The 46,899-nt window shown below is 72.0% G+C and carries 50 protein-coding genes and 2 pseudogenes; 25 read left to right on the top strand and 27 right to left on the bottom strand.

Annotated elements, in window-relative coordinates:
• Positions 1 to 803 (bottom strand): PfkB family carbohydrate kinase (locus B0E53_RS05650; protein ID WP_246835256.1); only part of this gene is annotated, 803 nt, incomplete at its 3' end.
• 121 nt (positions 804 to 924) lie between these two features.
• On the opposite strand from B0E53_RS05650, the gene B0E53_RS05645 reads away from it, so the two are divergent.
• A complete protein-coding gene (locus B0E53_RS05645) occupies positions 925 to 1,473 on the top strand; it encodes a type 1 glutamine amidotransferase domain-containing protein (RefSeq protein WP_107075004.1) in 549 nt (182 codons plus the stop codon).
• Between the two features lie 51 nt (positions 1,474 to 1,524).
• Positions 1,525 to 3,198 carry an MDR family MFS transporter gene (locus tag B0E53_RS05640; protein ID WP_107075003.1) on the top strand — a complete coding sequence of 558 codons (1,674 nt, stop codon included), beginning with the start codon at positions 1,525 to 1,527 and terminating at the stop codon, positions 3,196 to 3,198.
• A gap of 4 nt (positions 3,199 to 3,202) precedes the next feature.
• On the opposite strand, the gene B0E53_RS05635 is transcribed toward B0E53_RS05640, so the two are convergent.
• Entirely contained in the window at positions 3,203 to 4,096 is an 894-nt protein-coding gene (locus tag B0E53_RS05635; RefSeq protein WP_107075008.1) for a LysR family transcriptional regulator, read from the bottom strand.
• Between the two features lie 83 nt (positions 4,097 to 4,179).
• Between B0E53_RS05635 and B0E53_RS05630 the strand changes: the two genes are divergently transcribed.
• A complete protein-coding gene (locus B0E53_RS05630) occupies positions 4,180 to 5,079 on the top strand; it encodes an EamA family transporter (RefSeq protein ID WP_107075002.1) in 900 nt (299 codons plus the stop codon).
• On the opposite strand, the gene B0E53_RS05625 is transcribed toward B0E53_RS05630, so the two are convergent.
• Positions 5,072 to 5,563 carry an NUDIX domain-containing protein gene (locus tag B0E53_RS05625; protein ID WP_107075001.1) on the bottom strand — a complete coding sequence of 164 codons (492 nt, stop codon included), beginning with the start codon at positions 5,561 to 5,563 and terminating at the stop codon, positions 5,072 to 5,074. The genes B0E53_RS05630 and B0E53_RS05625 overlap by 8 nt on opposite strands.
• A gap of 84 nt (positions 5,564 to 5,647) precedes the next feature.
• On the opposite strand from B0E53_RS05625, the gene B0E53_RS05620 reads away from it, so the two are divergent.
• Entirely contained in the window at positions 5,648 to 7,297 is a 1,650-nt protein-coding gene (locus tag B0E53_RS05620) for a fatty acid--CoA ligase (protein ID WP_107075000.1), read from the top strand.
• 183 nt (positions 7,298 to 7,480) lie between these two features.
• Here B0E53_RS05620 and B0E53_RS05615 read toward each other — a convergent pair whose 3' ends face one another.
• From B0E53_RS05615 to B0E53_RS05595, 5 genes are all read right to left on the bottom strand, one after another.
• On the bottom strand, positions 7,481 to 8,494 hold the full coding sequence (locus tag B0E53_RS05615) for an NADPH:quinone reductase (RefSeq protein ID WP_107074999.1): 1,014 nt from the start codon (positions 8,492 to 8,494) through the stop codon (positions 7,481 to 7,483).
• Between the two features lie 166 nt (positions 8,495 to 8,660).
• Entirely contained in the window at positions 8,661 to 9,410 is a 750-nt protein-coding gene (locus B0E53_RS05610; protein WP_210405937.1) for a MerR family transcriptional regulator, read from the bottom strand.
• 66 nt (positions 9,411 to 9,476) lie between these two features.
• Positions 9,477 to 10,136 (bottom strand): HAD family phosphatase, encoded by a 660-nt coding sequence (locus B0E53_RS05605; RefSeq protein ID WP_107074998.1) that lies wholly within the window; start codon positions 10,134 to 10,136, stop codon positions 9,477 to 9,479.
• A gap of 44 nt (positions 10,137 to 10,180) precedes the next feature.
• Complete coding sequence (locus B0E53_RS05600) at positions 10,181 to 11,038, bottom strand: hypothetical protein (RefSeq protein ID WP_168215233.1); 858 nt, start codon at positions 11,036 to 11,038, stop codon at positions 10,181 to 10,183.
• Between the two features lie 135 nt (positions 11,039 to 11,173).
• Positions 11,174 to 11,833 carry an FKBP-type peptidyl-prolyl cis-trans isomerase gene (locus B0E53_RS05595; RefSeq protein WP_107074996.1) on the bottom strand — a complete coding sequence of 220 codons (660 nt, stop codon included), beginning with the start codon at positions 11,831 to 11,833 and terminating at the stop codon, positions 11,174 to 11,176.
• Positions 11,834 to 12,012: 179 nt separating this feature from the next.
• Between B0E53_RS05595 and B0E53_RS05590 the strand changes: the two genes are divergently transcribed.
• Complete coding sequence (locus B0E53_RS05590; RefSeq protein WP_107074995.1) at positions 12,013 to 12,405, top strand: PPOX class F420-dependent oxidoreductase; 393 nt, start codon at positions 12,013 to 12,015, stop codon at positions 12,403 to 12,405.
• Between the two features lie 39 nt (positions 12,406 to 12,444).
• Here B0E53_RS05590 and B0E53_RS05585 read toward each other — a convergent pair whose 3' ends face one another.
• On the bottom strand, positions 12,445 to 13,488 hold the full coding sequence (locus tag B0E53_RS05585; protein ID WP_107074994.1) for a Ku protein: 1,044 nt from the start codon (positions 13,486 to 13,488) through the stop codon (positions 12,445 to 12,447).
• Between the two features lie 85 nt (positions 13,489 to 13,573).
• Here B0E53_RS05585 and ligD (B0E53_RS05580) point away from each other — a divergent pair, with 85 nt between their 5' ends.
• Both ligD (B0E53_RS05580) and ligD (B0E53_RS05575) read left to right on the top strand, forming a co-directional pair.
• A complete protein-coding gene (gene ligD / locus B0E53_RS05580) occupies positions 13,574 to 14,512 on the top strand; it encodes a non-homologous end-joining DNA ligase (protein ID WP_107074993.1) in 939 nt (312 codons plus the stop codon).
• Positions 14,502 to 15,416 (top strand): non-homologous end-joining DNA ligase, encoded by a 915-nt coding sequence (ligD, locus tag B0E53_RS05575; protein ID WP_107074992.1) that lies wholly within the window; start codon positions 14,502 to 14,504, stop codon positions 15,414 to 15,416. The genes ligD (B0E53_RS05580) and ligD (B0E53_RS05575) overlap by 11 nt, the downstream gene beginning before the upstream one ends.
• Before the next feature lie 26 nt (positions 15,417 to 15,442).
• Here ligD (B0E53_RS05575) and B0E53_RS05570 read toward each other — a convergent pair whose 3' ends face one another.
• On the bottom strand, positions 15,443 to 15,937 hold the full coding sequence (locus tag B0E53_RS05570; RefSeq protein WP_107074991.1) for a cupin domain-containing protein: 495 nt from the start codon (positions 15,935 to 15,937) through the stop codon (positions 15,443 to 15,445).
• A 28-nt stretch (positions 15,938 to 15,965) separates the two neighbouring features.
• Positions 15,966 to 16,334 carry a DUF4267 domain-containing protein gene (locus tag B0E53_RS05565; protein WP_107074990.1) on the bottom strand — a complete coding sequence of 123 codons (369 nt, stop codon included), beginning with the start codon at positions 16,332 to 16,334 and terminating at the stop codon, positions 15,966 to 15,968.
• Positions 16,335 to 16,422: 88 nt separating this feature from the next.
• On the opposite strand from B0E53_RS05565, the gene B0E53_RS05560 reads away from it, so the two are divergent.
• The 3 genes from B0E53_RS05560 (at position 16,423) to B0E53_RS05550 (ending at position 18,838) form a co-directional block, all read left to right on the top strand.
• Positions 16,423 to 17,001, top strand: coding sequence for a TetR/AcrR family transcriptional regulator (locus tag B0E53_RS05560; RefSeq protein WP_107074989.1), 579 nt, complete (start codon positions 16,423 to 16,425; stop codon positions 16,999 to 17,001).
• A 27-nt stretch (positions 17,002 to 17,028) separates the two neighbouring features.
• Positions 17,029 to 17,766, top strand: coding sequence for a TIGR03089 family protein (locus B0E53_RS05555; RefSeq protein ID WP_107074988.1), 738 nt, complete (start codon positions 17,029 to 17,031; stop codon positions 17,764 to 17,766).
• 154 nt (positions 17,767 to 17,920) lie between these two features.
• Positions 17,921 to 18,838 carry an alpha/beta hydrolase gene (locus tag B0E53_RS05550; protein WP_107074987.1) on the top strand — a complete coding sequence of 306 codons (918 nt, stop codon included), beginning with the start codon at positions 17,921 to 17,923 and terminating at the stop codon, positions 18,836 to 18,838.
• A gap of 10 nt (positions 18,839 to 18,848) precedes the next feature.
• On the opposite strand, the gene B0E53_RS05545 is transcribed toward B0E53_RS05550, so the two are convergent.
• Positions 18,849 to 19,289: a DUF1801 domain-containing protein gene (locus B0E53_RS05545; protein WP_107074986.1), complete on the bottom strand. Its 441-nt coding sequence runs from the start codon at positions 19,287 to 19,289 to the stop codon at positions 18,849 to 18,851.
• 145 nt (positions 19,290 to 19,434) lie between these two features.
• Here B0E53_RS05545 and B0E53_RS05540 point away from each other — a divergent pair, with 145 nt between their 5' ends.
• Positions 19,435 to 20,304 carry a GNAT family N-acetyltransferase gene (locus tag B0E53_RS05540; RefSeq protein ID WP_246835255.1) on the top strand — a complete coding sequence of 290 codons (870 nt, stop codon included), beginning with the start codon at positions 19,435 to 19,437 and terminating at the stop codon, positions 20,302 to 20,304.
• Positions 20,305 to 20,382: 78 nt separating this feature from the next.
• On the opposite strand, the gene B0E53_RS40040 is transcribed toward B0E53_RS05540, so the two are convergent.
• The 3 genes from B0E53_RS40040 to B0E53_RS05530 form a co-directional block, all read right to left on the bottom strand.
• Complete coding sequence (locus B0E53_RS40040; RefSeq protein WP_281492837.1) at positions 20,383 to 20,505, bottom strand: hypothetical protein; 123 nt, start codon at positions 20,503 to 20,505, stop codon at positions 20,383 to 20,385.
• A gap of 136 nt (positions 20,506 to 20,641) precedes the next feature.
• On the bottom strand, positions 20,642 to 20,908 hold the full coding sequence (locus B0E53_RS05535) for a hypothetical protein (RefSeq protein WP_107074985.1): 267 nt from the start codon (positions 20,906 to 20,908) through the stop codon (positions 20,642 to 20,644).
• Entirely contained in the window at positions 20,905 to 21,171 is a 267-nt protein-coding gene (locus B0E53_RS05530; RefSeq protein WP_348639645.1) for a DivIVA domain-containing protein, read from the bottom strand. The genes B0E53_RS05535 and B0E53_RS05530 overlap by 4 nt, the downstream gene beginning before the upstream one ends.
• Positions 21,172 to 21,541: 370 nt before the next feature.
• Here B0E53_RS05530 and B0E53_RS05525 point away from each other — a divergent pair, with 370 nt between their 5' ends.
• Positions 21,542 to 21,775: a winged helix-turn-helix domain-containing protein gene (locus B0E53_RS05525; RefSeq protein WP_107074983.1), complete on the top strand. Its 234-nt coding sequence runs from the start codon at positions 21,542 to 21,544 to the stop codon at positions 21,773 to 21,775.
• Between the two features lie 1,272 nt (positions 21,776 to 23,047).
• Here the strand turns inward: B0E53_RS05525 and B0E53_RS05520 are convergent.
• The 3 genes from B0E53_RS05520 to B0E53_RS38535 form a co-directional block, all read right to left on the bottom strand.
• Positions 23,048 to 24,796 carry a DUF2326 domain-containing protein gene (locus B0E53_RS05520; RefSeq protein WP_210405936.1) on the bottom strand — a complete coding sequence of 583 codons (1,749 nt, stop codon included), beginning with the start codon at positions 24,794 to 24,796 and terminating at the stop codon, positions 23,048 to 23,050.
• 47 nt (positions 24,797 to 24,843) lie between these two features.
• Positions 24,844 to 25,080 carry an ABC-three component system middle component 8 gene (locus B0E53_RS40345; protein WP_107074981.1) on the bottom strand — a complete coding sequence of 79 codons (237 nt, stop codon included), beginning with the start codon at positions 25,078 to 25,080 and terminating at the stop codon, positions 24,844 to 24,846.
• Between the two features lie 336 nt (positions 25,081 to 25,416).
• Positions 25,417 to 26,019, bottom strand: a complete 603-nt coding sequence (locus B0E53_RS38535; protein WP_210405935.1) for a hypothetical protein — start codon at positions 26,017 to 26,019, stop codon at positions 25,417 to 25,419.
• A 327-nt stretch (positions 26,020 to 26,346) separates the two neighbouring features.
• Between B0E53_RS38535 and B0E53_RS05505 the strand changes: the two genes are divergently transcribed.
• Positions 26,347 to 27,042 carry a hypothetical protein gene (locus B0E53_RS05505; protein ID WP_107074980.1) on the top strand — a complete coding sequence of 232 codons (696 nt, stop codon included), beginning with the start codon at positions 26,347 to 26,349 and terminating at the stop codon, positions 27,040 to 27,042.
• 168 nt (positions 27,043 to 27,210) lie between these two features.
• Here B0E53_RS05505 and B0E53_RS05500 read toward each other — a convergent pair whose 3' ends face one another.
• Positions 27,211 to 28,890: a DNA repair helicase XPB gene (locus tag B0E53_RS05500; protein WP_107074979.1), complete on the bottom strand. Its 1,680-nt coding sequence runs from the start codon at positions 28,888 to 28,890 to the stop codon at positions 27,211 to 27,213.
• Positions 28,891 to 29,064: 174 nt separating this feature from the next.
• On the opposite strand from B0E53_RS05500, the gene B0E53_RS05495 reads away from it, so the two are divergent.
• The gene (locus B0E53_RS05495) at positions 29,065 to 29,931 is read left to right on the top strand and encodes a L,D-transpeptidase family protein (RefSeq protein WP_107074978.1); all 867 of its coding nucleotides are present in this window, start codon (positions 29,065 to 29,067) and stop codon (positions 29,929 to 29,931) included.
• A gap of 114 nt (positions 29,932 to 30,045) precedes the next feature.
• A complete protein-coding gene (locus tag B0E53_RS05490) occupies positions 30,046 to 30,282 on the top strand; it encodes a hypothetical protein (RefSeq protein WP_107075005.1) in 237 nt (78 codons plus the stop codon).
• Positions 30,283 to 30,339: 57 nt separating this feature from the next.
• Here B0E53_RS05490 and B0E53_RS05485 read toward each other — a convergent pair.
• Positions 30,340 to 32,689, bottom strand: a pseudogene (locus tag B0E53_RS05485) (helicase-associated domain-containing protein).
• Positions 32,690 to 32,750: 61 nt separating this feature from the next.
• Here B0E53_RS05485 and B0E53_RS05480 point away from each other — a divergent pair.
• Together B0E53_RS05480 and B0E53_RS05475 are read left to right on the top strand one after the other, a co-directional pair.
• Positions 32,751 to 33,374, top strand: coding sequence for an HAD hydrolase-like protein (locus B0E53_RS05480; protein ID WP_107074977.1), 624 nt, complete (start codon positions 32,751 to 32,753; stop codon positions 33,372 to 33,374).
• Positions 33,375 to 33,402: 28 nt separating this feature from the next.
• A complete protein-coding gene (locus B0E53_RS05475; protein ID WP_026267952.1) occupies positions 33,403 to 33,789 on the top strand; it encodes a cold shock domain-containing protein in 387 nt (128 codons plus the stop codon).
• Here the strand turns inward: B0E53_RS05475 and B0E53_RS05470 are convergent.
• Both B0E53_RS05470 and B0E53_RS37355 read right to left on the bottom strand, forming a co-directional pair.
• Positions 33,750 to 34,580, bottom strand: coding sequence for a 1,4-dihydroxy-6-naphthoate synthase (locus B0E53_RS05470; protein WP_107074976.1), 831 nt, complete (start codon positions 34,578 to 34,580; stop codon positions 33,750 to 33,752). The genes B0E53_RS05475 and B0E53_RS05470 overlap by 40 nt on opposite strands.
• Positions 34,581 to 34,647: 67 nt before the next feature.
• The gene (locus B0E53_RS37355) at positions 34,648 to 35,205 is read right to left on the bottom strand and encodes a hypothetical protein (protein ID WP_168215232.1); all 558 of its coding nucleotides are present in this window, start codon (positions 35,203 to 35,205) and stop codon (positions 34,648 to 34,650) included.
• A gap of 178 nt (positions 35,206 to 35,383) precedes the next feature.
• Between B0E53_RS37355 and B0E53_RS05460 the strand changes: the two genes are divergently transcribed.
• Both B0E53_RS05460 and B0E53_RS05455 read left to right on the top strand, forming a co-directional pair.
• Positions 35,384 to 36,610, top strand: coding sequence for a sensor histidine kinase (locus B0E53_RS05460; protein ID WP_168215231.1), 1,227 nt, complete (start codon positions 35,384 to 35,386; stop codon positions 36,608 to 36,610).
• Positions 36,607 to 37,275 carry a response regulator transcription factor gene (locus tag B0E53_RS05455; RefSeq protein ID WP_107074973.1) on the top strand — a complete coding sequence of 223 codons (669 nt, stop codon included), beginning with the start codon at positions 36,607 to 36,609 and terminating at the stop codon, positions 37,273 to 37,275. The genes B0E53_RS05460 and B0E53_RS05455 overlap by 4 nt, the downstream gene beginning before the upstream one ends.
• A 2-nt stretch (positions 37,276 to 37,277) precedes the next feature.
• Here the strand turns inward: B0E53_RS05455 and B0E53_RS05450 are convergent, their stop codons facing one another.
• The gene (locus B0E53_RS05450) at positions 37,278 to 37,928 is read right to left on the bottom strand and encodes a futalosine hydrolase (RefSeq protein WP_107074972.1); all 651 of its coding nucleotides are present in this window, start codon (positions 37,926 to 37,928) and stop codon (positions 37,278 to 37,280) included.
• A complete protein-coding gene (locus B0E53_RS05445; protein ID WP_107074971.1) occupies positions 37,907 to 39,523 on the bottom strand; it encodes an MFS transporter in 1,617 nt (538 codons plus the stop codon). Before B0E53_RS05445 ends, B0E53_RS05450 begins: the two co-directional genes overlap by 22 nt.
• 87 nt (positions 39,524 to 39,610) lie before the next feature.
• Here B0E53_RS05445 and B0E53_RS05440 point away from each other — a divergent pair, with 87 nt between their 5' ends.
• Entirely contained in the window at positions 39,611 to 40,450 is an 840-nt protein-coding gene (locus tag B0E53_RS05440; RefSeq protein ID WP_107074970.1) for a DUF3027 domain-containing protein, read from the top strand.
• Between the two features lie 19 nt (positions 40,451 to 40,469).
• Here the strand turns inward: B0E53_RS05440 and B0E53_RS05435 are convergent, their stop codons facing one another.
• Positions 40,470 to 40,730: a DUF2530 domain-containing protein gene (locus B0E53_RS05435; protein WP_107074969.1), complete on the bottom strand. Its 261-nt coding sequence runs from the start codon at positions 40,728 to 40,730 to the stop codon at positions 40,470 to 40,472.
• A gap of 89 nt (positions 40,731 to 40,819) precedes the next feature.
• Between B0E53_RS05435 and B0E53_RS05430 the strand changes: the two genes are divergently transcribed.
• The 5 genes from B0E53_RS05430 to thpR all read left to right on the top strand — a co-directional run bounded on the left by B0E53_RS05430 (position 40,820) and on the right by thpR (position 45,441).
• Positions 40,820 to 42,301, top strand: coding sequence for an NCS2 family permease (locus B0E53_RS05430; protein ID WP_107074968.1), 1,482 nt, complete (start codon positions 40,820 to 40,822; stop codon positions 42,299 to 42,301).
• A gap of 116 nt (positions 42,302 to 42,417) precedes the next feature.
• Positions 42,418 to 42,867 (top strand): MarR family transcriptional regulator, encoded by a 450-nt coding sequence (locus B0E53_RS05425; protein ID WP_210405934.1) that lies wholly within the window; start codon positions 42,418 to 42,420, stop codon positions 42,865 to 42,867.
• A gap of 76 nt (positions 42,868 to 42,943) precedes the next feature.
• On the top strand, positions 42,944 to 44,230 hold the full coding sequence (locus B0E53_RS05420) for an MFS transporter (protein WP_107074966.1): 1,287 nt from the start codon (positions 42,944 to 42,946) through the stop codon (positions 44,228 to 44,230).
• Between the two features lie 119 nt (positions 44,231 to 44,349).
• On the top strand, positions 44,350 to 44,859 hold the full coding sequence (locus tag B0E53_RS05415) for a hypothetical protein (protein WP_107074965.1): 510 nt from the start codon (positions 44,350 to 44,352) through the stop codon (positions 44,857 to 44,859).
• Between the two features lie 3 nt (positions 44,860 to 44,862).
• Positions 44,863 to 45,441 (top strand): RNA 2',3'-cyclic phosphodiesterase, encoded by a 579-nt coding sequence (gene thpR, locus B0E53_RS05410; RefSeq protein ID WP_107074964.1) that lies wholly within the window; start codon positions 44,863 to 44,865, stop codon positions 45,439 to 45,441.
• 108 nt (positions 45,442 to 45,549) lie between these two features.
• Here the strand turns inward: thpR and B0E53_RS05405 are convergent, their stop codons facing one another.
• Together B0E53_RS05405 and B0E53_RS05400 are read right to left on the bottom strand one after the other, a co-directional pair.
• Entirely contained in the window at positions 45,550 to 46,536 is a 987-nt protein-coding gene (locus tag B0E53_RS05405; RefSeq protein ID WP_107074963.1) for an aldo/keto reductase, read from the bottom strand.
• Positions 46,537 to 46,646: 110 nt separating this feature from the next.
• Positions 46,647 to 46,899: pseudogene (locus B0E53_RS05400) on the bottom strand (DUF3071 domain-containing protein); the annotation flags it as partial.

Raw genomic sequence — 46,899 nt, 5'->3', positions numbered from 1 at the left:
GCCGCGCCGACGACCAGTTCGGAGGGGCCGTCGGCCGGGTCGGCCAGGTGGTCCAGGTGCAGGTCGGCCGCGGTGGCGCCGCGGGCCGCGCTCCGCTGCCCGCCGTTGAAGCCGGCGGCCGCCCGGGCCAGCAGCCGGGTCGCCTCGGCGAAGCTCGGGGTCACCACGGTCGGGTTGAGGCCGCGCCAGTCGGCCAGGTCGTGCGCGTCGAGCGCCACGGTGGCGTACCGGTCCCGGTTGGCGACCAGCCAGGCGCGCACCGCCGAGGGCAGCGCGCCCAGGCCGTAGTCGCAGACGACCAGGGTGGGCGGCTGCCCGGCGGCCACCGCGCGCAGCTCCTCGGTGGCGCAGTGCAGCGCGGTCAGCAGGCGGGCCACCCCGTCGTCGTCGAGCGCGTCCTCCGGGTCGCCGGAGTCCTCGCGGAGCAGGATCTGGTTGCCGGCGAGCATCCGCCGCTTCACCGGCGTGGGGCGTCCGGGGTGGCCGACCGTGCGGTCCCAGACGCCTGCCCGGTCGAGGCAGTCGTGCAGCTCGTCGCCGGCCACGTCGGCGCCGACCGGGGCGACCAGGGCGGCCCGGCCGCCGAGGGCGGCCACGTTGACGGCGGTGTTCGCCGCCCCGCCGGCGGCGGAGATCCGGCGGCGCAGGGTCAGGACCGGCGCGGGCGCCTCGCGGCACAGCCGCTCCGACTCGGCGAACCGCCACTCGTCGAGCATGGCGTCGCCGACGACCAGCACGGGACGCTCCTGCCAGCCGGCCACGACGGTGGCGAGCCGGCGCTCTTCCGCTGCTGCTCCTGCCATGCCCCTTCGGGTCCCCCGAGCGGGACCGGCCAAACCTGCGGCCCGGGCCGCCCGGGCCGTCCGGTTTCGGCGGGTCCGCCCCGGGAACGGGTGCAGACAGACCCCGGAGAGGAGAACCACCATGGCAGCGACACTGCAGGGCAAGCGGATCGCGTTCCTGGCCGCCGACGGCGTCGAGGAGGTCGAGTACACCAAGCCCCGCGAGGCGGTGGAGAACGCCGGCGCCCGGGTCGAGCTGGTCTCGATCGAGTCCGGTTCGATCCAGGCCTTCAACCACCTCGACCACGGCAAGCAGTACCAGGTCGACGTGACGACCAAGGAGGCGGACGCGGGGGCGTACGACGCGCTGGTGCTGCCCGGCGGCGTGGCGAACCCGGACTTCCTGCGGACCGACCCCGACGCGGTCCGGTTCGTGAAGTCGTTCTTCGAGGCCGGCAAGCCGGTCGGGGTGATCTGCCACGGCCCGTGGACGCTGATCGAGGCGGACGTGGTGCGCGGCCGGACGATCACCTCCTGGCCGAGCCTGCGCACCGACCTCACCAACGCCGGCGCGAACTGGGTCGACCGGGAGGTCGTCACCGACAACGGCCTGGTCAGCAGCCGCAAGCCGGACGACCTGCCGGCGTTCTGCGACAAGATCGTCGAGGAGTTCGCCGAGGGGAAGCACTGACTTCTTCTCCCACCGGGGGCATGATCCGCCCCCGGTGGGAAAGGAAGCGGGATGACAGCCCAGGCCGCTCGTCCCGTGCTGCACGCCCGCCAGATCCGCCTGCTGATGTTCGGCCTGATGACCGGCATGCTGCTGGCGGCGCTCGACCAGACCATCGTCGGCACCGCGCTGCCCACCATCGTCGGCGAGCTGGGCGGGATCAACCACTACTCGTGGGTGGTCACCGCGTACCTGCTCGCCTCCACGGCCTCGACACCCCTGTACGGAAAGATGGCCGACCTGTACGGGCGCCGCCCGGTCTTCCTCTTCTCGATCGGCACGTTCCTGCTCGGCTCGCTGCTGGCCGGCCTGTCGCAGAACATGACCCAGCTGATCGTCACCCGGGGCGTGCAGGGCCTCGGCGCGGGCGGCCTGCTGACGCTGGCGTTCACCATCATCTCGGACGTGGTGCCACCCCGGGAACGCGGCCGCTACCAGGGCCTGTTCGGCGCGGTCTTCGGCATCTCCTCGGTGGCCGGCCCGCTGGTCGGCGGCTACTTCGCGGAGACCAACTGGCGATGGATCTTCTACATCAACGTGCCGCTGGCCATCCTCGCCATCGTGGTCTGCTACCACGTCATGCGGCTGGTCCCCTTCCAGCGCCGGGAGCACACCGTCGACTGGGTCGGCGCCGGGTTGCTGGTCGCCGGGGTGAGCTGCCTGCTGCTCGCGCTGAGCTGGGGCGGCAACCAGTACGCCTGGGGCTCCGGGGTGATCATCGGGCTGTTCGTGGCCGGGGCGGTGCTGGGCACGCTCTTCGTGCTCCAGGAGGCCCGGGTACGCGAGCCGATCCTGCCGCTGCGGCTGTTCCGCAGCGCCACCTTCGCGCTGGCCAACTCGGCGGGCTTCGTGCTCGGTCTGGTGATGTTCGGGTCGATCATCTTCATCCCGCTCTACCTGCAGATCGTCAAGGGCGCCTCGCCGACCCGCAGCGGCCTGCTCATGCTGCCCATGATGGCCGGCATCATCTTCACCTCGATCATCACCGGGCGGGCGATGAGCCGGATCGGCCGGTACAAGTGGTTCCCGGTGGCCGGCGCGGCCGTGCTGGTCGCCGGCATGCTGCTGTTCCGGCAGCTCCAGGTGGCCACCTCGCTCTGGGCGGCCTTCGGCTACATGGTGGTGATCGGCGTCGGGCTGGGCCTGTGCATGCAGTCGCTGATCCTGGCCGTGCAGAACGCGGTGGACCCCCGCGACCTGGGCGCGGGCACCTCGTCGGCGACGTTCTTCCGCTCGCTGGGCGGCTCGTTCGGGGTGGCCATCCTCGGCGCGGTGCTGTCGTCCCGGCTCACCGGCGAGCTGGCCGGCCGGCTGCCGGGGGCGATCGCCCAGCTCCCGCCGGACCAGCGGGCGGCCGTGGCGGCCCGCGGCGGCACCAACATCTCGATCAACGACCCGGCGACGATCATGGCCCTGCCCGCTCCGGTGCGGGCCGCCATCCAGGCGTCGTTCGTCGAGTCGCTGCACCTGGTCTTCCTGACCACCGGGCTGATCGCCATCGTGGCCGTGCTGGTCACCCTGGCCATGCCGAACGAGCAGCTGCGCGGCGCCGGCCCGCAGGGGTCGACCGGCGGCGCGGACCCGCTCGGCGGCCCGGCGGCCGCCGCCGGCGGCAAGCCCCTCACGAAGGAGTCGAAGGAGGAGGCCGCCGCCGACATGGAGTCCAAGTCCCAGACGATGCTCTGACCGGTCACCCCTCCGGGCGGGCGGCGAGCAGGTCGAGGATGAGCGCCAGCGGCGGCCAGGCCGCCCGCCCGCGTCGGGTCACGGCGTACGCGCGGAGCAGGGCCTGCGGCCCGGTGAGCGGCAGCAGCCGGACCCCGGGCCCGGTGGGCTGGTCGCCGGGGAGCAGGCCGACGCCGAGCCCCGCGACGATGAGGTCCTGGACCAGGTCGAGGCTGTCCGCGCGGTGCACGATCCGGGGCTCGAAGCCCGCCATCGAGGCGATGGTCCGGACCACCACCTCGTCGGCGGTGTTGCGCGAGTTGACGATCCAGTCCGCGTCGCGGAACCGGCCGAAGACCGCCGGGGCGTCCGCCGCCGGGACGGGCGGCTCGCCGGCCGGCACCCCGAGCTGCCAGGCCGCCGACCACAGCGGCGTGGTGTCCAGCGCGGGGTCGGCGGAGATCGGGGCGAGGTTGTAGTCGTAGGTCAGCGCGAGGTCGACGTCGTCGGTGGCGAGCAGCGCGTACGCCTCGGCCGGCTCGTGCTCGTCGATGCGGAGGCGCACCCGGGGGTGGTCTGCCGCGAGCCGGGCGGTGAGCGGCAGCAGCGAGCGCCGGACGGCGGTGGCGAAGCCGGCGACGCGTACCGTGCCGGCCGGTTCGGCCCGGGGGTCCAGGTCGAGCCGGGCGGCGTCGACCGCGGCGAGGATCGTCACGGCGTGTTCGGCCAGCCGGCGCCCGGCCGGGGTGAGCCGGACGCGGCGGCCGTGCGGCTCGACCAGTTCGGCGCCCACCTCCCGGGCCAGCACCGCGAGCTGCTGCGACACCGTCGAGGTGGTGACGTGCAGCTCGTCGGCGACGAGGCGCATCGAGCCGAGCCGGGCCAGTTCCCGCAGCAGGCGGAGGCGACGCAGGTCCACGACCCGATTGTTCACGATTGCCGAATGGTTCGTCCGGGAATGGCACGTGGACGCGAGCGGTCTGGACCGGCTCTACTGTCCCCATGACCACCGTTACTCCCGCCCGGGCCGGCACCGCCATGGCCGTGGCCTCGATGACCTGCGTCCAGCTCGGGCTGGCCGCCTCGGTGGGGCTCTTCGACCGGGTCGGCCCGGAGGGCGCCGCCTGGCTGCGCCTGGCCTGGGCCGGGGTGCTGCTGGCGGTCGTGGTCCGGCCCCGCCCGTCGGCCTTCACCCGCTCCGCCCTGCGGGCCTGCGTGGCGCTGGGCGTGGTGACGGCCGGCGTCACCATCCTGTTCATGGCGGCGGTGGCCCGGCTGCCCCTGGGTACGGCCAGCGCGCTGGAGTTCCTCGGGCCGCTCGGCGTGGCCGTGGCGCGCGGCCGGGGCGGCGCAAAGCTCTGGCCGGCGCTCGCGGCGGTCGGGGTGCTGCTGCTCACCGAGCCGTGGCGCGGCGGCGCGGACCCGGTCGGGGTGGCGTACGCGCTGGGGGCGGGGGCCTGCTGGGCCGCGTACATCCTGCTCACCCAGCGGGTGGGCGACGAGGTCTCCGGGGTCCGCGGCCTGGCGGTCTCCATGCCGGTGGCGGCCGTGGTCGCGACCCTGGTCGTCGGTCCGTCGGTCTTCGGCGACCTGACCTGGCCGGTGCTCCTGGCCGGCCTCGGGCTGGCAGTGCTGCTGCCCGTCGTCCCGTTCGTGCTGGAACTGCTGGCGCTGCGCCGGCTCACCACCGCCGCGTTCGGCACGCTGATGAGCCTGGAGCCGGCCATCGCCCTGGTCGTCGGCCTGGTCGCGCTGGGTCAGGTGCCCGGCCCCGCCGCGGTGGCCGGGATCGCCTTCGTGGTGGTGGCCGGGATCGGCGCGGAACGGTCCGGCGCCCGGCCGGGCGACCACACCGCCGCGGCCCCCGACGGGCGGCCCGTGGAGGCCGGCGCCGTCACTTGAGGATGAGGCGGTTGGTCTGCTCGAAGACGTCCAGGTCGGCGAGGGTCTCGATGACGCTGGCGGAGAGCGGGGTGGGCAGCTCCTCCCGGTGGAAGAAGCCTGCGTCGGTGGTCTCGTCGGTGAACCGGGCCAGCTCCCCGTCCCACTCCTCGACCCGGAACGCCGTGGTGAAGATCTGGTAGGTGTGGCCGAACATGTTGGTGTTGGTGAAGTCGGGGCCCGTGTAGAGGGCGAAGGCGCTGACCCGCAGGGCGCGCAGGCCGGTCTCCTCGCGTACCTCCCGGACGGCGCAGTCGGCGATCGACTCGCCCAGCTCCATGGCGCCGGCCGGCAACGCCCACTGGCCGTTGTCCGAGCGCTGGATGAGCAGCACCCGGGCGGCGTTGTCGCGGACCACGGCGCGCGCGCCGACGAACATCAGGGTGCGGTCACCGGCCAGGGCCCGGAGCTGCCCCACGTACGAGTCGGCCCACGAGATGCTCACCCGGACAATCTACGCAGCTTCGCTGGTCGGGTCGGCCGTTCCGGGGGTTCCGTTCGTGTGACCGGCGACACTACGTTGTTACCCATGCGTAGCACGATGATGGACGCCCCCCTCCAGGTCGCCCGGATCCTCGAACACGGCTCCACGGTGCACGGCACGGCCGAGGTCGTCACCTGGACCGGCGGCGAGCCCCGTCGGATGACGTACGCCGAGGTCGGGCGGACCGCAGCCCGGCTGGCCCACGCGCTGCGCGACGAGTGCGGCGTCACCGGTGACGAGCGGGTCGCCACCTTCATGTGGAACAACAACGAGCACCTGGTGGCCTACTTCGCCGTGCCGAGCATGGGCGCGGTGCTGCACACCCTCAACATCCGGCTCTTCCCGGACCAGGTCGCCTACATCGCCAACCACGCCGAGGACCGGGTGGTGCTGGTCGACAGCACGCTGATCCCGCTGCTGGCCCGGGTGATCGGCGAGATGACCACCGTGCGGCACGTGGTGGTGGTCGGCGGCGGCGACCCGGCCCCGCTGCTGGCCGCGGCCGGCGACCGGATCGCCGTACACCACTGGGACGCCCTGCTGGCCGACCGGCCGGAGTCCTACGACTGGCCCGAGGTGGACGAGCGCGACGCCGCCGCGCTCTGCTACACCTCCGGGACCACCGGCAACCCCAAGGGGGTCGCCTACTCGCACCGCTCGATCTACCTGCACTCACTCCAGGTCTGCATGCCGGAGGGCTTCGGCCTCGGCCCCCAGGACCGGGAGCTGGCCATCGTCCCGATGTTCCACGCCATGTCGTGGGGCCTGCCCTACGCGGCGTTCCTCTCCGGCGCGTCGCTGATCATGCCGGACCGGTTCCTCCAGGCCGAGCCGATCGCCGCGATGATCGCCGCCGAGCGCCCCACCCTGGCCGGCGCGGTGCCGACCATCTGGACCGACCTGCTGACCTGGCTGGACAGCCACGACGTGGACACCTCCTCGCTGAAGGAGGTGATCGTCGGTGGCTCGGCCTGCCCGCCGTCGCTCATGCACGCCTTCCAGGAGCGGCACGGGATCGAGGTCATCCACGCCTGGGGCATGACCGAGATGTCCCCGCTGGGCTCGGTCTCCCGGCCGCCGGCCGGCGCGACCGGCGAGACGGCCTGGCGCTACCGCTACACCCAGGGCCGCGTCCCGGCCGGGGTCGCCGCGCGGATCGTCGGCCCGCTGGGCGAGCCGCTGCCCGCCGACGGGACGTCCGTCGGCGAGCTGGAGGTCCGCGGGCCGTGGGTGACCGCCCGGTACGTCGGCGACGAGATCCCGGACGAGGAGAAGTTCCGCGACGGCTGGCTACGGACCGGGGACGTCGGCACGCTCTCGCCGGACGGCTACATCACCCTCACCGACCGCGCCAAGGACGTGATCAAGTCGGGCGGGGAGTGGATTTCGTCGGTCGAGCTGGAGAACGCCCTGATGGCGCACCCGGCCGTGCTGGAGGCGTGCGTGGTGGGCGTGCCGGACGAGCGCTGGGACGAGCGGCCCCTCGCGACCGTGGTGGTCCGGGAGGGCTCCTCGGTCACCGCCGAGGAGCTGCGGGACTTCCTGGCGAAGTCGGTGGCGCGCTGGCAGTTGCCGGAGCGCTGGGCGTTCATCGACGCGGTCCCGAAGACCAGCGTCGGCAAGTTCGACAAAAAGGTGGTGCGTTCCCGGTACGCCGACGGTGGCCTGGACGTACGTGAACTGACCGCGCCGTAACACTTTCCGGCGTACCGTCGCCAGCACGGGTAGGACGTGTTCCTCTCGAACATTCCTCCCCAGAGGGCGGCCCCGGCGTTCGCACCGCGCCGGGGCCGCCCGCTTTGCGGGGCGACCCGCAATGTCATTCTCGCGAAACTTGTTCGCCTCTGTCCTGATGATGGCGAAATCGGTTTCGCGTTCTCACGTCTCGCTCGTCGTGATGAGCACCTTGCCGACCACCGAGTTCTCCACCGCCTCGTGCGCCGCCCGAGCCGCCTCCAGCGAGTGGTGGTGCAGCGGCAGGCCGGCCTCCTCGCCCACCCGGACCGCGCCCTGGGCCACCGCCGCCGCGATGTCCGTCACCGCCTGCGCCTTGGCCGCCTTCGGCGCCGTGTAGATCAGCACGAACTGCCAGCGCGCGTTCGGCATCATCAGCGCCCGGATCGGCAGGGTCACCTGCTCGCCGCCGTCGTCCGCGTAGACGCAGACCGCACCGCCGGTCCGCAGCAGCTGCACGTCGGCGGCGGCGTTGCGGGCGGCGGACACCTCGACGATCGTGTGCACCCCGTCGGGCGCGATCTTGCGGACCTCCTCGACCACGTCCTGCTCGCGGTAGTTGACCACGAAGTTGGCCCCGGCCGCCGCGGCGAGCTGCGCCTTCTCCGGGCTGCTCACCGTGGCGACCACGCACGCGTCGGCCCAGCGGGCCAACTGGATGGCCGCGTTCCCCACCGCGCCCGCCCCGCCCTGCACCAGCACCACGTGGTCGCTCAACGCGCCGGCGTGCAGCTTGTCCGGCATGTACTCGCCGGCGGTCAGGCAGCGGTGCGCCGTCATGAACGGGATGCCGAGCGCGGCGCCCAGGTCGAACGAGGCCGAGCCGAGGCGCACCGCGTGCCGGACCGGGACCACCGTGTACTCGCTGGCGGTGCCCCAGGGCCGCTGCCAGGCCGCCTCCCAGATCCACACCCGTGAACCGATGAGGATCTGGTCGACGCCCTCGCCGACCGCCTCGATCACCCCGGCGCCGTCCTGCCCGGGGATCTGCCAGCCCTGCGGCAGCGGCCAGGCGCGGCGGGCCTTCCAGTCGGTCGGGTTCACCCCGGCCACGGCCATCCGCACCAGCACCTCGCCCCGGCCCGGCTCCGGCACCGGCCGGTCCACGAGCTGGAGCACCGAGGCGTCCCCGTTGGTCTCGTACACGATCGCCCTCATCGCCGTCCCCTCCGCCGTCCTGCCGGCTGCGCTACCCGGCCGCCCCGCGATCATTCCGATCGGGCGCGCCCCGGAAACCGTACAACCGGGCGGGCGGCGGACATCCGGCCCTTTGGTGGATCGCCATGGGTGTCAACGGTCACCGGTGACACCCACGGCGTTCCACTCACCCGGCGGCCGCCGCGCGCTTCACGTAGTCGATCAGCTCCGGGGAGGGGCCGCCGTACTGCTGGGCGATCTCCGCGCTGTTCTCCGCCTGCATCCGGTAGAGCGAGTCGCGCAGCCCCGGGTCCCCGCCGTGGAACGCCTCCAGCAGCTCCATCCAACGCGCCGCCAGGGCCCGCACCCGCGGGTCCGCCGGGTCGGTCCCGGCGTCCAACTCGGCCCGCACCCGGGCGATCAGCTCCGGCCACTCCGCCTCCACGCCGCGGATCGCGTCCTCGCCGAGCCGCTCCCGGCGCTGCGCCAACGCGGCAAGCTGTTCCTCGCTGAAGTAGTTCCGCACGGTGTCGTCCACCCTGGTCACCTCCTCGATCAGCGCGAGCAGGTCGACGGACGGGGCGCCCCCGGCGGCGCGGACGGCCGGCACCAGCGCGGCCAGCCGGTCCCGCAGCCCACCCAGCGCGGCGAGCTGCCGCTCCACGTGGACCAGGTGCTCGCCGAGCAGCTCGGCCAGCTCCGGCCCGCCGCTCCCGCCGCCGTCCAGCAGTGCGCCGATGGTCTCCAGCGGCAGGCCCAGCTCGCGCAGCGCGACGATCCGGTACAGCCGTCCCACGTCCCGCTCGTCGTAGAGCCGGTGCCCGGACGAGGTCCGGGCGGACGGCCGCAGCAGCCCCACGTGGTCCCAGTGGTGCAGGGTCCGGACCGTCAGCCCGGTACGCCGGCACAGCTCACCGATCCGCCAGGTGGACGCCACGTCCCACTCCCTCTCGCGTCACCGCGCCCTGCGGCGACGGGGGCGACGCTATGACCTGACGTCGCGTCAGGTGCAAGCCGCGCGTTCCACCACCTCGGGGGTGAGCGCGTCGATCGAGGGCAGCAGCACCGCCGCCAGCTTCTCCGCGTCCGGATCCAGGGGGTAGGACCCGTGCGGCACGGCCACCACCCGGCAACCGGCGGCGGCCGCCGAACGGACCCCGTTCGAGGAGTCCTCCACCGCCACGCACCGGGCCGGGTCGACGCCGAGCCGCGCGGCCACCGCCAGCCAGACGTCCGGCGCCGGCTTGCCCCGGGCGGTCTCCTCGGTCGACAGGGTCGCGCCGAAAGCGTCGGCCAGGCCCGTCGCGTCCAGCGCCGCCGCGATCAGCCGGGTGGGGGAGGAACTGGCCAGCCCCAGCGGCCACCGCGCGGCCGTGCGGCGCACCACCGCGACCGCGTCGTCGATCAGGGGTACGCGCCGCGCGTACCGCCGGGTCATCTCGGCCACCACCTCGGTGGCGACCTGCTCGGCGCCCCGGTCGACGCCCAGCTCGCCGCTCAGGTAGGCGGCCCACTCGGCGGTGCTCATCCCCATCAGCCGGCGCTGGGTGTCCGGCTGCCAGGTGCCCCCGTGCTCCGCCACGTACGCCCGCCGGACCTCCTCCCAGACGGGCTCGGAGTCCACGATCACGCCGTCCAGGTCGAAGAGCACCGCGTCCACCACGTACCCATCCTGCCGGACCGGCCGGGCGCGTGCCGGCCGGCCGCTCAGCGGGCCGGGTTCGGGGCGTCCGTGGCGTTGCCGCGCTGCGCCGGCAGGCCGATCGGGGCCTTCGGCGGGATGATCGTGCGGCACCGGGTGGCGATCGGTTCGAGCAGCTCGCGCAGCCGGGCCGTCCGCTCCGCGCCCAGCGCCCGCCACGGGCCGAGCGCGGCCCGGTCGGTGGCCTCCTCGACAGCCCGGAAGGTCGCGGTGCCGTGCTCGGTCGGCGCCCGGCCGGCGGTCAGCCAGCCCTGCTCGACCAGCCGCTCCTCGGCGGCGGCCCACTCCTCGTCGGTCCAGCCGCGGGCCGCCTGGTGGAACTCGCGGGACTGGTCGACCCGGCACCGCCAGGCCACCACCTCCACCGGCGCCAGGCCGGTGCCGACCAGCGCCGCCACGTGCCCGTCACCCCGGTGCTCGCGCAGCGTGGTGGCGGCCTGCCACATCCGGGCCAGCGGGTACTCGCCGCGGGGCAGGGCGGCGTTGACCGCGCCGAGCACCCGGCCGGCCGGCTCCACCCGCCCGGCCGCCTCCTCCAGCAGGTCGGCCGCCTCGACCAGGTGCGACTCGGGCAGCTCGTAGGTGAACTCGGCGAGCGCCTGCACGGCGCCGGTGAGCCGGGCGCGCAGCGCCTCCTCCGGGGTGGCCAGCCGCCACACCGAGGGCAGCGCCCGGGCCACCATGGCCGGCGCGAAGCTGAAGAAGGCGGCCACCACGCTCGGCGCGGCGACGGGCCCGAGCGGGGCGGCCCGACCGGCGAAGTAGCCCCGCCAGTAGCCGCGCAGCCCGACCGCCTCGTACGCGGCACGGGCCCGCGGGTGGAAGTAGGTCACCGCGTGGACCGGCTCGAAATGCGTCCACATCAGCCGGGCCAGCCCGGTGTCGTCCAGCGCCGCCACGTGCACCTCCGCGTCGGTGGGCAGGTCGCCGCGGGCGGGTGGACCGCCCACGGTGACCTTGAACCTACTGCCGCTGGGTGACCGGGCGGAAGCCTTGAGCTACTGCGCGGCGAGCACGTCGACGACGAAGCGCAGCGGCCCGGCCGGCCGGCCGCCCGACGCGTCGTTGCCGTACGCCAGCTCGGCCGGGATGTCCAGCTGCACCCGGCTGCCCACCGGCACGCCCACGAGGCCCTTGTCCCAGCCAGGGATGACCTGTCCGACGCCGATCGGGAAGGTGGCCGGCTGGCCGTTGTTCCAGGACGCGTCGAACTCCTTGCCGTCCTTGTAGAACACGCCCACGTAGTTCGTGGTGATCTGCTGGCCGGCCTTGACCGCCGGGCCCTTCCCCTTGACCAGCGTGGTCACGGTGAGCTTCTTCAGCTCGCCCTTGCCCGCCTCGACGGCCGGCCTGGTCTTCAGCGCCGGGTCGATGTCGGCCGGGAGCTGCGGGGCGGGGGGTGCGGTGGGCTCGGCCGAGGGGGCGGCGCTGGCCGACGCGGCGGTGTTCGCCGGCTTGTCGTCGTCGCCGCTGTTCTTCCAGACGATGCCGCCGATCAGGAGCGCCACGGCGAGCACACCGACGAACGCGCCCAGAATCGACTGCCGGCGGCGCCTCTTCTCGGCGGCCTTCTTCGCCGCCAGCTGGGCGGCCAGCCGCCGCTCCGCCTTGGTGCCCGGGCTCTGGCCCGCCGACCGGTTCTGCACGCGCTCGCTCACGTCGACTCCCTGCTGGGTGGGGTGGGTGCCCCCGGCGGGCCGCCGCCGAGGCCAGCGCACACGGTACCCGCCCGAACGCCCGCGGTGCTCCCACGGCCGGCTCGGATCCGGACAGCTCACCCACGGTGGGCGGGACGGAACAGCGGTGACGCGGGGCTCGGCGGAGTAGGTTCTCGACCATGGCGATCCTCACCGAAGAAGACCTGGCCCTGCTCGCCGAGCCGCAGCTCGCCCACGTGGCGACCATCGAGGCCGACGGCACACCGCACGTCACCCCGGTCTGGGTGGACACCGACGGCGAGCACATCGTTTTCAACACCGCGAAGGGCCGGCAGAAGTACGTCAACATCGCCCGCAACCCGGTGGTCGCGGTCTCCGTCGTGGACAAGGCCGACGACTTCCGCACCCTCTGGGTCAAGGGCACCGCGGAGCTGGTCACCGAGGGGGCCGACGAGCACATCGACCGGTTGGCGCAGAAGTATCTGGGGCAGGACACCTACCCGTTCCGCCGGCCGGGCGAGGAGCGGGTGATCGTCCGCATCACCCCCACCGAGAAGCTCGGCCGGGGCTGACCCGCCGCCGTCGAGGGGCGGGGCCCCGGCCCCTCGACGTCAGGCGGTCTTGCGGGGGGCGGCCTTCTTCTCGGCGGCCTTCTTCGCCGGGGCCTTCTTCGCGGCGGTCTTCTTGGCGGCGGTCTTCTTGGCGGCGGTCTTCTTGGCCGGCTCGGCCTTCTTCTCCGCCGCCTTCTTGGCGGGCGCCTTCTTCGCCGCGGCCTTCTTCTCGGCCGCCTTCTTGGCCGGCGCCTTGGCTGCCTTCTGCGCCGAGCGCGCCGCCGAGATCGGGGTCGGCTCGCCCGCCCCGCCTTCCGGCGCCTCGCCCCGGGCCGCCCGGGCCCGGTCGACCGACGCCTTGAGGGCGGCCATCAGGTCCACCGCGGCGGCCGGCGCGGCCTCTTCCTCCTCCGGCTGGACCACCTCGCGGCCCTCGACCTTGGCGTCGATGACCTCCTGCAACGCCGCCCGGTAGTCGTCGGTGAAGGCGTCCGGCTCGAACTCGCCGGCCATCGAGTCGATCAGCGAGCTGGCCATCGCCAGTTCCGGGGGCCGCACCTTGAGGTCCTCGTCGAGGAAGCCGAAGTCGGGTTGTCGCACCTCGTCCGGCCAGAGCATGGTGTTGAGCAGCAGCACGCCCTCGCGGACCCGCAGGGTGGCGAGCTGCTCCCGCTGGCGCAGCGCCACCTTGACGATCGCCACCCGCTCCGAGTCGGCGAGCGCGTCGCGCAGCAGCACGTACGGCTTGGTGGCCGAGCCCTCCGGCTCCAGGAAGTACGCCTTGTTGTAGAGGATCGGGTCGACCTGCTCGGCCGGCACGAACTCCAGCACGTCGATCGCGTGCGAGGTGGTCAGCGGCAGCTCGGCGAAGTCCTCGTCGGTGAGGATGACCATCTCGCCGCCGCCGATGTCGTAGCCCTTGGCGATGTCGTCGTAGGTCACCTCCTCGCCGCAGACCGAGCAGGTGCGCTTGTAACGGATGCGGCCGCCGTCCTCGCGGTGCACCTGATGGAAGCGGATGTCCTTCTCCTCGGTGGCCGAGTAGACCTTCACCCCGATCGACACCAGGCCGAACGACACCGCTCCTTTCCAGATCGCCCGCATGACGCGCTCCTCTCCCCGGTTCTGACCAGAATCGCAAATGATCGAACGGGACGCACGCGCTTCCGCACGCAACTACAGTCATGAGGTGCCCGGCGCGCCGTTGAAGCCGATGCTCGCGATGACCGGGCAGCTCCCGGCCGGTGACGGCTGGGCGTACGAGTTCAAGTGGGACGGGGTCCGCGCGCTCGCCGACATCAGCCGCGGCCACCAGCACCTGTACGCCCGCTCCGGCGTCGAGATCACCACCGCGTACCCCGAGCTGATTCCCCTGGCCGAGCAGGTCGACGACGCCCTGCTGGACGGCGAGGTGGTGCTCTTCACCGACGGCCAGCCCTCGTTCACCGCCCTCGCCGAGCGGATGCACGTCCGCAACGCGGCCAAGGCCGCCCGGCTCGCGGCGACCGTGCCCGTCACGTACATGATCTTCGACGTGCTGCGGCTTCGCGGCCAGGACCTGACCGGCCGGCCCTACCGGGAGCGGCGCGAGATTCTGGAGTCCCTCGGGCTCGGCGCCGCCCGGTGGGCGGTGCCGCCGGTCTTCGGCGACGGCCCGGCCACCTATGCGGCGGCCGGCGAGCACGGCCTGGAGGGGGTGATGGCCAAGCGGGTCGACGCGGTCTACCGGCCCGGGGTGCGCTCACCGGACTGGGTGAAGGTCAAGCTGGAGGTGACCGGCGACTTCGTGGTCGGCGGCTGGCGGCCCGGCGCGCGGAAGATCGGCGGCCTGCTGGTCGGGGTGCCCCGGCCGGACGGGCGGCTCACCTACCGGGGCCGGGTCGGCGGCGGGATCGGCGCGGCGCTCGAACGCGAACTGCTGCGCGAGCTGGAGCCGCTGCGCACCGCCGGGTCGCCGTTCGGCGGGGACGTGCCGCGCGAGGATGCCCGCGGCGCGAACTGGGTAACTCCTCAGGTCGTGGTGGAGGTCAAGTACGGCCAGCGCACCCCGGACGGCCGGCTGCGCTTCCCCCGGATCCTGCGCCTGCGCCCCGACAAGCCGGTCGAGGAGGTCGACGATGTCAGCTGATCGTCTCAAGGTGGACGTGGAGGGCCGCTCGCTGGAGGTGTCCAACCTGGACAAGGTCCTCTACCCGAAGGCCGGCTTCACGAAGGGCGAGGTGATCGACTACTACACCCGGATCGCCCCGGTGCTGCTGCCGCACCTCCAGGACCGGGCGCTGACCCGGATCCGCTTCCCCAACGGCGTCGACGGCGGCTCGTTCTTCGAGAAGAACGCCCCCGCCGCCACCCCCGGCTGGGTACGCACCGAGAACCTGCCCGCCCCCGGGTCGAGCAAGGGGCGGGAGACCATCGACTACGTGGTCGCCGACGACCTGCCCACCCTGGTCTGGCTGGCCAACCTCGCCGCGTTGGAGCTGCACACGCCGCAGTGGAAGGTCGGCGAGCACCCGGACATGATGGTCGTCGACCTGGACCCGGGCGCCCCGGCGGCGCTGAAGCAGTGCTGCCAGGTGGCGCTCCTGATGCGGGACCGGCTGGCCTCCGACGGTGTCGACAGCTACCCGAAAACATCGGGGAAGAAGGGCATGCAGCTCTGCTGCCCGATCGCCGGCACCCAGGATGCCGATCTTGTTTCCGACTACGCGAAGCGGATCGCGCAGGAGTTGGAGAAGGAGCACCCGAAGCTGATCGTCTCGAAGATGGCGAAGAACCTGCGTCCCGGGAAGGTCTTCATCGACTGGAGCCAGAACAACGCGGCCAAGACGACGGTGGCGCCGTACTCGCTGCGGGCCCAGGACGTGCCCTCGGTGTCGACGCCGCTGACCTGGGACGAGGTCGAGGCGGGGGCGGTCGGCAAGCGGCCGTCGACCCGCCCCTACACCGCCACGGAGGTGCTCAAGCGGGTGGAGCAGCAGGGCGACCTGCTGGCCCCGCTGCTCGACGGCGGCCCGGAACTGCCCGGCCGCTGAGGGATCCGGGCAGTCCGGGCCGGGGGTCAGCGGCGGGCGGCGTCCCAGGCGGCGCTGCTCAGGAAGTACGTGTCGTACAGCTCCTGCACCTCCAGCAGGCTCTCCGGCGGCACCTTCCCGTAGGCGATGCGCTCCAGGTGGCGGAAGTACTCGAACCGTTCGACGCCGGGGGTGATGACGATGAGGATGTCGGCGTTCTCGCCGGGCGCGGCGGCGAACGCGTGCGCCACGCCGGGCGGCACGATCACCAGGTCGCCGCGTTCGGCGGTGACGACCTGCTCGCCGGAGAGCAGTTGCGCGGTGCCGTCGAGCAGGTAGAACAGCTCGGCGGAATTGCCGTGGTGGTGCGGCCGGGCGCCGTCCGCGCCGTCGGTGAGGGTGACCCGCTGGGTGGAGAGCGCCCCGCCGGTGGCGCTGCTGTCGGCGAGCAGCCGGATCGTGGTAGGGGCGCGGCCCACCACCTCGGCGTCCGCGTCACGGACGATGACGGACCGGTCGAAGTCGGGCGTGATCAGGGACATCGCGCTACTCCTGTCGTGGTGGTGCGGGTCAGAGGGCGAACAGCAGGGCGGCGTTGAGCAGGATGACCACGGCGGTGGCGAAGTGGACGCCGAAGGCGACGGCCTTCCTGCCGTGGCGCAGCACGATGAGGGTGTCTCCCAGCGGGTTGATCGCGACGATGAGCATGTACCAGGCGACCGCCTCGGCGCTGGTGAAGGCGATGAGCGCGAGACCGAGCAGGCCGTAGCTGAGGTCGCGCAGGCCCTTGATCGTGAGGTAGGCGGGGTCCTCATCCGGCTTGACCGGGACGCCGTAGCCGGCGGCCGAGGCCTGAGGCGCGAGAAGGAACCGCGCGCCGATGAGGACGCAGAAGAGGCTGAGCACGATGGCGAGCCCGTAGGCGATGGGGGTGAGCATGGTCGACTCCAATTGCTAGCGCTGCTAGATCCAAGAGCGAAGCTAGCAGAGCGGCGGCAGGTTGGCTAGCGGTGCTAGACTTCCGGTCATGGCGATTCGAGAGCGGCGGGAGCGGGAGCGGGCCGAACGGGAGCGGGCGATCGTCGCCGCCGCCCGGGAGCTGGCCGAGTCGGAAGGCTGGGACGCGGTCACCACCCGCCGGCTCGCCGCCGAGATCGAGTACAGCCAGCCCGTCCTCTACAGCCACTTCAAGGGCAAGGGCGCCATCATGGCGGCGGTCGCCGTGGAGGGCTGCGGCGACCTGGCGGCCGAACTCGCCGCCGCCCGGGCCGCCGCGACCGACCCCCGGCAGGCCGTCGCCGGAATCGCCACGGCGTACGTCGAGTTCGCCGAGCGCCGGCCCGCGCTCTACGACGCGATCTTCAACCTCCCCACCGACCTGCCCTTCGCCAGCCAGGACGTGCCGGTCGAGCTGGCCCGGGCCTTCGCCGAGCTGGCCGAGACCCTGCGCCCGTTCGCCGGTGACGACAACCTGGAGACGTTCACCGAGACCTTCTGGAGCGGACTGCACGGCCTGGTCTCGCTGATGCGCAACGGCCGGCTCCGGCGGGAGGAGCACGAGCGGCGGCTGGCCCTCCTGGTGGACCGGTTCGCCCCGCTAGGGTGAGCTGACCGCCAGGGAGGAGTCCACCCGATGGCCGATCACGCACCCGTCGCCGTCGCGACCGGCGAGCCGCTGCTCAGCTACCTCGACGGGGCGACCGGCGAGCGCACCGACCTGACCGCCCAGCAGTTGGGCGCGTGGGCGGCCCGCAGCGCCGGGCTGCTCCGGGACGGCTGCGGGCTGCGCCCCGGCGACCGGGTGGCCGTGCTGCTGCCGCCGCACTGGCGTACCGCGGCCGTGCTCATCGGGGCCTGGTCGGTCGGGCTGGCGGTCTCGTTCCGGCCCCGGGCCCTGGCCGGGCTGCCGGTCCTCGAACCGGGCGCCGACCTGCCGTACGACGCGGTGTTCGTGACCCCGGAACGGCTGGACGACTGGCTGGAGGACGTGCCCGAGGGGACGCACCGCTACCTCGTTGGCACCGGGGCCGGCCCGCTGGACGAGGTGCCGCCGGGCTGGCTCGACTGGTCCGCCGAGGTGCTGCGGCACCCCGAGATCGCCCCCGACCTGGCCGCCCTCCGCCCCACGGACCCGGCCAGCCCGGACGGCACCAGCTACGGCGAGTGGGGCGCGGTGGCGCTGGAGTACGCCGAGCAGCTCGACCTGCGGGCCGGCGACCGGCTGCTGGTCGACACGGCCGAGCACGAGCAGCCGCTGAAGTGGTTGCTCGCCCCCCTCGCTGCCGGGGCGTCCGTGGTGCTGTGCGCCGACCTCGACCCGGCCGACCGGGACGCCCGCGTCGCCGGGGAGCGGGTCACCCGGGTGCTGTGAGGGCCGGTGGCGGGCTGCCCGGTCATCCGGGCGACTGCGGATCCTAGCCATCCCGAGGTCGTCACGGTCTGCCTTCTCCGGGAACGCCGGCGGTGTCCGTCGCCGGGCTCTACCGTGCAGACGTCGGCGGGGGCGAGCACGAGGAGCGGCCGGTATGAACGCCAGCGGATCGTCAGCGTTGTTCACCGACCTGCGGCAGGCCGACGCCGGTGTGCTGAACGTCGGATACGTCGACGCCGGGCCCCCGGAGGGTCCGGTCGTGCTCCTGCTGCACGGGTGGCCGTACGACATCCACAGCTTCGCCGAGGTCGTACCCCGGTTGACGGCGGCCGGCCACCGGGTGCTCGTGCCGCACCTGCGGGGGTACGGCACGACACGGTTCCAGTCTGACGACACCATGCGGAACGGTCAGCCGGCAGCTCTGGCCCTCGACGCCGTGGCCCTCATGGACGCCCTGGGGGTGCAAGAGGCGATCCTCGCCGGGTTCGACTGGGGCGCCCGCACGGCCGACATCATCGCGGCGCTGTGGCCGGAGCGCTGCCAGGGCCTCGTCTCGGTGAGCGGCTACCTGATCGCCGGCCAGGAATCGGGGCGCAAGCCGCTCCCCCCGGAGGCGGAACTCTCCTGGTGGTACCAGTTCTACTTCGCGACCGACCGCGGCCGGGAAGGGTACGAGAAGAACCTCGACAGCTTCGCCAAGCTGATCTGGCGTACGGCGTCCCCGAAGTGGGCCTTCGACGACGCGACCTTCGCCCGGAGCGCCACCTCGCTGCACAACCCCGACCACGTCGACGTCGTGATCCACAACTACCGCTGGCGCCTCGGCCTCGCCAGCGGGGAGCCGCAGTACGACGAGGTGGAGGAGAAGCTGGCCGCGAACCCGAGCATCGGGGTGCCCACCATCACCCTCGAAGGCGACGCGAACGGCGCACCCCATCTCGACCCGTCCGTGTATGCCGGTCGCTTCTCCGGCCGCTACGAACACCGGACCGTGGGTGGTGGCGTCGGGCACAACCTGCCGCAGGAGGCGCCGCAGGCGTTCGCCGACGCGGTGTTGCAGGTCGCGACCTGATCCTCCTTGGTCAGCCTCGGCTGGCCCGGTCGACGCCCTTGTGCACCCGGACCGTGCGCTCGACAAGTTCGCGCAGGGCGCTCTCGTCGATGTCGTCGAGTCGCTTCAGGTAGAGGCAGCCCTTGCCGGTCTTGTGGGGACCGAGCCGGGCGAGCACCGACGGGTAGCGCTCCTCGAACCCGCCCACCAGATAGACGACGAGCTGCTGCTTGCGCGGCGAGAAGCCGACCAGCGGCCAGTCGCCCGTGCGCCCGCTCTCGTAGGTGTAGCGGTAGCTGCCGAAGCCCACGATGCTCGGGCCCCACATCACCGGGGGCTCGCCGGTGATGTCCCCGAGCAGCGCGCAGAGGCGCTCCGCGTCGGCCCGCCGGCGGTCGTCGGGCACGGCCGCCAGGAAGTCGTCAACGCTGGCATCGGTCGGCACGGTCACCGGCTGCTTCGAGGTCGCCATGGGCTGATGCTCCCAGGTGACTACGACACCCGAATGCGGTTGACACCCGCTGCGGGTGCGGTGCCTACTGCGCAACGGGCGCCGTCGGGCCGGCCCGGCACCCGCCGGCCGTTCAGCGATCGATGGCAGGCGACAGGGGCGGAGCATGATGGCGGACCGGATGGACGCGCTGACCTGGAAAGAGTTCGGCGAGGAACACCTCGCGGAGCTGACCCGCCTGGCGAAGGCGTGCCTGGCCGTAGACGGCGGCTTGCCGCTGTTCGTGCAACCCCCGCTGCTGCGGGCCCGGCTGCTCCAGACCCGTACCCTCGGCGCCTGGCATGACGGCGGCCTGGTCGCGGCCGTCGGCGTTGGCCTGGGCGGGCAGCCGGCCACCAGCACCGGCCTGGTGCATCCGGACTGGCGGGGGCGGGGTCTCGGCGGGCGGCTGCTGAGCTGGGCCGGCGAGCAGGCCGGTGACGCCGATCTGCTGGTGACCACCGAGTCGTGGAGCCCTGGCGCGGACGCGCTGTTCACGGCGCGCGGCTTCGAGCGGACGTTCACCGAGTGGGTGCAGCGGCACGACCTCACCGGCGTCCCCTCGGTCACCCCTCCCGATGGCGTGACCACCGAGCCGGTGACGCTTGGCCCTGAGCTGTTCTCGACCTATCGGGCGTCGTTCGCCGACCGGCCCGGCTTCGCCTCGCCCACGGCCGAGGAGTGGCTGGGTGAGCTGGGGGAGGACGACGAGTACCGGGCGGACCTGTCGCTCATCGCCCGTGGGCCCGACGGTGCCGCCGTGGGGTTCGTCAACGTCATCGACAACTGGGTCGACCAGGCGGGCGTCGTCCCGGGCTGGCGGGGGCGGCGGGTCGGGGCGTATCTGGTAGCTGGTGCGCTGCGGGGGCTGGCGGCCGACGGGGCGCGAGAGGCGTGGCTCTGCGTCAACGACAACAACCCGGCCGCCGAGCTGTACCGGCGGCTCGGGTTCCAGGACGCCGGCCGGCGGGCTCGCTACCTGCGCCGCCGTTCGTAGCCTTGGGCGCGCTCGGCCTTCGTGGAGGCCGAGCGCGCTTGTCGTCACGGGATGAGGTCGTCATCCCGGGGTGTCGGCTTACTGGAAGAGCCGGCCGGGCCGGGTGGCCTTTGCCTTGGTGATCAGGGCGTCTCCCCGTTTACGGCGCACCTGGATGGTCTTTGTCGCCCGTTTGATCGGGGTGAGAATTCTGTCCTTCATCGCGTGCCTCTCTTCTCTCGTGCGTCAGATCCGAGATGGCGCTTCCGCAGCATGGCGTCTACCCGCCCTGCCTCCACTCCGCGTACCCGCTGGGCCAGCCGCCATTCCGCCACCCTGGCCGCGGCGTCGGTCGTGCTCAGCGGCGGGTGAGCCAGGGTGCGCGCCGTGCGCAGGGCGAGGTGTGGTCGACCGGCAGGGCGCACCGGCCGCCGCCGGGCAGTGGGCGGTCGCAGAAGACCCAATGGCGTACGCACTGCTGGTCCTCGGCCGAGACGGTCACGCCGCCCGGCTCGACGCGGGCGCTGAGTTGGGCCAGCAGGCGGGCGGCGGTGCGGGCGAAAATGCGGGCGCGGTGCAGGTCGGGGGCGGTGACGGGGAGGTGGATCACCCAGCGGTCGGTCATCGGTAGCGGTGGTTCGTGGACTGGGCGCTCTGCCAGGAGCGCAGGGTGTTCTTGATGCGGACGTTCTCCTCCTGTACGGCTCGGAGGGCGGTCTGGGCGACGGTGAGTTCGTCGGCGACCTGGTGGAGGAAGGTGCGGATCTCGACGGGGTCGAGGCCGCGCCGGCGGACGTTGAAGCACCGCTCGCGGATCTGCCAGGGGCGGAGTGGTTGTCTTCTGGTGGCTTGTAGCGGTGGCTGGCTCTCGTCGCGTCGGCCTGCCAGCCGACGGATCAGGTTGCGCACGGGGGACCGCCCTTCGTCGGGTCGCGTCGAAGTGTGGTGGGGCGGCCTCCGCCGGTTACGGTCGGCGGAGGCCGCCCTGCCCTGCGGACTGTTCGGGGGTACGGCAGCAGGGAGCTCGCATTCAGCGTTGGGTGCTGGCACAGCCGACGAACCAAGTCAGCCGTGCCAGCGGCGGTGGATGCCCAACCGGGAGGGCCGGTTGCCTACCAGGCGATCCAGTGCCGGGCTTCCGGGAGCCAACATACAATGCAAAGCATGCAAAGAACAAGAGCCGAACATGCTAAGCACGCGAAGTCTTGGCTGCCGAGGCGGCGGCGTGGGAGGATCTTGGGGCCTACCAGGAGTTGCCATGCCCCGAATCCCAGACCGTCAGCGCATTGCCCAGGACATCCGCGACAAGATCAGCTCGGGCGAGTACGGCCCGGGTTTTAAGTTGCCTTCGCTGCGTGAGATGTCCGCGCACTACGGCGTCTCTGCCGAGCCGGTCCGATCTGCTCTACTGATCCTTCAGGCGGAAGGGCTGATCGAAGGTCATCAAGGTAAGGGCGTATACGTAACTGGTAACCACCCAGCAGTTGACTAGCGCGGCTCCCGTAGGCCGCACCAACGCCCAGGCTTCCTTGTCCGATGATCTGATGCCTCTCCCCTTCGGAAACCGGACAGTGGCGTTCCAGTGATGTGGTTCAGAATTCCTGTACATCTATCAAGGCGGCCCGCAGCGGGCCGCACGCGCCGCCGCCTGGGCGCGCGCCGGCCGCTGCCGCTGTCGCTCTGCGGCCGTCACGCCTGATGCCCAGCGGCTGGCGCGGACAGCGGGGAAGCCCAGAGGGTCGCAGCAGAACGACAGGCCCTTGATCAGCGGTGTGGTGGGCCGGCAGCCGGCCGGGCCGCGCGGCCACGAGCCCACGCGGTGTGGGGGAGGGCTCGCCGGCCGCGTCGGCGAGCTGGCGGCGGTCGCGGGGTCGCGGTTAGGGCTGCCTCCGGCGGGGACGCTCCGGCTCCAGGATGGCCGGGGCTCCGTCGGCGGGTCGCGGTCCGGGGTTGGTTGCGGAACGAGCCACCCCGCCTGCCATCGACCCGGGCAATCCGAGCAGACCATCGCCGACCCGCCAGCGGCCGTACGAGGTCAAGGTCCGCTTGATGTGGCGGGCCGGGCGGCGGCCCGCTCCCCCGTTTGGGCGGGTCGGCGGCAGACAGTGATGGAGTCGGCCTTGGGTGTATGCGCCGGCAGTGACGAACCGGACTGAGCAAGGAACAAGAGCACCAAGTGCGCCAGCTATTGCGAGTTCGAAACGAGGTGGTACATGGGGCACTGCCTCCAGAAACCGACCTGATCGAAGCGAACAAGCGAGCCCGACTGCTACTCGACACCCTGCACAGGACGCACCTTAGAAAAGGTTCGCAGGATTAGCTCTACCCCATGCTCTCCGCACCGAGCGCGGGGCCAACGATGGGTACCTAGGCGACGATGGTCGGCGGGCTGAAGCATGGAAGTGGTGTCAACAGCTGAAGGAGGCCAGCACCCACGGCGGGATGGCCGCAATCGGCGAGCTGGCGGCGATCGCGGGGTTGCGGTTACTGCCTCCGGCGGGGGCGCTCCGGCTTCAGGGTGGCCAGGGCTTCGCCGGCGGGTCCAGGTCCGTGGGCGGATGGCGGCAGGCCAACTCGCCTCCCATCGACCCGGGCGAGCCGAGCAGACCCCCCCCCGCCCCGCCAGCGTCTGTACGAGCCGTCAAGGTCCGCTTGACGTGGCGGGCCGGGCGGCGGCCCGCTCCCCAGCGGGGCGGGCCGATGGCAGACGGGGATGGGAAGACTTACCGCCGAGCGATTTCATACGTTCTAGTCCGGCACCCAATTACCACGTCGGCATTTTGAACAGACGACCGTCCTGGCCCTCATCATGAAGCGTGACGATGACATCTTCAGGTATGAGTGTCTGAGGCCCGGAGCCGAGGGGTAGGGGAAGATCACTGTCGAGAAGCGAGATGATCGGCTGCAGGCCCAGGGATGCGTATTTCCTGAAGACGCCGATTAGCTTCTCCCGCTTGCGAGGTTCCAACTGCTCCAGGGCGCCATCATGATATACGAAACGCGGGAATGGCACGTCCAGGTAGGTTCTAAGAAACGCCAAGTCGAAGGCAATGCAGAGGAGCTTTCTGTATGACGTTCCCCTATCGCCACTTGTGGCTATTCCTGCATTTCCAATGAACTCCGCCGTGAAGTCTAGACCGCCCTGGCTGTTCATTCTGATCGCAATGATCGCGTTCTGGCCTAGCACTTCATAGATAATCTCAGTGAAGTATCGGCGCAGCCGACCAAACCGGCTCTCCTCGTCGCGACCAATCTCCTCGATCTGCGTTTCTACTGCGGTCTCAAGATGTCCGAATTCCTCAGCCAATGTACGTTGCTGCCGACGCAGGTCTACAAGCCTCGCCGCCGCAGCTCGCTTGGACTCAAGTACGCTGAGTTCGCCTTGAAGGTTAGTCAATTCCAACGACAGGCTCTTGTATTTGTCCAGCGAATCGGAATTCCTGAGGAATTCTAAGGACTGAGCGCGCCTTAGGTTCAGCGTCTCAAGTTCCTTGCGGATCTCCACGAGCCTCGCCTGACTCTCGGCGAACTGCTCTTGTAATGCCTCGCGTCGCTCATCTGTAATCGCTCGATTGAAAGCGACGAGCTGCTCGTATTCTCGCTTGATTTGGTCGCCTAGGAGGACGCCTGCCTCACGGAAAAGGATCTCGGCGTCCCTCGGCCGGAAGAGTACCTGCTCTTCTTCTAGTGACTCAATAATCCGTTGTGTCAGTTGGCCAAGCCGGTAGCTCTCTTCGTTCAACGCCGCAATCTGCGCCTCGGTCCGTTCGATCAGCTCCGACGTAGCTCGGGTGTCTTCCTCTTGGAAATTGAAAGAGGCGAGAGTCGCCGTCTTAGCGTCGATGTCGCGTCTCTTTACCGAGATTAAGCCGTCCAGTACGGATGGATCAACATCCTCGCCGTTCCACTCTCGGGTTAAGGTGGCGAGGTCGGAGGTCGTCGCCGCCAACTCTTCCCGCTTTTTATACAGCTCGATGACCGGACCCGAGTCCATTCCGATTAGATGCGCAACAAAGGGCTTCCAATCCTGGTGCTTGCCGGAGAACTTGCCGAGCTGAAATACGTCTAGGTAGTCGCGCTGGGAGCGGATGAGGTAACCGACTAGCTTCCGGAACCCCCACGGGCGGAGTGCATCGATGCCCAACATGCCATCGAGGAGCAGCTTGGCGCGGTCGAACGGCAGACCGACGTGGTCCCAGTCCGAGCTGCCGAGCGCTGTTACATCTTCGATTGAAGACTTGCTCCGCTTGAAGTGGATTTTAGAGCCTGGTTCAACAGGGCGACCAATGGTCAGGTGATCCCCAGTTGGAAGTTGGACCTCCAAGAAGAACGTAAGCTTTTCGAAGAGCGACTTATGTTTGAAGAGAAAGAAGCTGCTACTCTTACCCTTCAAAAGGCAGAAGTCGATTAGTTCCGCGAGCGTTGTCTTGCCGAGATTATGAGTATCCAGGAGCCTGTTTGCTGGCACGCGGATTTCGGCGAGGACGGCGGATAGCCCACCGTTGAACTCCATTGGGTGGAATGATTCTGGCCTGTTGGAGTAGAGTCTCGTCAGCTTCATTATTTCCCCGCATATTCAAATAGATCGGCGGTGGCACGGTACTCCACTAGGCCGAGCAGGTAAAGCAAGTTCACTGCGGGCGTGAATAGGAAATCGGAGCCACGCGAGGCTTTGTCTAGGCTCGCCTTCAAATCGGCGTAGGGTACTGCCCGCTTGCGTCTCAGTTCCGCTAGCAGCACCGCCGAGGCGGCTAAGACCGTCTGATCCGGATGGGAATGTTTGTTAGGTCGCAGCATCTGGAGTTTCCCCGATGTCGCAGTGCCAGTACATGTAGAAAATTATCGCCCGGGTTAGTCGCCGGTTTCGCGATAGTACGCCGTCTCTCTTGAAGAGGAAGTCCACTAGGTAGTTGAACAGATCATCGAATGTCTGATAATCTCTTCGTCTGGCAACTATTTTGAGCTGAAACTCTTCGACCGCACCTTCATATAGGCGCAATACTTCGGAGTTGGCAGGGTCAGCCAAGAATCGCCCGATTTTCTGCGTCTCATGAAGGTATCGATCCTTGAGTAGCTTTGCGAAACCCGGCGTCATCACATTAATGCGGTTTTTCTCGTCGTAGGTGACGCGATCTACCACAGGAGCGTCGTCGGGGGTGGCGATGCTTCGAGTCCTTCCGCGATCGCAAGAATGACCTCGGCTAGGTCATAGCTTGACACTAGGAGGGGGCCATCGATGGGATCGATTCTAGCTCGACGGAGAATATCCGGATAAGTGTGGAGCATGTCATCCATGTACTCGACTCCGGCAAGGAATATCCGACTCTTCTGCAGGCCGGTTTCCTCGGACAATCGATTGATGATGGATGGAGCTGTCACGCCGCCCAAGCGTCTGTTGCTGAAAAGGATGTAGTTGTGTATTTCTTCGGCAGCCACCAGTTTGCGAATCCGTGGGATCTCTTCCGATAGCACAGAGCTGTCAGCGGTGCCGCTGAAGTCGCTGTCGCTAAAGTGAGCATTGGTGGCGTTTGTATGCTTCGCCTGGCCGACGGTGATCTGGGTCCAAGGTCCAGTCTCGCTGGGGAACCTAGTGGCAGTGCCGTGGAACCTCGCGTCGCGCCCGCCGTCGGGCCCTGCGGCGAAGGACTGAACTCCATCCCCGAAGAGCACCCTCATGCACTGCACCACCAGTCGTTCATACTGACTGTCGTCCAGATCTTCGTACGGGTACCCCATCCCGTGAGCCTACCGGCCGCATAGAGTACGCGCGATGTCACACGACCATGGTGGTCGCCTTTGGAGGCTCTGGCTGAGCCCGTCAGCGCCTTGTCTCAGTGCATTGGTACGAGCAGACCTCCAAAGTGTCTAGACGGAGACAGCGTCCGTGCGGGCGATGGTGTACGGCGGTCCCGGCGTAGTGGCGAGCAGCCGCACTGACGGTATCGAAGTGCGGGTGGGGGCTGTTCAACGCCCGTAGCCAACCGGTGGGCGACCCGGGGTCACAGCGCGTGGGTATCCCAGAGGGGGAAGCCGGTCTGGTGATGTCTGTGCCATGGTGGGCCAATGCACTCGGTCACCGACGCGTTGAAGCCCAACGGCACGAACTCGGCATTGGCGCACGCATGGTTGTGGGCAAACGCGGTCAGGCTGCAAGCAGCGCGCGTGCTTGCAGCGGAGGGTGACTTGACGCACCTGCCGGAGGCCTTCATGCTGCTCGTCGCGCTGAGAGACGTGCGTCGAGCAGCCAAGATGGCCTTGAGTAGCATGCAGGTCCCAGCCGCCAAGGACCAGCTGAGCGAGGCGCTTGCCGACTTCGACCGAGCGTTGCCGGGCATCGTCGAGGCCCGAGACGCGGTCGAGCACTTCGACGAGTACAGCCTCGGCGTCGGCCGGGCGCAGCGGAGCCGAATGAAGACGGACCCCCACCTCAGTCAGTACCAGTTGGCCGAGGAGTACGCCGTGCGATTCGGCTGGGCGGATGCAGAGCAACTGCATCCGCACCTGGCGGTCGGTCCGCACACAATTGCGATCTCAGCCGCGGCTGATGCAGCGAGTCTGCTCGTCGATGAGATCTGGGCTGCCGCGAAGACCGAGGAGGGGACTCCAACATCCCGTGCGGCGGCCAGAGCAATCCACCACGCTCAGAAGAGCGAGCCGGCGTGGCGTCAGAGGCAGCAGGAAGGTAGCAGACAACCTGCCGATCAAGCTCAAGGGACAACGGACGACGGAATCCATGCCGAATCTGCCGATGTTCCCTGACAACTGCGAGAACCGGCAGTGGTGCGCGCCAGTTCCTGTGTGAGCAGCCAAGCGAGCAGCCAAACCGGCGGACAGTAGCGGACGACGGCGAACCCGGACAGCGCCTCGGGCAGGAGGGCCAGGCGGTAAACCAGTGGTCCGGGAGCGAACTCGGAATGCGTGAGTCAGTCAGTCGATCGTCGGCAGCTTCGGTCCCAGTACGTCGTCCGCGTCCACGATGGTGTACGCGTACCCCTGCTCGGCGAGGAACCTTTGCCGGTGCGCCGCGTACTCCGTGTCGATCGTGTCCCGGGAGACGACGGTGTAGAAGTGCGCCTGCCGCCCGTCGGCCTTCGGCCGGAGCACCCGCCCCAGCCGCTGCGCCTCCTCCTGCCGCGACCCAAAGGTCCCCGACACCTGGATCGCGACAGCAGCCTCGGGCAGGTCAATGGAGAAGTTCCCGACCTTGGAAATCACCAGAGTCTTAACCTCACCCGACCGGAACGCGTCGAATAACCGCTCGCGCTCCTTGTTGGTCGTCGACCCCTGCACGATCGGCGCGTCCAGGTACTCCCCGAGCTGGTGCAACTGGTCGATGTATCCACCAATGACCAGCACCTGCTCATCGGGATGCCGCTGAACCAGCGCCCGCACCACCGGCAGCTTCGTCCGCGCCGTAGCCGCCATCCGGTAGCGCTCCTCGGCCTCAGCCGTCGCGTACGCCATCCGCTCCGCGTCGGTGAGCGTCACCCGGACCTCGGTGCACTCGGCCGGCGCGATCCAGCCCTGCGACTCGATGTCCTTCCACGGCGCGTCGTACCGCTTCGGGCCGATCAGGCTGAACACGTCGCCCTCGCGGCCGTCCTCGCGTACCAGGGTCGCCGTGAGGCCGAGCCGGCGGCGGGCCTGGAGGTCCGCGGTGAACCGGAAGATCGGCGCGGGCAGGAGGTGCACCTCGTCGTAGACGACCAGGCCCCAGTCGCGGGCGCCGAACAGGTCGAGGTGGGTGAACGCGCCGCCGCGCCGTGAGGTGAGCACCTGGTACGTGGCGATGGTGACCGGGCGGATCTCCTTGCGCTCGCCCGAGTACTCGCCGATCTCCTCCTCGGTGAGCGACGTGCGGGCGATCAGCTCGCGCTTCCACTGCCGGCCGGCGACCGTGTTGGTCACCAGGATCAGCGTGGTCGCCTTGGCCTCGGCCATGGCCGCCGCGCCGACGAGGGTCTTGCCGGCGCCGCAGGGGAGCACCACCACGCCGGAGCCGCCGGCCCAGAACGCCTCGACGGCCTCCCGCTGGTACGACCGCAGCGTCCACGGCTTGCCGCCGTCCTTGCCGGACTCGGCCAGCTCGATGGGGTGCGCCTCGCCGTCCACGTAGCCGGCCAGGTCCTCGGCGGGCCAGCCGAGCTTGAGCAGCGCCTGCTTGAGCCGGCCGCGCTCGGAGGGGTGCACCTGGATGGTGTCGTCGTCGAGCTTCGGGCCGAGCATGCCGGCGAGCTTCTTGCTCTTGGCGACCTCGATGAGGACCACCCGGTCGAGGGCGCGGAGCACCAGGCCGTGCGCCGGGTCGTTGGCGAGCTGGAGCCGGCCGTAGCGGTCCATGGTCTCGGCCACGTCGACCAGCAGCGCGTGCGGGACCGGGTAGCGGGAGTACTTGATCAGGGTGTCCACCACGCCCTCGGCGTCGTGGCCGGCGGCCCGGGCGTTCCACAGCCCCAGCGGGGTGAGCCGGTAGGTGTGCACGTGCTCGGGGGAGCGCTCCAGCTCGGCGAAGGGCGCGATCGCCATCCGGCACGCCTGGGCGTCGGGGTGGTCGATCTCCAGCAGCAGGGTCTTGTCCGACTGCACGATCAGTGGTCCACCGCTCACGCCAGCGCCTCTCCCTATGCCGGAAATTCTCGCCCGCACGGCGGCTGACCTGCCGAAGGCGGACCATCCAGTGTTGCACGCCAGCGGGTGCCGGGAAAAAGTCTCGCTGGACAGGCAACGTCACACTCCTCCCGTACGTCTAGCAAGCGGGACAACTGTCCAGGGGGAGGGCTCATGAAGCGTGTCCGGTTCGTCGCCCGGGCCGTCAGCCTGGCAGCGGTCGTGCTGGTCGGCGTCGGTGCGTGCGCGCTCGATCCGCAGGGCGACGGATCCGGGGCGGCCGCCCCGGCCCCCGTCGGCCTGACGGAACGAGCATCGGGGGCGAGCGCGCCGCCCACGCCGGAACAGCCGTCCCCGTCCCCGTCGGCGCAGCCGAGCCGGACGGCCACGCCGAAACCCTCCCGCAGCACCACACCGAAGCCGGCCACGCCGAAGCCGTCCAAGTCCGCCGGGTGCGCGCAGGGGGAGCACCAGAAGGCCGTGGAGACGTACCTGACCCGGCTGGGCGGTTTCGGGACGCTGACCGTCGACGGCAAGCAGTCGGCCGCCGACTGCACCGCCATCAAGAAGTTCCAGAGCCGGTACGGGATCAGCCCGGCCGCCGGTCGCGCCGGCGCCACCACGTACGACGTGGCGAAGCGGCTGGCCGACACCGACACCGGCCGTTGCCGCGCCGGTTCGGGCCTCACCTTCTGCGTCGACCTGACCCGGCAGACCGTCTTTGCGATGCGCGGCGGCAAGGTCGTGATGGGACCGACCGTGACCCGCACCGGTATGGCCGGCTACGCCACCCCGACCGGCACCTACTCCGTGGGTGGAAAGAACCTGCGGGAGTGGTCCAACCCGTACGAGGTGTGGCTGCCCTACTGGCAGCGGTTCAACGGCGGGATCGGCTTCCACGAGACCACCACCTACCTGCACAACCCCTGGATCGGCTCGCACGGCTGCGTGAACCTGCTGCACCGCGACGCGGTACGCCTCTGGGAGCTGGGCTCGGTCGGTACCCGGGTGGTCGTCTTCGGCCACCGCCCCGGCACCTGATACCCGACCCGGCGTGACCCGCCCGCCCGGAATCAGGGTTTATCCCCTGTCCGGGTGACCCCCTCCGGTGCCACGCTGGAGGTCGGGTCCACCACGGGGCGGGAGGGACTGGAGATGACCGTCGATCACGACGTGCTTCCCGAGAACGACCGGGCGCGCCAGCAGGAGGTCTCGACGGCGGTCATGGTCGGCTACGCGGCCGCCGCCACCGGCATCTTCGGCTGGTTCCTCTTCGGGCTCCTGGTGCAGCGGCAGGGCTTCGTCGACTCGGTCGGCGAGTCGGCCGGGGCCGCGTTCGCCCTGCTGCTCACCGTCTCGGTGGTTGCCACCCTGCGCCGCAACGGCGACTGACGACGCCTCCAGGCCGCGGCGCGGCGACTGGACGCGCCGAGCTGGAGACGTCGTCCATCAGTCCTCCAGCACCGCCGCGGTGATCCGGTGCAGGGCGAAGGTGTGCAGCATCTCGGTGCGCTCGTCCTCGGCGCGCAGGTAGCCGGCCCCGATCGAGACCGGCCGAACCAGCCGGGACGCGGTCGCCCCGTGCGCGTCGACGTAGCCGACCCAGACCAGCGCCTTGTCGCGTACCGCCTGCTGGAGCACGGCCAGGGCGTCGCTGTGGGTGTGCGCCGGCCCCGGGCCCTTGCGTGTCGTCCCACGGACCACCTCCGGGGCGCGCCGCGCCGCCCGGGCCGCCGCCTCGCCGCGGCGGATCTGCTCGACCACGCCGAGCAGCCGGGGCATCGGCAGCCGCGGCGCCGCGAGCGGGTCGAGGCTGCGGCCGGCCACCGGCATCCGGGCCGGCGCCCGCCGGGACTTCGGCCGGGCGAGGACCGCCGCGCCGCCGGCGTCCTCGGGCACCGGCGCGTACCCGGCGTCGCGCAGCGCGATCAGCATCCGGTTCACCTGGTACGGGGTGACCAGCACCGTCGGGGCCAGCCGCCGGAAGGCCAGCGACTCCAGCCGCTTGTCGGCCTGCACCTCGGTGAGCAGCGCCTCGTCGTCGCTGCGCACGTAGCCGCCGGCCGAGCCAACCCGCAGCCCGCCGTGCTTGCGCGCCACGTCGTCCACCAGGTAACTGAGCCCCTGCGGCACCGGGGTACGCGACCGGCGGCGGAACAGCGCGTGCAGGTCGTCGGCCGAGTAGCCGGCGTCCAGGGCCCGCCGGACGCTGGCCGTGGTGACCCGGTGCACGCTCGCCCCGCCGGCCGACTCGTGCTCGGCCACCACGTCCAGTTCGGCGGCGAGCGCCGGGTCGGGCGGGCCGGGCACCACCACGGTCAGGTCGGCCTGCACGAGGAAGTGGTCGACGGGGGCGGGCAGCAGCGCGTCCAGCGCGCGGACGGCGGTGGACGCCTCGCCCGACTCGGCGTCGGAGTACAGCCCGAGCGGGTCCTCGCCCCGCTCGTCGTCGGTCAGCTCGGCCAGCAGCAGCCGCCCGTACGAGGTGAGCGCGCCGAGCCCGGTCACCCCGAGCTGGGCGGCCTCGGCAAGCACCTCGCGGTGTGCGGCCTCCCGGCCCCGCGCCCGGCGGGGCGCCCGCCAGTCCAGCAGCTCCAGCACCTCGTCGGGGGTGGGGGCAGTCGCCGGGGCCAGGTCGGCCAGCACGGCGAGCACCGCGCGGCGGGCGGCCGGCGCGCCGGCCCGTTCCGCCTCGGCGGAGAGCACCGAGATGGGCCGGTCCCGGTCGTCGCGCTGGCCGACCAGGCCCACCTGGCGGGTCATGGTCAGCCAGGCGCGGGCCAGCTGCTCCCAGCGCTGGGCCAGCGAGGCGGCCCGCCACACCTCGTACCCGCCGGTGGGCAGGATCTGCTGGTCGCCGCCGTAGCGGGCGGTGGCCGTGCCGGTCAGGTCCAGCTCGCCGAGCAGCCCGGCCGCGTACGCCACCTCGAAGATCAGCGCCGTGGTCGGGTCGTCCAGCCCGAGGCCGCGGGCCAGCCGGCGCAGGTCGCGGACGCCCACGCCGCCGGACCGCAGCACCGGGGCGGGCTCGGCGGCGAGGGCCTCCAGCAGCGCCTCGGTGTGCCGGACCACCTCCATGGTCTGCCCGGCGCCGGCCGAGTCGACGGCCTTGGCCTCGCGCGGCGGGCTCGACACCAGCGGCGGGCTGGTGCGCAGCGGGCCGAGCGGGCCGCTGTCCCGGCGCAGCAGCAGCGCCACCTCGCGGGGCAACTCGACGGTGCCGCCGCCCTTGACGGCCGACATCCGGACCAGCAGCCGGTGCTCGACCAGCCAGCGGATCGGGGAGCCGGTGGCCGCGCCGCCGTTGACCAGATCGGGCGGGAGGATGTCCTCGGCGCCGGTGGCCGGGGCCTCCAGCGCGCCCGGAGGCACGGTGCCGACCGGCGGGCCGGCGGCGAGCCGGTCCAGGATCGCCCGGGCCGAGGGCGGCGCGGACAGCAGCGTCCGCCGCAGCTTCGCCGGGTCCGCGCAGACGGCCGCCGAGCGCGGGTCCAGCTCCGCGGCGGACGGTGGTCGGGGCGGGCGGGTGCGGGCCGGCGGTGGCCAGGGCCAGGATGGCCTCGGTGGTGGTGCCGCCGCCCTCCGGGTCCCGGGTGAGCCGGGCGGCGTCCAGGATCAGGAGGGTGAACTGGTCCAGCCCGTCGAGCGCCCGGGCCACGGAGACCCGTGACTGGGCGCGGATGGCGAGGGCGGAGACGTCTGCCGGCACGGGCACGACGAGGTCCGGCCGTAGCTGGAGCAGGGCGGCCAGGGACTCGTCGGGGAGGGTCCGCAGGTGGTCGGCGAGTGAGGTGGTCATCGTCGTTCCACGCTAGCCCGGCCGGGGGCTGTCCCGCCCCTCGGACGGGTACGTTCTCGGAATGCCCCCAATGATGGTCGGATTCGACCTCGACATGACCCTGGTCGACTCGCGCCCCGGCATCGCGGCCGCCTACCGGGCGCTGACCGCGCTGACCGGCGTGCCCGTCGACGCCGACCTGGCGGTCTCCCGCCTCGGGCCGCCGCTGCGCACCGAGATCGCGCACTGGTTCCCGCCCGAGCAGGTCGACGAGGCGGTGACGGCGTACCGGGAGCTCTACCCCGCGTACGCGATCACCCCGACCCTGCCGATGCCCGGCGCCGAGGCCGCGATCGAGGCGGTGCACGCCCGCGGTGGCCGCGTCATGGTGGTGACCTCGAAGATGGGCCGGCTGGCGAAACTGCACCTGGACCACCTCGGCCTGGCCGTCGACGAGCTGGCCGGCGACCTGTTCGCCGAGGAGAAGGCGACCGCGCTGCGGGAGCACGGCGCGACCCTCTACGTCGGCGATCACGTGGCCGACATGGCCGCCGCGCAAGCTGCGGGAATCCCGGGCGTGGGAGTGGCGACCGGCCCCTGCGCGAGGGATGAGCTGAGCGCCGCCGGGGCGCACGTGGTGCTGAATGATCTCGCCGGATTCCCGGCGGCGCTGGACCGGATCATCGGGCTAGCCTTGCAGGGGTAGAGGTTCCGAGCGAAGCAGGGGTTTTCAGGTGCCGACGGGTCGAGTGAAGTGGTATGACGCGGCCAAGGGATACGGGTTCGTCACCAGTGACGAGGGTGGCGACGTGTTCCTGCCCAAGGGCGCGCTACCGGCGGGTGTCGCCGACCTGAAGGGCGGCCAGCGGGTCGATTTCAGCGTGGTGGACAGCCGGCGGGGCGCCCAGGCCATGGGGGTCAAGCTGCTGGAGGCGCCGCCCTCGGTGGCGGAGCTGCGCCGCCGGCCGGCGGAGGAGCTGCACGGCCTGGTCGAAGACATGATCAAGGTGCTGGAGGCGAAGGTCCAGCCGGACCTGCGCCGGGGCCGCTTCCCGGACCGGAAGACCGCGCAGAAGATCGCTCAGCTGGTCCACGCGGTGGCGCGCGAGCTGGAGGTCTGAGGGACGAGCCCGGCGTCGGCGGCCCGGCCCAGCAGCGCCTCCACGGCGGCGAAGCCGGCCTCTCCCAGGTCGGCGGTGAACTCGTTGACGTAGAGGCCGACGTGCCGGTCCACCACGTCGGGCTCCATCTCCTGCGCGTGCGCCAGGACGTACTCCCGGCTGGCCTCCGGGTCGGCCCACGCCTGCCGGACCGACTCGCGGATCCAGGCGGCCGCCTCGACCGGGTCCACCGCGCCCTTGCGGGCCAGGATCGCGCCGAGCGGGATCGGCAGCCCCGTGTCGCCCTCCCACCACTCGCCCAGGTCGACCAGGGCGGTCAACCCGTGCCGCGGGTAGGTGAAGCGCGCCTCGTGGATCACCAGCCCGGCGTCGTACCGCCCGGCGGCCACCCCCGGCATGATCTCGTGGAACGGCACCACCTCGATCCGCGCCGGCGCCTGATCGGCCGCCCAGAGCCGGAACAGCAGGTACGCCGTGGTCCGCTCGCCCGGCACCGCCACCGTCGCGCCGGACAGGTCTTCCCGGTCGCCCCGGGTGAGCACCAGCGGCCCGCAACCCCGGCCCAGCGCGCCCCCGCAGGGCAGCAGGTGGTAGTCGTCGAGCAGCCACGGCAGCGCCGCGTAGCTCACCTTCACCAGGTCGAACGCCCCGCGCTCGGCGGCCGTGTTGGTGACGTCCACGTCGGCGTAGGTCACCTCGACCGGCGGCGCGCCGGGCACCCGGCCGTGCACCAGGGCGTCGAAGACGAACGTGTCGTTGGGGCAGGGCGAGATCGCCAGGGAGAGCGCCACGCCCCCACCGTAACCCCGCCCGATCCGGCGCCCGCCACCCCCGCCCGCGAGGTGTGACGGGGAGCCCTCAGAGCTGATGCAGCCAGGCGACGACGAGCACCGCCGCGGCCCCGCACGCCAGCAGCGCCACCGGCACCACCCACGCGCCACCGCGCTCACCGGCGAGGTGAGCCGTCCAACGCCGGTGCAGCCGGGCGAGCCCGGACAGTGCCGCCAGCCCGGCGAGCGCGAACGGTACCGCCACCAGGAAGTGCGCCAACCAGGCACCGCCCCTGGTGGGACCGCCCCACGAGGTGTCGTACGGGCCGCCGTCCACGACGCCGTACAGCACGCCCCGGGCCACGAACAGCGCCTCGATCCCGAGCGGGATGACCGCCAGCACCCCCAGCACCAGCCCCATGAGCGCGTTGCCGGCCACCGGCAGGCTCCGGACCGGCTGGGTGGCCCGTTCGTCGCGCAGCCGCTGCCAGCGGCCGGACAGCCGGGCCGCCGCCGCGGGGCGGCCGGCCAGGACCAGGCCCAGCCCGGCCAGGCTCACCACCGCCAGCCCGCCGCAGTACGCGGCGTCGAGGAGCACGCCCCGGGCGGGGCCGCGCCAGTCCCTGCGTACCTGGGTCATCGTCATGGCGGCGCTCCTTCGACTCTCGACGTCCGGTCAGCGGGGACGCTACGGAGCGCAGCGGTCCCGGCACATCGCCGCGCGGAGCCAACCTCGGGTGGCTCTCGGGTATGACGGCGCCGGGCGCGAGATCCCCCGTCAGCGCCACGCGCCGGCCGGCCCGCCGTCGATAGGCTCGCCGGTGATGCAGACCAGTCGGATCGTCGAGCACGGGTGGCGCGGGGTGCGGACCGTGGTGACCGCGACCGACCCGGGGCCGTCCTGGCTGGCGGGGCGGCCGGCTCCGGTACGCCGGGCGGCGGTCGTGCTGCTCGCCACCGCCACCGTCGTCGGGTTCCCGTTGTGCGCCGCGCTCGCCGACCGGGCACATCCCGGCGCGGACGGCTGGGCCACCCTTGTCGGCCTGGCCGAGGTGGCGCCGCTCGCGCTGCTCGTCCGGTACCCGCTGCTGGCCTGGCGGGTCGGCTGGCTGGCCGCCCTGCTCACCCCGCTCGCCCCCGGAGACCCCTGGGGCAGCTGGGCCTGGGACCCGCCGCAGATCCCGGTGTTCGTGCTGGCGTTCACCGTGGCCGCGCTGCGCTACGGCCGGCCGGCACTGTGGACGATGTTCGCGCTGATGGTGGCCGTGCTGTGGCTGTGGATCCCCGGCTCGGACAGCGTCGGCGGCAGCCTGGCGCTGGCCGCGTACGCGGTCCTGCTCGACGCGCTCGCCGGCCGCGCCGGGGCCCGCCGCGCGCTGCACCGGCAGGCCGAGCTGACCCGCGCCGAGTACGCCCGCCGAGCCGCCCTCGAAGAGCGCGCCCGCATCGCCCGGGAGCTGCACGACGTGGTCGCCCACCACATGTCCCTCATCGCCGTGCAGGCCGAGACCGCGCCGTACCGGCACCCGGCGGTGCCCGAGCCGGTGCGTGCCGAGTTCGCCTCGATCAGCGCCGGTGCCCGGGATGCGCTGGCCGACATGCGTCGCCTGCTGGGCACGCTGCGCGGCGCCGACCCGCCGGAGCGCGCGCCGCAGCCCACCCTGGACGACCTGCCCGCCCTGGTCGAGGGCGCGCGCCGGGCCGGTGTGCCGGTCACCCTGGACACCGCCGGCACCGCCGGGGTGCCGGCCACCGTCGGCCTGTGCGCGTACCGCGTCGTGCAGGAGTCGCTGTCCAACGCCGCCCGGCACGCCGGCCGCGCCCCGGTGGCCGTCGCCGTGCGCCGCGACACCGGCCTGCTGCGGGTCAGGGTCGTCAACGCCGCGCCGGACGTGGCGCCGCAGCCGCGGACCCCCGGGCACGGCCTGGCCGGCATGCGTGAGCGGGTCACCCTCCTGGGTGGCACGCTGTCGGCCGGCCTCGACGACGCGGGGGGCTTCGCCGTCGTGGCCACCTTCCCGTGCGCCGACGAACCCGAGCGCGTGTCGTGACGACAACCGTGCTGATCGTCGACGACCAGGCGATGGTGCGCGAGGGGTTCGGCGCCCTGCTGGCCGCCCAGCCGGACATCACCGTGCTCGGCGGCGCCGCCGACGGGCTGGAGGCCGTCACGCTGGCCCGCCGGCTCCGGCCCGACGTCGTCCTCATGGACGTGCGGATGCCCAGGCTGGACGGGCTCGCCGCCACCCGGCTGCTGCTCGACGCCCCGCCGCCGGCGCACCGGCCCAAGGTGCTCATGCTCACCACGTTCGACCTCGACGACTACGTCTACGAGGCGCTGCGCGCCGGCGCCTCCGGCTTCCTGCTCAAGGACGCCCCGGCCAGCGAGCTGGTGCAGGCGGTACGCGTGGTGGCGGCCGGCGACGGGTTGCTCGCCCCGTCGGTCACCCGCCGGCTGATCGCCCGGTTCGCCCGGCAGTCGCCCGGCGCCCACCACCGGCCGGCCGCCCTCGACACGCTGACCCCGCGCGAGGTGGAGGTCCTCGTCCTCATGGCGCGCGGCCGGTCCAACCAGGAGATCGCGGCCGACCTCGTCATCGCCGAACAGACCGTCAAGACCCATGTGAGCCGGATCCTCACCAAGCTCGACCGGCGCGACCGCGTCCAGGCCGTCGTCTACGCGTACGAGTCCGGGCTCGTCGTCCCCGGCGAATGACCTCAGCGGAGGGCGGCGGCCGCCGCGGTGAGCGCGGCGAACGCCTCGCGCATCCGCCACGACCCGCGGTCGCGGGGGCCGATCGGGTTGGACACCGTGCGCAGCTCGGCGAAGGGCAGGCCGGCCTGGGTGGCGGCGACGGCGACGCCGTACCCCTCCATGGCCTCGGCCACGGCGTCGGGGTGCCGGTCGGCGAGGGCCGCGGTGCTCGCGGCGGTGCCGGTCACCGTGCTGATCGTGAGCACCGCGCCGACGGTGGCCGCCGGGAGGGCGGTCCGCAGGGCGCCCAGCAGGCCCGGATCGGCCGGTACGACGCTGCCGCCGCCCAGCAGCTCGGCCGGCATGCCCAGGTCCTCCACGGGGATGAAGCCGGTGGGCGACTCGGCGCCCAGGTCGGCGGCGACGCTGCGGTCGGCCAGCACGGTGCCGCCGACCGGCACCCGGCCGACGAAGCCGCCCGCGATGCCCGCGCTGACCACCGCCCGGTACGGCCGACCGGCCGCCTCGGCGAGCACCAGCAGCCGTGCGGTGGCCGCGCCGGCGACGGCGGGGCCGACCCCGACCGGCACGACGGTGACCGTGGGATCGGTGAGGCCCGCCCGGACCGCGTCCGCCTCGGCGGGTACCGCCGTCACCACCAGCAACCCGCCCACGCCACCGGTCCCCGGGGCTCCCGCCGGTTCTCGTCCTCGGTCCCGCCCGGCCCGCCCACCGAGGAGGACGGGCGGTAGATGTGGAACCCGGGCGGCGCCAGGTCGTCGTCGTCGACCGGCGGCGGTGGGTCGGCCCGGGGCGGGGCCGGCGAGGTGGGGGCGGGGTCGTCGAACTCGGTTCCCTGCTCGGTGGCCAGTTCGTCGTCGCCGAGCGGGCGGCCGACCAGGCGCTCGCCGCGCAGCCGGGTGGCCACCAGCACCCCGCGGGCGGCCACCAGCGCGGCCACGCAGGCGGCCACCGCCACGCCGGCCCGGCCGGTGAACGGGACCAACCCGAGGCCGCCACCGGCCACGAAGGCGAGCATCAGCACGGTCTCCGAGTGGGCGAAGGAACTGGCCCGCAGCCGCTCCGGGATGCGCTCCTGGATCGAGGCGTCGACCGCGAGCTTGGCGATTCCGCTGAACAGCGAGGCGACCAGGCAGAGGAGTGCCACCAGGGGCAGCGAGAACTTCAGCGCGGCGAGCACCGCCACCCCGGCCACGATGATCGTGCCGCTGGACTGGATCGCCGTCGGGCGGTGGATGTGCAGCCGGGTGCCGATCGCGGTGGCCAGGAAGCTGCCCACCGCCAGCGCGCCGCCGACCAGGCCCAGCGCGCCCTGGGCGCCCAGGCTCCGGCCGAAGAAGTCGGTGGTCAGGTCGCCGCCCTTGATCGCGAAGGCCAGGAAGAGCAGCAGGAAGCCGTAGAGCCCGCGCAGCGCGGCCGAGCCGATCAGGGTGGCGATCACCAACCGGCCGGCCGGCCGCCCCCGGCCCAGTGGGCGTTCCCCGTCCCGGCGGCGCAGCGCCCGCAGCGGACGCGGCACCCGCTCCGGGGGCTCCGAGTCCGCCCGCGGCGGCAGCCGGAGCGAGATCACCATGCCGATGAGGAAGATCAGCGAGGCGACCCGCAGCGGCCACTGCGGCCCGAACCAGAACGCGGCCAGCCCGATCGGGGCGACCAACGCGCCGGCCACCGTGCCGTAGACGCTCGCCCGGGCGCCCGCCTGGGACAGTCCGAGCCCCTCCGGCAGCAGCCGGGGCACCGCCGCCGAGCGGGCCACCCCGTACGCCCGGGAGAGGGCGAGCACCCCGAAGGCGGCCGGGTAGAGCCCGAAGCCGCCGATGTAGTCGGAGATCAACCACGCCAGGAAGGCGCGGCCGAGCATGGTGGCGGCCAGCGCGTACCGGCGGCCGTGCCGGAAGTGGTCCAGCAGCGGGCCGACCACGGGGGCGAGCATGGCGAACGGAACCATGGTCACCAGCAGGTAGAGCGCGACCTTGTTGCGGGCCTCGCCCAGCGGCACGTCGAAGAAGATCGTCCCGGCCAGGCCAATGGCGATCAGGGTGTCCCCGGCGCAGGAGAGGGCGTGCAGGTCGAAGAGCCGGACCATGCCGACCTCGTTGCCGGCGCTGCGGGCGCGGGCCGTCCCGGCCCGCCGGGTCATCCACCGCCCGCCGTGCAGGGAGCCCCGCAGCAGCAGGCGGGTGGCACGGATGCCGGTGCCGACGGTCCGCCCGAGGACGGAGCGGCCGGAGCGGGAGGACAGCGGCATGTGTCCCATCCTCGCCCATCTGATCCACGTGTGCCGCACCACCCGGAGAGAACGACACCGGGGAGTGCCTGTCACTCCACCGCCGGCATGGGGAACAATGGTCCGGTGACCAGGCCCGCCTCCGCCCGCGCTCCCCGGCTCGACCAGGTGTGCGCCGCCGCCGTCGAGGTGGCCCGCTCCGCCATCACCGAGGTGGACCCCGCCGACGTCGGCGACCACCTCCAGGCCGTCGCCGAGGGCGACCGGCTCGTCACCCACTACTTCGAGTGCCGCCTCGCCGGCTACCGGGGCTGGCGCTGGGCCGTCACCGTGACCCGGGTGCCGCGCAGCCGCACGGTCACCATCTGCGAGACGGTGCTGCTGCCGGGCGGCGACGCGCTGCTCGCCCCGGGCTGGCTGCCCTGGCAGGAGCGGCTCAAGCCCGGCGACCTGGGGCCCGGTGACCTGCTGCCCACCCCGGCGGACGACGAGCGGCTCGCCCCCGGCTACCTGCTCTCCGACGACCCGGCCGTGGAGGAGACCGCCTGGGAGCTCGGCCTCGGCCGGGCCCGGGTGCTGTCCCGGGAGGGTCGCACCGAGGCCGCCCAGCGCTGGTACGACGGCGACCACGGGCCCGACGCCGCGATCTCGGTGGCCGCGCCGGCCGCCGCCCGCTGCGGCACCTGCGGCTTCTACCTGCCGCTCGCCGGCGCGCTGCGGCAGTCCTTCGGCGCCTGCGGCAACTTCTACGCCCCCGACGACGGCCGGGTGGTCAGCGCCGACCACGGCTGCGGCGCCCACTCGGAGACGCTGATCGAGGCGGCCGAGAGCCCGGTTGACGAGCTGCCCACGGTCTACGACGACAGCGCGGTGGAAGCGGTGTCGGTGAGCCGGGCCCCGGGCTCGGTCGAGGCGGCCGAGCCGGCGGAGCCGTACGGCCACCCCTGACCGGTCAGCCCTTGACCGGTCAGCCCTGACGGGCGGTGGCCGCCCGGCGGCGGCGCCGGTTGGCGTCGTGCCGCATCATCACGGCCAGCCCGGGAAAGCCCCACAGGAACCCGGCGAGGCAGGTCCAGAGCCAGTTCTCGTGCCCGTGCGCGGTGAGCCAGTCGCGGAAGAAGAGCAGCAGCACCAGCCCGGCCACCGCCCACCCGATCAGCCCGGCGACGGCGATCGGCACCATCGGCGGGTCGAGCGGCTCGGGCCGCGGTTGTTGCTCCTGGGGCACGCGCCCAGCGTACGCGATCGTTCTTCCCTGCCCGTGAGTGATCTGGGACGATGCGCGCGACAACCGGTCGATCAATATGTGAGGACCCGATGGCCATAGCGCCGCCGCCGGACCACGGCACCCCACCCGATCCCGCACACCCGCGCAACGCCTTCGACCGCTTCTTCGAGATCTCCGCCCGGCGGTCGACGCCGGGCCGGGAGGTCCGGGGCGGTCTGGCCACGTTCTTCACGATGGCGTACATCGTGGTGTTGAACCCGCTGATCCTGGGCAGCGCCGTCGACGGCGACGGGCGCAAGCTCGCCATCCCGGCGCTGGCGGCGGCCACCGCGCTGGTCGCCGGCGTGATGACCATCCTGATGGGCGTGGTGGCCCGGTTCCCGATCGCGCTGGCCGCCGGGCTGGGCGTCAACGCGCTCGTCGCGTTCGAGATCGCGCCGCAGATGACCTGGGCGGACGCCATGGGCCTCGTGGTGATCGAGGGTGTGCTGATCGGCATCCTCGTGCTCACCGGGCTGCGTACCGCGGTGTTCCGCTCGGTGCCGACCCAGCTCAAGACGGCCATCGGCGTCGGCATCGGCCTCTTCCTGACCATCATCGGCCTGGTCGACGCCGGCTTCGTCCGGCGCGTGCCGGACGTCGCGAACACGACAGTGCCGGTCGGGCTGGGCATCAGCGGCAAGATCGTCAGCTGGCCCCTGCTGGTGTTCGTGGTGGGCCTGCTGCTCACCCTGGTGCTGGTGGTACGCCGGGTCCGCGGCGCGATCCTCATCGGCATCCTGGCCTCCACCGTGCTGGCGATCATCGTGGAGGCGGTCGGCAACATCGGGCCGTCCTTCGTCAACGGGAAGCCCAACCCCAAGGGCTGGGCGCTGAACGTGCCCGAACTGCCGAAAAAGGTGGTGGACGTCCCCGACCTCTCCCTGATCGGCAACTTCAACGTGCTGGACTCGTGGACCCGGGTCGGCTGGCTGGTCCCGCTGATGTTCGTGTTCACCCTGCTCATCACGGACTTCTTCGACACCATGGGCACGATGGTCGCCATCGGCCAGGAGGGCGACATGCTCGACGAGCGGGGCACCCCGCCGCGGGCGCGGGAGATCCTGCTGGTCGACTCGATCGCCGCCGCCGCGGGTGGCGCGGCCTCGGTGTCGAGCAACACGTCGTACATCGAGAGCGCGGCCGGGGTCGCGGAGGGCGCCCGGACCGGGGTGGCCAACCTGGTCACCGGCGGCCTGTTCCTGCTGGCCATGTTCCTGGCGCCGCTGTCGGTGGTGGTGCCCTTCGAGGCCGCGTCGACGGCGCTCGTGGTGGTCGGCTTCCTCATGATGACGGCGGTCCGCACCATCGACTGGACCGACTACGAGATCGCCATCCCGGCGTTCCTCACCATCGTGCTGATGCCCTTCACCTATTCGATCTCGAACGGCATCGGCGCGGGCGTGATCACCTTCGTCCTGCTCAAGCTGGCGAAGGGCAAGGCCCGCGAGGTCCACCCCCTGCTGTACGGGGTGGCCGCGCTCTTCATCCTCTACTTCCTGCGCGGGCCGATCGAGTCCGTGCTGCTCTGAACGCTCGCCGGCCGGGGCATCGAAATCGGATGCCCCGGCCGCGAACAGGGCAGACGTCCCGTGAGCCTGGTCATATCGCACGTCGTTAGCCAGGCTCATTAGTTAAGCTAACTACTGTGACGGAGCGGACGGTGACGGCGAAACGCGTGCCACCGGCGCAGCTGGCCCCTCAGCTGCGTGATGCGATCACCCGACTCAACCGGCGGGTCCGACAGGCCCGCCCGGTCGGCGACCTCACGGTCACCCAGCTCTCGGCGCTCACCAGCCTCAAGCTGGCGGGCGCCCTGACACCCCGGGAGCTGGCCGACACCGAGCGGGTGCAGCCGCCGACGATGACGAAGATCGTCGCGAAGCTGGAGGAGCGCGGCCTTGTGCAGCGCACCCCCCACCCGACCGACGGACGGCAGGTCATCCTGGCGCCGACCGAGGGGGGACGGGCCGTGCTCGACCAGTTCGAGCGGGCCCGCAACGAGTGGCTGGCCAGCCAACTGGCCGAGCTCACCGAGGAGGAACGCGACACGCTGCGGCGTGCCGCCGACATCCTCCAGGGCATCGCTCGCGCCTGAACGGGTATCCGCGTCCCGCGGTCCGCTTCGTCCGTTGTGGATGAGGCGTACATGATCGCGAGGAGGCGCACCTAGAGTGCAGGCCAGGCTGAGCACGATGTTCCAGTCCCTACGAGTCCGTAACTACCGACTCTTCGCCAGCGGACAGCTGATCAAACTGATCGGCGTCTGGATGATGTTCATCGCCCAGGACTGGCTCGTCCTCGAGCTCAGCGACAACTCCGCGACCGCGCTCGGCGTGGTCACCGCGTTGCAGTTCACCCCCGTCCTCCTGCTCACCCTGCTCTCCGGCCGCCTCGCCGACCGCTACGACAAGCGGATGCTGCTCTTCGTCGCCAACGCGTTCTGGACCGTGCTGGCGCTGGTGATGAGCGTCCTGGTGATCACCGGTCTGGTGCAGCTCTGGCACGTCTTCGCGTTCGCCGCCCTGCTCGGCGTCGCCAACGCGGTGGAGACCCCGGTCCGGCAGGCGTTCGTCTCCGAACTGGTCGGCATGCCGCTGCTGCCGAACGCGCTCTCCCTCAACGCGGCCACCTTCAACTCGGCCCGGATCGTCGGCCCGGCCGTCGCCGGCCTGGCCATCGCCGCCTTCGACGTCGGCCCGGTCTTCATGTTCAGCGCGCTCAGCTCGATCGCCCCGCTGGTGAACGTGGTCCGGATGCGCGCCGCGGAGCTGCACCGCAAGGACCTGCCGCCGGCCGGCCAGCGCGACCAGGCCAAGGTCGTGGACGGCCTCCGGTACGTCGCGCGCCGCCCCGACCTCCTGCTGCCGATGGTCGTCATGTCCGTGATCGGGATGAGCCTGTTCAACTTCCAGCTCACCCTCGCCGCGCTGGCCAAGACCGTGTTCAAGACCGGCGCCGCCTCGTTCGGCCTGTTCAGCACCGCGCTGGCGGTCGGCGCGCTGGTCGGCGCCCTCGCCGGCACCGGCCGGCGCAGCCGGCCCTCGGTCTGGCTGGTGCTCGGCGCGGCGGTCGGCTGCGCCAGCTTCGGCACCCTGGTCGGGCTCGCCCCGGCGTACTGGCTGGTGGTCACGCTGCTGCTGCCCACCGGGTTCTTCATGGTGTTCTTCGCCCAGGCCGCCAACCAGCGGGTCCAGCTCGGCGTCGACGCCGCCTTCCGGGGCCGGGTCATGGCGCTCTGGGTGCTCGTCTTCCTCGGCACCAACCCGGTCGGCGCGCCCATCATCGGGTGGGTGGCCGAGACCTTCGGCGCCGGCGCGAGCATCTGGATCGGTGGCCTGATCTCGCTGGCCGCCGCGCTGCTGGCGCTCACCTGGCAGCTGCGCCGCTCCGGCGCCCGGCTGCGGATGCGGGTACTGCCCATGCCGCGCTTCTACGTGGTGTCGCCCGGGGCGGAGTGACCCGTCGACCGCCCGAAGGACCGGTTCCTGCCCGAGGGGACCGGTCCTTCCTCATTCATTCGCGTCCGGATCTCGCCAAACGGGTGGCGGGCGTGGACGGCGAGGCTTAGCGTCGATATGTGGGAGTGGGGCGGGGACTGCTGCTGATGCTGGCGATACTCGCTGTCTGCTGCCTGCCCGCCCTGTTCGCGCTGGTCTTCTGCGCAGACGAGATCCTCGACCGGGTGGCCTGCGGCTGGGCCGAGTGGCGGGAGCAGCGCCGCGAGCGGCGCACCATCGCCCGGCTGGACCGGGCCATCGAGGCCGAGTCGCTCACCCGGGACATCGACCTCACCGAGTTCGACCGGGCGGACCGCCGCCCGCTGGAACAGCTCGCCACCGACCTGCGCCGCCTCGGCGGCCACCGGCTCGCCGCCGCCGACCGCTCGGTGGTGTGGCACGGCGCGGTCATCGACGCGTACGACGAGCGGCTGCGGGCCGCCTGCGGGGCGCTGGGCATCGCCGAGCACCTGACCGAGTTGGAGGGCATCGACCGGGAGATCGAACGGGTACGCGTCGAGGGCCTCCTGCACGCCGCCGGGCTGACCCTGCCCGCCGCCCGCCCCGGTCACCACCAGCGGCACCGCTGACCGGTGCGGCTCTTCGTCGCGGTCTACCCGCCGAAACCGGTGGTCGACGACCTGGCCGCCCAGGTGGCCCGGCTGCGCACCGGCGCCGCCTCCGCGGCCGGCACCAACGTCCGGCTGGCCGACCCGGCCAACGCCCACCTCACCCTGGCGTTCCTCGGCGACGTGCCCGACGACCGGCTGGTCGACGTGGAGAGCGCGCTCGGCCTCGCCGCGCAGACGTTCCGCGACGCCCGGGGCAGCTCCCCGAGGCTGCGGCTCGGCGGCGGGGGCAGCTTCGGGCGCGGCCGGTTCACCGTGCTCTGGGTGGACGTACGCGGCGAGGTCGACGCGCTGGCCGTGCTCGCCCGGCTGATCCGGTCCGGCCTGCGCCGGGCCCGGCTGCCGCACGACGAGAAGCCGTTCCGGGCCCACCTGACCGTCGCCCGCCCCGGCGACCGCATCGACCGCGCCGACGTGCTGGCCGACCGGGAAACCCTGCACGACTACCTGGGCCCGGAGTGGAGCGCCGACGAGCTGGTCCTGGTCCGCAGCCACCCCGGCCCGCGCCCCACCTACGACCGCCTCGCCGCCTGGCCCGTCTGACCGGCCGGGCCGGTGACCCGTCCCGTCGCCGGACCGGTTCGGCCGGGGCGGCCTCGGCGCGCCCGGGCTCGCCGGGGCAGGCGGAAGGCCCACCCCGGCGAGGGGGAACTACCAGGCCCAGGCCTCCGGGCCCGGGCCGCCGTTGCCGACCGGCGGGAACAGCTCGTCGAGCTTCTCCAGCGCCTGCTCGTCCAGGGTTACGGACAGCGCGCCCAGGTTGCGGTCGAGCTGGTCCATGGTGCGCGGGCCGACGATCGGGGCCGTGACGCCCGGGCGGGAGAGCAGCCAGGCCAGCGCCACGTCGGCCGGGTCGTGGCCGAGGTCGGCGCAGAGCTTCTCGTACGCCTCGATGGTGGTCCGGTGCTCGGCGAGCGCGTCGGCCGACCGGCCGGTGGCGCCGCGGGCCGCGCCGCCCTCGGCCATCTTGCGGATGACCCCGGAGAGCAGCCCGCCGTGCAGCGGCGACCAGGGGATGATGCCCAGCCCGTAGTGCTGCGCGGCCGGGATCACCTCCAGCTCGACGTGCCGGGTCATCAGGTTGTAGATGCTCTGCTCGGAGACGAGGCCGAGGAAGTTGCGGCGGCCCGCCGCGGCCTGCGCCTGCGCGATGTGCCAGCCGGCGAAGTTGGACGAGCCGACGTAGAGGACCTTGCCCTGGGCGACCAGGGTCTCCATCGCCTGCCAGATCTCCTCCCACGGCGTGCTCCGGGAGACGTGGTGCATCTGGTAGAGGTCGATGGTGTCGGTCTGCAGCCGGCGCAGCGAGTCCTCGCAGGCCCGGATGATGTGCCGGGCGCTGAGGCCCTGCTCGTTGGGCCACTCGCCCATCTTGCCGTAGACCTTGGTGGCCAGGACGACCTTGTCCCGGCGCCCGCCGCCCTGGGCGAGCCAGCGGCCGATGATCTGCTCGGTGACGCCCTCACCGAGCTTCCAGCCGTAGACGTTCGCGGTGTCGAAGAAGTTGATCCCGTGTTCCAGCGCCCGGTCCATGATGGCGAAGCTGTCCGGCTCCGTCGTCTGCGGACCGAAGTTCATGGTGCCGAGGCAGAGCCGGCTCACCGAGAGTCCGGTGCGGCCCAGGTTCGTGTACTCCATGGATCCACCCTGGCACGCGGGCACTTAGAGTGCCTCGCGACAACTCCAGTTCGGCGCGTCCGACGCCGCGCTACGACCTGGAGCCGTCGCTTGCCAGGGTGGCCGTGGGGTCAGGAGGACTCGCGGGCCGCCGGGCCCGTGCCGAAGAGGACGTCGTCCCAGCTCGGCAGCCGCTTGCGGGGCTTGCCGCCGGCCTCGGTGGACTCGGTGCCGCTGCCGCCGGTCGCCGCCGCGGCACCGGTGCGCCGCGGCCGGAGCACGGCCAGCGACGGCACGGCCGGGATCTCCTTCGGCGCGTCCGAGTCGTCGTCGAACGCGGAGCCCTGGCCGCCGCCGAGCAGCGCGGCCGCGCCCCCGGCGACC

It is taken from the genome of Micromonospora sp. MH33 (assembly GCF_003013775.1).
In the GTDB taxonomy this organism is placed as follows: domain Bacteria; phylum Actinomycetota; class Actinomycetes; order Mycobacteriales; family Micromonosporaceae; genus Micromonospora; species Micromonospora fulviviridis.
The sequence above is the reverse complement of the archived record's forward strand: the minus strand, read 5'-3'. Positions and strand labels throughout refer to the sequence as shown.

What these genes read in the sequence shown, in the direction of transcription:
- B0E53_RS05545 (WP_107074986.1), bottom strand. Translation starts at nt 19,289, where the DNA reads ATGGCGACCTCGAAGCAGCCGGTGACCGTGCCGACCGATGCCAGCGTT.
- B0E53_RS05430 (WP_107074968.1), top strand. Translation starts at nt 40,820, where the DNA reads ATGGCCATAGCGCCGCCGCCGGACCACGGCACCCCACCCGATCCCGCA.
- B0E53_RS37355 (WP_168215232.1), bottom strand. Translation starts at nt 35,205, where the DNA reads ATGACGATGACCCAGGTACGCAGGGACTGGCGCGGCCCCGCCCGGGGC.
- B0E53_RS05555 (WP_107074988.1), top strand. Translation starts at nt 17,029, where the DNA reads ATGGCCGATCACGCACCCGTCGCCGTCGCGACCGGCGAGCCGCTGCTC.
- B0E53_RS05645 (WP_107075004.1), top strand. Translation starts at nt 925, where the DNA reads ATGGCAGCGACACTGCAGGGCAAGCGGATCGCGTTCCTGGCCGCCGAC.
- B0E53_RS05565 (WP_107074990.1), bottom strand. Translation starts at nt 16,334, where the DNA reads ATGCTCACCCCCATCGCCTACGGGCTCGCCATCGTGCTCAGCCTCTTC.
- B0E53_RS05535 (WP_107074985.1), bottom strand. Translation starts at nt 20,908, where the DNA reads ATGACCGACCGCTGGGTGATCCACCTCCCCGTCACCGCCCCCGACCTG.
- B0E53_RS05440 (WP_107074970.1), top strand. Translation starts at nt 39,611, where the DNA reads ATGGGGAACAATGGTCCGGTGACCAGGCCCGCCTCCGCCCGCGCTCCC.
- B0E53_RS05630 (WP_107075002.1), top strand. Translation starts at nt 4,180, where the DNA reads ATGACCACCGTTACTCCCGCCCGGGCCGGCACCGCCATGGCCGTGGCC.
- B0E53_RS05615 (WP_107074999.1), bottom strand. Translation starts at nt 8,494, where the DNA reads ATGAGGGCGATCGTGTACGAGACCAACGGGGACGCCTCGGTGCTCCAG.
- B0E53_RS05505 (WP_107074980.1), top strand. Translation starts at nt 26,347, where the DNA reads ATGCACTCGGTCACCGACGCGTTGAAGCCCAACGGCACGAACTCGGCA.
- B0E53_RS38535 (WP_210405935.1), bottom strand. Translation starts at nt 26,019, where the DNA reads ATGGGGTACCCGTACGAAGATCTGGACGACAGTCAGTATGAACGACTG.
- B0E53_RS05620 (WP_107075000.1), top strand. Translation starts at nt 5,648, where the DNA reads ATGCGTAGCACGATGATGGACGCCCCCCTCCAGGTCGCCCGGATCCTC.
- B0E53_RS05405 (WP_107074963.1), bottom strand. Translation starts at nt 46,536, where the DNA reads ATGGAGTACACGAACCTGGGCCGCACCGGACTCTCGGTGAGCCGGCTC.
- B0E53_RS40345 (WP_107074981.1), bottom strand. Translation starts at nt 25,080, where the DNA reads ATGCTGCGACCTAACAAACATTCCCATCCGGATCAGACGGTCTTAGCC.
- B0E53_RS05570 (WP_107074991.1), bottom strand. Translation starts at nt 15,937, where the DNA reads ATGTCCCTGATCACGCCCGACTTCGACCGGTCCGTCATCGTCCGTGAC.
- B0E53_RS05525 (WP_107074983.1), top strand. Translation starts at nt 21,542, where the DNA reads ATGCCCCGAATCCCAGACCGTCAGCGCATTGCCCAGGACATCCGCGAC.
- ligD (WP_107074992.1), top strand. Translation starts at nt 14,502, where the DNA reads ATGTCAGCTGATCGTCTCAAGGTGGACGTGGAGGGCCGCTCGCTGGAG.
- B0E53_RS05560 (WP_107074989.1), top strand. Translation starts at nt 16,423, where the DNA reads ATGGCGATTCGAGAGCGGCGGGAGCGGGAGCGGGCCGAACGGGAGCGG.
- B0E53_RS05480 (WP_107074977.1), top strand. Translation starts at nt 32,751, where the DNA reads ATGCCCCCAATGATGGTCGGATTCGACCTCGACATGACCCTGGTCGAC.
- B0E53_RS05445 (WP_107074971.1), bottom strand. Translation starts at nt 39,523, where the DNA reads ATGCCGCTGTCCTCCCGCTCCGGCCGCTCCGTCCTCGGGCGGACCGTC.
- B0E53_RS05490 (WP_107075005.1), top strand. Translation starts at nt 30,046, where the DNA reads ATGACCGTCGATCACGACGTGCTTCCCGAGAACGACCGGGCGCGCCAG.
- B0E53_RS05600 (WP_168215233.1), bottom strand. Translation starts at nt 11,038, where the DNA reads ATGTGGACGCATTTCGAGCCGGTCCACGCGGTGACCTACTTCCACCCG.
- B0E53_RS05540 (WP_246835255.1), top strand. Translation starts at nt 19,435, where the DNA reads ATGATGGCGGACCGGATGGACGCGCTGACCTGGAAAGAGTTCGGCGAG.
- B0E53_RS05585 (WP_107074994.1), bottom strand. Translation starts at nt 13,488, where the DNA reads ATGCGGGCGATCTGGAAAGGAGCGGTGTCGTTCGGCCTGGTGTCGATC.
- B0E53_RS05590 (WP_107074995.1), top strand. Translation starts at nt 12,013, where the DNA reads ATGGCGATCCTCACCGAAGAAGACCTGGCCCTGCTCGCCGAGCCGCAG.
- B0E53_RS05550 (WP_107074987.1), top strand. Translation starts at nt 17,921, where the DNA reads ATGAACGCCAGCGGATCGTCAGCGTTGTTCACCGACCTGCGGCAGGCC.
- B0E53_RS05460 (WP_168215231.1), top strand. Translation starts at nt 35,384, where the DNA reads ATGCAGACCAGTCGGATCGTCGAGCACGGGTGGCGCGGGGTGCGGACC.
- B0E53_RS05495 (WP_107074978.1), top strand. Translation starts at nt 29,065, where the DNA reads ATGAAGCGTGTCCGGTTCGTCGCCCGGGCCGTCAGCCTGGCAGCGGTC.
- B0E53_RS05520 (WP_210405936.1), bottom strand. Translation starts at nt 24,796, where the DNA reads ATGGAGTTCAACGGTGGGCTATCCGCCGTCCTCGCCGAAATCCGCGTG.
- B0E53_RS05640 (WP_107075003.1), top strand. Translation starts at nt 1,525, where the DNA reads ATGACAGCCCAGGCCGCTCGTCCCGTGCTGCACGCCCGCCAGATCCGC.
- B0E53_RS40040 (WP_281492837.1), bottom strand. Translation starts at nt 20,505, where the DNA reads ATGAAGGACAGAATTCTCACCCCGATCAAACGGGCGACAAAGACCATC.